The sequence below is a fragment of the Vibrio sp. Y176 genome (assembly GCF_033438945.1).
The window spans coordinates 1-57,671 of sequence record NZ_JAWOQS010000001.1 but is presented as its reverse complement, the minus strand read 5'-3'; the positions used below and the strand labels follow the sequence as shown (position 1 = coordinate 57,671).

Annotated in this window: 52 protein-coding genes; 20 read left to right on the top strand and 32 right to left on the bottom strand. The window is 45.0% G+C overall.

Annotated elements, in window-relative coordinates:
- Nucleotides 1-47: 47 nt before the first annotated feature.
- The 3 genes from R7O13_RS00260 (at nucleotide 48) to R7O13_RS00250 (ending at nucleotide 3,012) form a co-directional block, all read left to right on the top strand.
- Nucleotides 48-1,436 carry a cytochrome ubiquinol oxidase subunit I gene (locus R7O13_RS00260; protein WP_017635517.1) on the top strand — a complete coding sequence of 463 codons (1,389 nt, stop codon included), beginning with the start codon at nucleotides 48-50 and terminating at the stop codon, nucleotides 1,434-1,436.
- A gap of 10 nt (nucleotides 1,437-1,446) precedes the next feature.
- Nucleotides 1,447-2,445 (top strand): cytochrome d ubiquinol oxidase subunit II, encoded by a 999-nt coding sequence (gene cydB, locus R7O13_RS00255; protein WP_318302669.1) that lies wholly within the window; start codon nucleotides 1,447-1,449, stop codon nucleotides 2,443-2,445.
- 174 nt (nucleotides 2,446-2,619) lie between these two features.
- The gene (locus R7O13_RS00250; RefSeq protein ID WP_318302668.1) at nucleotides 2,620-3,012 is read left to right on the top strand and encodes a cystatin; all 393 of its coding nucleotides are present in this window, start codon (nucleotides 2,620-2,622) and stop codon (nucleotides 3,010-3,012) included.
- A gap of 46 nt (nucleotides 3,013-3,058) precedes the next feature.
- Here R7O13_RS00250 and R7O13_RS00245 read toward each other — a convergent pair whose 3' ends face one another.
- The 5 genes from R7O13_RS00245 to R7O13_RS00225 all read right to left on the bottom strand — a co-directional run bounded on the left by R7O13_RS00245 (nucleotide 3,059) and on the right by R7O13_RS00225 (nucleotide 8,463).
- Complete coding sequence (locus R7O13_RS00245) at nucleotides 3,059-3,541, bottom strand: hypothetical protein (protein WP_318302666.1); 483 nt, start codon at nucleotides 3,539-3,541, stop codon at nucleotides 3,059-3,061.
- Nucleotides 3,538-3,855, bottom strand: coding sequence for a GrpB family protein (locus R7O13_RS00240; RefSeq protein WP_053349386.1), 318 nt, complete (start codon nucleotides 3,853-3,855; stop codon nucleotides 3,538-3,540). Before R7O13_RS00240 ends, R7O13_RS00245 begins: the two co-directional genes overlap by 4 nt.
- Before the next feature lie 144 nt (nucleotides 3,856-3,999).
- A complete protein-coding gene (gene lhgO, locus R7O13_RS00235; protein WP_053349387.1) occupies nucleotides 4,000-5,232 on the bottom strand; it encodes an L-2-hydroxyglutarate oxidase in 1,233 nt (410 codons plus the stop codon).
- A gap of 8 nt (nucleotides 5,233-5,240) precedes the next feature.
- Complete coding sequence (locus R7O13_RS00230; protein ID WP_009705104.1) at nucleotides 5,241-7,364, bottom strand: TRAP transporter permease; 2,124 nt, start codon at nucleotides 7,362-7,364, stop codon at nucleotides 5,241-5,243.
- A gap of 88 nt (nucleotides 7,365-7,452) precedes the next feature.
- A complete protein-coding gene (locus tag R7O13_RS00225; protein WP_017635521.1) occupies nucleotides 7,453-8,463 on the bottom strand; it encodes a TAXI family TRAP transporter solute-binding subunit in 1,011 nt (336 codons plus the stop codon).
- Nucleotides 8,464-9,299: 836 nt separating this feature from the next.
- Here R7O13_RS00225 and brnQ point away from each other — a divergent pair.
- Both brnQ and R7O13_RS00215 read left to right on the top strand, forming a co-directional pair.
- Nucleotides 9,300-10,610 (top strand): branched-chain amino acid transport system II carrier protein, encoded by a 1,311-nt coding sequence (gene brnQ / locus R7O13_RS00220; protein ID WP_005374201.1) that lies wholly within the window; start codon nucleotides 9,300-9,302, stop codon nucleotides 10,608-10,610.
- 103 nt (nucleotides 10,611-10,713) lie between these two features.
- Nucleotides 10,714-11,922, top strand: coding sequence for a GGDEF domain-containing protein (locus R7O13_RS00215; protein ID WP_005374203.1), 1,209 nt, complete (start codon nucleotides 10,714-10,716; stop codon nucleotides 11,920-11,922).
- Nucleotides 11,923-11,965: 43 nt separating this feature from the next.
- Here R7O13_RS00215 and R7O13_RS00210 read toward each other — a convergent pair whose 3' ends face one another.
- Nucleotides 11,966-13,315 (bottom strand): sigma-54-dependent transcriptional regulator, encoded by a 1,350-nt coding sequence (locus R7O13_RS00210; protein WP_053349389.1) that lies wholly within the window; start codon nucleotides 13,313-13,315, stop codon nucleotides 11,966-11,968.
- 178 nt (nucleotides 13,316-13,493) lie between these two features.
- Here R7O13_RS00210 and R7O13_RS00205 point away from each other — a divergent pair, with 178 nt between their 5' ends.
- Nucleotides 13,494-15,554: a sensor histidine kinase gene (locus tag R7O13_RS00205; protein WP_318302661.1), complete on the top strand. Its 2,061-nt coding sequence runs from the start codon at nucleotides 13,494-13,496 to the stop codon at nucleotides 15,552-15,554.
- Nucleotides 15,555-15,702: 148 nt separating this feature from the next.
- On the top strand, nucleotides 15,703-17,094 hold the full coding sequence (locus tag R7O13_RS00200) for a glycoside hydrolase family 1 protein (RefSeq protein ID WP_170890231.1): 1,392 nt from the start codon (nucleotides 15,703-15,705) through the stop codon (nucleotides 17,092-17,094).
- 99 nt (nucleotides 17,095-17,193) lie between these two features.
- On the opposite strand, the gene R7O13_RS00195 is transcribed toward R7O13_RS00200, so the two are convergent.
- Nucleotides 17,194-19,230, bottom strand: coding sequence for a PhoX family phosphatase (locus R7O13_RS00195; protein WP_318302659.1), 2,037 nt, complete (start codon nucleotides 19,228-19,230; stop codon nucleotides 17,194-17,196).
- Nucleotides 19,231-19,496: 266 nt separating this feature from the next.
- Between R7O13_RS00195 and R7O13_RS00190 the strand changes: the two genes are divergently transcribed.
- Nucleotides 19,497-19,835, top strand: coding sequence for a YggL family protein (locus tag R7O13_RS00190; protein ID WP_005374208.1), 339 nt, complete (start codon nucleotides 19,497-19,499; stop codon nucleotides 19,833-19,835).
- A gap of 1,331 nt (nucleotides 19,836-21,166) precedes the next feature.
- Nucleotides 21,167-22,066 carry a LysR family transcriptional regulator gene (locus R7O13_RS00185; protein ID WP_053349393.1) on the top strand — a complete coding sequence of 300 codons (900 nt, stop codon included), beginning with the start codon at nucleotides 21,167-21,169 and terminating at the stop codon, nucleotides 22,064-22,066.
- Here R7O13_RS00185 and R7O13_RS00180 read toward each other — a convergent pair.
- Together R7O13_RS00180 and R7O13_RS00175 are read right to left on the bottom strand one after the other, a co-directional pair.
- The gene (locus tag R7O13_RS00180; RefSeq protein WP_318302657.1) at nucleotides 22,034-22,378 is read right to left on the bottom strand and encodes a DUF5329 family protein; all 345 of its coding nucleotides are present in this window, start codon (nucleotides 22,376-22,378) and stop codon (nucleotides 22,034-22,036) included. The genes R7O13_RS00185 and R7O13_RS00180 overlap by 33 nt on opposite strands.
- Before the next feature lie 82 nt (nucleotides 22,379-22,460).
- The gene (locus tag R7O13_RS00175) at nucleotides 22,461-23,474 is read right to left on the bottom strand and encodes an MBL fold metallo-hydrolase (protein ID WP_318303087.1); all 1,014 of its coding nucleotides are present in this window, start codon (nucleotides 23,472-23,474) and stop codon (nucleotides 22,461-22,463) included.
- Nucleotides 23,475-23,629: 155 nt separating this feature from the next.
- Here R7O13_RS00175 and R7O13_RS00170 point away from each other — a divergent pair, with 155 nt between their 5' ends.
- The 3 genes from R7O13_RS00170 (at nucleotide 23,630) to R7O13_RS00160 (ending at nucleotide 25,973) form a co-directional block, all read left to right on the top strand.
- The gene (locus R7O13_RS00170; RefSeq protein ID WP_318302655.1) at nucleotides 23,630-24,244 is read left to right on the top strand and encodes a TetR/AcrR family transcriptional regulator; all 615 of its coding nucleotides are present in this window, start codon (nucleotides 23,630-23,632) and stop codon (nucleotides 24,242-24,244) included.
- A gap of 329 nt (nucleotides 24,245-24,573) precedes the next feature.
- The gene (gene rimK / locus R7O13_RS00165; RefSeq protein WP_005374224.1) at nucleotides 24,574-25,479 is read left to right on the top strand and encodes a 30S ribosomal protein S6--L-glutamate ligase; all 906 of its coding nucleotides are present in this window, start codon (nucleotides 24,574-24,576) and stop codon (nucleotides 25,477-25,479) included.
- A gap of 65 nt (nucleotides 25,480-25,544) precedes the next feature.
- Nucleotides 25,545-25,973: an ATP-dependent zinc protease gene (locus R7O13_RS00160; RefSeq protein WP_005384193.1), complete on the top strand. Its 429-nt coding sequence runs from the start codon at nucleotides 25,545-25,547 to the stop codon at nucleotides 25,971-25,973.
- A gap of 65 nt (nucleotides 25,974-26,038) precedes the next feature.
- On the opposite strand, the gene R7O13_RS00155 is transcribed toward R7O13_RS00160, so the two are convergent.
- Nucleotides 26,039-26,764 carry an MBL fold metallo-hydrolase gene (locus R7O13_RS00155; protein WP_044129549.1) on the bottom strand — a complete coding sequence of 242 codons (726 nt, stop codon included), beginning with the start codon at nucleotides 26,762-26,764 and terminating at the stop codon, nucleotides 26,039-26,041.
- 323 nt (nucleotides 26,765-27,087) lie between these two features.
- Between R7O13_RS00155 and speA the strand changes: the two genes are divergently transcribed.
- The 4 genes from speA to R7O13_RS00135 all read left to right on the top strand — a co-directional run bounded on the left by speA (nucleotide 27,088) and on the right by R7O13_RS00135 (nucleotide 34,012).
- Complete coding sequence (gene speA, locus R7O13_RS00150) at nucleotides 27,088-28,998, top strand: arginine decarboxylase (RefSeq protein WP_033906546.1); 1,911 nt, start codon at nucleotides 27,088-27,090, stop codon at nucleotides 28,996-28,998.
- Nucleotide 28,999: 1 nt separating this feature from the next.
- Complete coding sequence (speB, locus tag R7O13_RS00145; protein ID WP_005374233.1) at nucleotides 29,000-29,920, top strand: agmatinase; 921 nt, start codon at nucleotides 29,000-29,002, stop codon at nucleotides 29,918-29,920.
- A 409-nt stretch (nucleotides 29,921-30,329) separates the two neighbouring features.
- On the top strand, nucleotides 30,330-31,535 hold the full coding sequence (emrD, locus tag R7O13_RS00140; RefSeq protein WP_053349395.1) for a multidrug efflux MFS transporter EmrD: 1,206 nt from the start codon (nucleotides 30,330-30,332) through the stop codon (nucleotides 31,533-31,535).
- 311 nt (nucleotides 31,536-31,846) lie between these two features.
- A complete protein-coding gene (locus R7O13_RS00135) occupies nucleotides 31,847-34,012 on the top strand; it encodes a S9 family peptidase (RefSeq protein ID WP_053349396.1) in 2,166 nt (721 codons plus the stop codon).
- 217 nt (nucleotides 34,013-34,229) lie between these two features.
- On the opposite strand, the gene R7O13_RS00130 is transcribed toward R7O13_RS00135, so the two are convergent.
- From R7O13_RS00130 to R7O13_RS00085, 10 genes are all read right to left on the bottom strand, one after another.
- Nucleotides 34,230-35,279 (bottom strand): porin, encoded by a 1,050-nt coding sequence (locus tag R7O13_RS00130; RefSeq protein ID WP_171345938.1) that lies wholly within the window; start codon nucleotides 35,277-35,279, stop codon nucleotides 34,230-34,232.
- Between the two features lie 215 nt (nucleotides 35,280-35,494).
- Complete coding sequence (locus R7O13_RS00125; protein WP_171345939.1) at nucleotides 35,495-36,364, bottom strand: metal ABC transporter solute-binding protein, Zn/Mn family; 870 nt, start codon at nucleotides 36,362-36,364, stop codon at nucleotides 35,495-35,497.
- A 22-nt stretch (nucleotides 36,365-36,386) separates the two neighbouring features.
- Nucleotides 36,387-37,262, bottom strand: a complete 876-nt coding sequence (locus R7O13_RS00120; RefSeq protein ID WP_005374244.1) for a metal ABC transporter permease — start codon at nucleotides 37,260-37,262, stop codon at nucleotides 36,387-36,389.
- A complete protein-coding gene (locus R7O13_RS00115) occupies nucleotides 37,262-37,990 on the bottom strand; it encodes a metal ABC transporter ATP-binding protein (protein ID WP_017635536.1) in 729 nt (242 codons plus the stop codon). The genes R7O13_RS00120 and R7O13_RS00115 overlap by 1 nt, the downstream gene beginning before the upstream one ends.
- Entirely contained in the window at nucleotides 37,990-38,916 is a 927-nt protein-coding gene (locus tag R7O13_RS00110; RefSeq protein WP_130546497.1) for a metal ABC transporter solute-binding protein, Zn/Mn family, read from the bottom strand. Before R7O13_RS00110 ends, R7O13_RS00115 begins: the two co-directional genes overlap by 1 nt.
- A gap of 22 nt (nucleotides 38,917-38,938) precedes the next feature.
- Complete coding sequence (locus R7O13_RS00105; protein WP_053349399.1) at nucleotides 38,939-39,490, bottom strand: DUF6162 family protein; 552 nt, start codon at nucleotides 39,488-39,490, stop codon at nucleotides 38,939-38,941.
- A complete protein-coding gene (locus R7O13_RS00100; protein ID WP_005374251.1) occupies nucleotides 39,487-39,807 on the bottom strand; it encodes a hypothetical protein in 321 nt (106 codons plus the stop codon). Before R7O13_RS00100 ends, R7O13_RS00105 begins: the two co-directional genes overlap by 4 nt.
- Before the next feature lie 42 nt (nucleotides 39,808-39,849).
- On the bottom strand, nucleotides 39,850-40,680 hold the full coding sequence (locus R7O13_RS00095; RefSeq protein WP_025768070.1) for a DUF4198 domain-containing protein: 831 nt from the start codon (nucleotides 40,678-40,680) through the stop codon (nucleotides 39,850-39,852).
- Between the two features lie 15 nt (nucleotides 40,681-40,695).
- Nucleotides 40,696-41,235, bottom strand: a complete 540-nt coding sequence (locus R7O13_RS00090) for a DUF2271 domain-containing protein (RefSeq protein ID WP_053349400.1) — start codon at nucleotides 41,233-41,235, stop codon at nucleotides 40,696-40,698.
- 21 nt (nucleotides 41,236-41,256) lie between these two features.
- Nucleotides 41,257-41,886: a PepSY-associated TM helix domain-containing protein gene (locus R7O13_RS00085; RefSeq protein ID WP_005374254.1), complete on the bottom strand. Its 630-nt coding sequence runs from the start codon at nucleotides 41,884-41,886 to the stop codon at nucleotides 41,257-41,259.
- Nucleotides 41,887-42,265: 379 nt separating this feature from the next.
- On the opposite strand from R7O13_RS00085, the gene R7O13_RS00080 reads away from it, so the two are divergent.
- The gene (locus tag R7O13_RS00080; protein WP_054574486.1) at nucleotides 42,266-42,754 is read left to right on the top strand and encodes a hypothetical protein; all 489 of its coding nucleotides are present in this window, start codon (nucleotides 42,266-42,268) and stop codon (nucleotides 42,752-42,754) included.
- Nucleotides 42,755-42,822: 68 nt separating this feature from the next.
- Here the strand turns inward: R7O13_RS00080 and R7O13_RS00075 are convergent, their stop codons facing one another.
- The 9 genes from R7O13_RS00075 to R7O13_RS00035 form a co-directional block, all read right to left on the bottom strand.
- Complete coding sequence (locus R7O13_RS00075; protein WP_213886239.1) at nucleotides 42,823-43,995, bottom strand: tetratricopeptide repeat protein; 1,173 nt, start codon at nucleotides 43,993-43,995, stop codon at nucleotides 42,823-42,825.
- Nucleotides 43,992-44,612: an energy transducer TonB gene (locus R7O13_RS00070; protein ID WP_005374256.1), complete on the bottom strand. Its 621-nt coding sequence runs from the start codon at nucleotides 44,610-44,612 to the stop codon at nucleotides 43,992-43,994. The genes R7O13_RS00075 and R7O13_RS00070 overlap by 4 nt, the downstream gene beginning before the upstream one ends.
- The gene (locus R7O13_RS00065; protein ID WP_005374257.1) at nucleotides 44,612-45,016 is read right to left on the bottom strand and encodes an ExbD/TolR family protein; all 405 of its coding nucleotides are present in this window, start codon (nucleotides 45,014-45,016) and stop codon (nucleotides 44,612-44,614) included. The genes R7O13_RS00070 and R7O13_RS00065 overlap by 1 nt, the downstream gene beginning before the upstream one ends.
- The gene (locus R7O13_RS00060) at nucleotides 45,013-45,567 is read right to left on the bottom strand and encodes a MotA/TolQ/ExbB proton channel family protein (protein WP_017635540.1); all 555 of its coding nucleotides are present in this window, start codon (nucleotides 45,565-45,567) and stop codon (nucleotides 45,013-45,015) included. The genes R7O13_RS00065 and R7O13_RS00060 overlap by 4 nt, the downstream gene beginning before the upstream one ends.
- The gene (locus R7O13_RS00055; protein ID WP_017635541.1) at nucleotides 45,567-46,934 is read right to left on the bottom strand and encodes a MotA/TolQ/ExbB proton channel family protein; all 1,368 of its coding nucleotides are present in this window, start codon (nucleotides 46,932-46,934) and stop codon (nucleotides 45,567-45,569) included. The genes R7O13_RS00060 and R7O13_RS00055 overlap by 1 nt, the downstream gene beginning before the upstream one ends.
- Entirely contained in the window at nucleotides 46,935-47,702 is a 768-nt protein-coding gene (locus tag R7O13_RS00050) for a DUF3450 domain-containing protein (protein WP_053304675.1), read from the bottom strand.
- Between the two features lie 74 nt (nucleotides 47,703-47,776).
- A complete protein-coding gene (locus R7O13_RS00045) occupies nucleotides 47,777-49,876 on the bottom strand; it encodes a TonB-dependent siderophore receptor (protein ID WP_053304676.1) in 2,100 nt (699 codons plus the stop codon).
- Between the two features lie 207 nt (nucleotides 49,877-50,083).
- Nucleotides 50,084-51,457, bottom strand: a complete 1,374-nt coding sequence (locus R7O13_RS00040) for a sensor histidine kinase (RefSeq protein ID WP_054579203.1) — start codon at nucleotides 51,455-51,457, stop codon at nucleotides 50,084-50,086.
- A complete protein-coding gene (locus R7O13_RS00035; protein WP_318302647.1) occupies nucleotides 51,457-52,122 on the bottom strand; it encodes a response regulator transcription factor in 666 nt (221 codons plus the stop codon). Before R7O13_RS00035 ends, R7O13_RS00040 begins: the two co-directional genes overlap by 1 nt.
- Before the next feature lie 229 nt (nucleotides 52,123-52,351).
- Here R7O13_RS00035 and R7O13_RS00030 point away from each other — a divergent pair, with 229 nt between their 5' ends.
- Entirely contained in the window at nucleotides 52,352-53,062 is a 711-nt protein-coding gene (locus R7O13_RS00030; RefSeq protein ID WP_005374268.1) for a glycerophosphodiester phosphodiesterase family protein, read from the top strand.
- A gap of 35 nt (nucleotides 53,063-53,097) precedes the next feature.
- On the opposite strand, the gene R7O13_RS00025 is transcribed toward R7O13_RS00030, so the two are convergent.
- Nucleotides 53,098-53,580, bottom strand: a complete 483-nt coding sequence (locus R7O13_RS00025) for a L,D-transpeptidase family protein (RefSeq protein ID WP_017819702.1) — start codon at nucleotides 53,578-53,580, stop codon at nucleotides 53,098-53,100.
- Nucleotides 53,581-53,822: 242 nt separating this feature from the next.
- Between R7O13_RS00025 and R7O13_RS00020 the strand changes: the two genes are divergently transcribed.
- Nucleotides 53,823-54,818 carry a 2-hydroxyacid dehydrogenase gene (locus tag R7O13_RS00020; protein WP_065275611.1) on the top strand — a complete coding sequence of 332 codons (996 nt, stop codon included), beginning with the start codon at nucleotides 53,823-53,825 and terminating at the stop codon, nucleotides 54,816-54,818.
- Nucleotides 54,819-54,903: 85 nt separating this feature from the next.
- On the top strand, nucleotides 54,904-55,260 hold the full coding sequence (locus tag R7O13_RS00015) for a YibL family ribosome-associated protein (RefSeq protein ID WP_005374274.1): 357 nt from the start codon (nucleotides 54,904-54,906) through the stop codon (nucleotides 55,258-55,260).
- A 163-nt stretch (nucleotides 55,261-55,423) separates the two neighbouring features.
- Here the strand turns inward: R7O13_RS00015 and R7O13_RS00010 are convergent, their stop codons facing one another.
- Together R7O13_RS00010 and R7O13_RS00005 are read right to left on the bottom strand one after the other, a co-directional pair.
- Nucleotides 55,424-56,455, bottom strand: a complete 1,032-nt coding sequence (locus R7O13_RS00010; protein WP_318302646.1) for a cytosolic protein — start codon at nucleotides 56,453-56,455, stop codon at nucleotides 55,424-55,426.
- 103 nt (nucleotides 56,456-56,558) lie between these two features.
- On the bottom strand, nucleotides 56,559-57,320 hold the full coding sequence (locus R7O13_RS00005; RefSeq protein ID WP_005374276.1) for a hypothetical protein: 762 nt from the start codon (nucleotides 57,318-57,320) through the stop codon (nucleotides 56,559-56,561).
- Nucleotides 57,321-57,671 lie beyond the last annotated feature (351 nt).

Genomic DNA, 57,671 nt, shown 5'->3' with positions numbered 1-57,671 from the left:
CTCTTTAAATCCGGCGAACAGTTTATCCAACGAAAAAGGGACCGCTCATGGACACACTCGCCATTGACCTAGCTAGATTCCAATTTGCCTTTACTGTCTCTTTCCACATTATTTTTCCAGCGTTTACGATTGGTTTGGCAAGTTATCTCGCTGTATTAGAGGGCTTGTACTTAAAAACGGGCAACAAACAGTACATGCAAATCTATAAGTACTGGCTCAAAATCTTTGCCATCAGTTTTGGTATGGGTGTGGTGAGTGGCATCGTGTTGAGCTATCAATTCGGTACTAACTGGAGCGTGTTTGCCGACAAAACAGGCCCAATCCTAGGCCCGCTAATGGGTTATGAAGTTTTTACTGCGTTTTTCCTCGAAGCTGGGTTTTTAGGCGTGATGCTTTTCGGTATGGATAAGGTAGGTAAGAAGCTTCACTTCGCCGCGACTTGTATTGTTGCATTCGGGACGTTTTTGTCTGCGTTTTGGATACTTTCGGTTAATAGTTGGATGCAAACACCAGCGGGCTATAGTATCAACGAAGCCGGACAGTTTATCCCAGAAGACTGGTGGGCGATTGTCTTCAACCCTTCCTTCCCTTACCGGCTCGTTCATATGTTGCTCGCCGCTTACCTTACTACTGCCTTTGTTGTAGCCGGCGTTGCCGCTTATCACTTGCTAAAAGCAAACCATAACCCTCTAGCCAGAATTATGTTCTCGATGGCAATGTGGATGGCTGCCATCGTGACACCAATTCAAATCGTTGCTGGAGACATGCATGGATTAAACACCCTTGAACATCAACCCGCCAAAGTCGCCGCGATGGAAGGGCACTATGAGTCTCACCAAGGCGCGCCATTGATCCTCTTCGGTATCCCTAACGATGAAGAAAAACGCATGGAATACGCACTGGAAATCCCCAAACTCGGTAGTTTGATTTTAACTCATGACCTCAACGGTGAAGTGAAGGGATTAGATGCTTTTCCAGAGGAGGAGCACCCTCCTGTCTCTATCGTTTTCTGGTCTTTCCGAGTAATGGTCGCGCTTGGTTTTGGCATGCTTGTTATTGGTTTGTGGAGCCTTTGGCTAAGAAAACGTCGCAAACTTTTTGATTCGAGGGCACTTCAACGTATTTGTGTGCTGTTTGCCCCAGCGGGGTTCATTGCAGTTTTAGCAGGCTGGATAACTACCGAAGTCGGTCGACAGCCTTACACCGTATACGGTCTTTTAACCACAGCCAATTCGGCATCGCCTATTGATGCCGCCGCGGTGAGCGTCTCCCTGACGGCGTTCATCGTGGTTTACTTTGTGGTTTTTGGAGCTGGCTTCTTCTATCTCCTACGTTTGATGCGCAAGTCTCCAACTCGATATGAAGAAGGTCTAGATAGCCGACTTCCTGATGGCACGAAAACCGATGCCATCACACATTCTAACCATCTAACCTAGGAGCTTACTCATGGATTACGCATTAATTTGGTACGCTTTGATTGGGCTCGCTGTTCTGATTTATGTCGTGTTAGATGGCTTTGATCTCGGTATTGGTATCCTATTTCTCAGCGCTAATGACGATGAAGAGCGCGACATGATGATGAACAGCATCGCTCCTGTTTGGGATGGGAATGAAACTTGGCTAGTTCTTGGCGGAGGTGGGCTTTTTGCCGTGTTCCCCCTCGCCTACGCGGTCATTATGCCAGCACTCTATGCTCCCCTGATTTTAATGCTGCTCGGGTTAATTCTGCGCGGGGTTTCTTTTGAGTATCGCTTCCGAACACAACGCGGAAAGTTTTTATGGGATAGCGCTTTTTTCATTGGTTCACTCACCGCGGCATTGATGCAAGGCATTATGCTCGGAACCCTGCTCCAAGGTATAGAGGTTAGTGAACGAGCATACGCAGGTGGATGGTTTGATTGGCTTTCGCCATTTAGCGTATTTTGTGGCCTGGCGCTTGTTTGTGCTTATATTCTGCTCGGTTCATGCTGGTTATTAATCAAGCTTCCAGAAGAGCTGATGGGGCGCTATTACGTGGTCGCGCGACGATGGGGGCTAGCGATGGTAGCCTGTATATTCATCGCCAGTTTGTGGCTGCCATTGAGCCAAAATATCGTATTTGAACGTTGGTTCTCATTACCAAACTCGCTACTGTTTTTCATTTTACCAATTATTGCAGCGACACTTATTTGGCCGTTATTCAAAGCCTTACTCGACCACAAAGCCGTCCGAGCCTACGTTCTTGCGATCGGCCTGTTTCTTGTGTCCGCGATGGGTTTCGGTGTCAGTACATTCCCTTACTTGGTCCCATTCGCACTCACTTATCAAGACGTCGCCGCGCCAGACAAAAGTTTGGCATTTTTACTTGCCGGTGCGGTGGTATTACTTCCTCTGATCATAGCCTACACGGCTTATTCGTACTGGGTGTTCCGCGGCAAGATGAAACGTGGAGAAGGATATCACTGATGAAACTAAAGCCCATTTTGTGGTTCATTGGCATTTGGCTGGCAAGCGTGGTCGCCTTGTTTATCATCAGTTCGTTGATACGAACTGCGATATTGTAGGCCCAGAGTCGACTGCACCACATCTGAAGCCATTGAGGTCTATACTCAAGCAAGAGTAAAACAACGGAGTGTTTTTATGACCTTAAAGCGGTTTCTGGTAACTTTGATTCCTTTGACGGTTCCACTGTTTTCACCAAATGCATTGGCCGTAGACAAGCAGATGTCATCCGCCATGAAAAGTAAAATGCGGTCTATTTGCTCCGCAACAGACGAGAAGGGCCATTGGCAACTTGCTGAAGCAACTCCTGACGCCAGACGCTCACTCAACATGGTGCTTTATCAAATGAATGCCGATGATAAATTGAAAGCAATTCATGAGGTGAGAACGAAAATGGTCGGCGGCACCCATTATGCGTTTGAGTTCGAGTTGCAAGATGGTCAAGTCTGGAATGCAATTGTATTGCACAGTGCCCGAGGCGATTACATGATCGAAAGACACGCAAAGAAAGGCGAACTCTGCCCTAAATAGCAATAGACACTACGACTCTACAGCCGACACAATAAAGTCGACTGATTCAGTCGCCTTTATTGTTGGTATGTTTAGGTATCGCTTCAAAAGCTTGGGAAAAGTAATAGCTTTCAACCTGAGGCCTAACTAAATCACAAGCTAACCCAAGGTCATCATTTTTTGTGAAAGGTAAATGTTCTGATAGAACCTCTTTTGACTTTTTATCAACCGTTTTAAAAGATTCAATAATTCTTAGAGGAACGTGAAACTGATGATCTCTCACGAGAAAGAAATAGTATTGGAGATGCTCGCCATATGTCGCAGCGTTATTAATCTCGCTACCAATTTTCACAGCTTCAACACGACTGCCTTCACAATCAAATTTAAACACATTGGTAATTTCTGCTTCCATAGAGCCTGGTACATAAACGATATAGCCAGCACCGAGCTCATGACCAATTAATACATAGCTCTCGTCGCGCTCATGCAGTTGATACGCAAAAGAATGAAATGCACTACAAAGTAAAATGAATCCAAGCCGTTTCTTCATTTTGTCTTCAACTCATCTATGACTTTACGTACGAAGTTTGCCTTAGCATCCGTATATTTTTCGATGGTAATTTCAGCTTGTTCCATCAAAGAAAGTTTTAGAGAAACATGAGGAAAGTGCGCAATACCTAGTACCATATCGATAATAGGTTTGGCAGGCATATCCAAAATGGCAGTACTGCCAATATGCTCGATTTGAGTTGACATCATCTCCGTCACTAACGCCAGTTCAGATCGGCTGCGTGCAAAATCCTGTCGACATGCAGGATCATGCTTAACAACACCTACGTTGTAATGGGCTAAACCTAATTTCATCCATCCCTCTCCTAATAAATCCAAATATCATAAGAAGGAAATTATCCAATCACCAAAGTAAAAGCCAAACTTCCGGCACACCCGACACTAATTACTCAACAAATAGAGTCATCTCTGGTGTACTTTTGGTTTGGCTTTCTACTGTTAAACCGTCTCGGTTTTCGCCTCTATCTTCTCATTCACCTTATCGCAAATGTACTCCCCAATCGGCATTGCAGATGTCGCTGCTGGAGAGGGGGCGTTGCAAACGTGCAGGCTTCTTGCGCTCTCTGCAAACAAAAAGTCATGAACCAAGGTTCCGTCGGATAACACCGCTTGCGCGCGAATACCCGCAGGATATGGTTTGAGGTCTTCGACCTTGATGCTTGGGCAGTACTTATTGACCAGTTTGAGATAGCCCGGCTTCCACCACGAGTTCTTGAACTCATCCAATCCGGTTTTTAGATGCTTTTGTGTTACCTTCCAGAAACCGGAGAAGCTCAGCATTTGCATGGTATCTTGCAAGCTGAAGTTAACCTTGTCGTACCCTTCTCGCTTCCAGCCTTGCACCGCATTTGGACCTACGGTCACACTGCCATCAATCATGCGAGTCAGGTGGACGCCCAAGAATGGCAAATCAGGGTCGGGAATTGGATAAATAAGATGATTCACCACTCGGTCGTGTTTGCTATCTAAGCGGTAGTATTCACCACGATAAGGGATGATCTGAAAGTCAGTTGGAATACCCATCATCTTAGTCATGCGATCCGCCATCAAGCCGCTGCAAGTAACCAAGAACTTGGTATTAAGTTGCATGGTTTGCCCGTCTGAAATGCAGGTCAGTTGAACTTCTTCATCCTTCTCTTCGGCAGCCACCACTTTGGTTCGCAGACTGATTTGACCGCCAAGCTTTTTGAACTCTTCCGCCATCTGCTCAGTGACCAAACGATAGTCCACAATACTGGTGGTTTTGACATAAATCGCGCCCAATCCCGTGATGTTTGGTTCAGCCAGTTTAAGTTGGACTTCATCGAGTAGCTTTACGTCGATGCCGTTGACATGGCAGCGCTCATAGAGGGCATTCATGCGCTCGACTTCTTGCTCATTGGTCGCAACCAGTAACTTGCCACAGTTCTCCACCGGAATATCGTGCTCGGCGCAGAAAGAAATGGTTCGCTCTACCCCGCGCTTACAAAAGTCCGCCTTTAAGCTGCCCGGCGCGTAGTACACCCCGGCATGAATCACGCCGCTATTGTGTCCGGTTTGATGCTGGGCAAAACCGGACTCTTTCTCAACCAATAAAATGGATTTGTCTGGATGACGTTGCTGTAGTTGCCATGCTGTCGACACACCAACGATACCGCCACCAACAATGATGTAGTCATAGACTGATTTCATACGACCTCTTATAAAACCGATAGTTGAGATTGTTGCAATTTGAACTTGCGACCACTGTAAATGAACACCGCGACAAATACCGCGCAGCTTGCCACACGAACCAACATTGGGATGTCGTGCCAAACCAGCAAAGTACCTACCACTACCAACAAGAGACGCGTCAGAATGTTTAGAGGACCTTCCAAGTAGCCTTCAATCGCACCAATCAATGCATAGGTACCGATGATGGCAAAGAAGCCCACGGTAATTACCGACGTCACATCCCAACTGACTAAGCCTGTGTAAGCAATCAACAGCGGGACAAGATACAAACCTTTGGCGATTTTCCACGCCATCAAACCGGTGCGCATTGGCGGTGTTTTTGCGATGGTTGCCGCAGCAAAGGCGGTCAAACACACTGGGGGTGTAACGTTACTGTCTTGCGATAACCAGAAGATGATGAGGTGAGCAGCCAGCAATGCCAAACCTACCGCTTCCATACCCAAACTTTGCTCTAGTAGGGTTTCCATAAAGTCCGCAGGCACTAGCGCCACCATTTCTTTCGCGGTTTCCAACGCCATTGGTGCATTAAGCAGTTCCAGCTTTTCTGGCGCCGCCAACATGAAGATCGCTTTTGCTTGTTCAGGCAATTGACCTGACACCATCAATTCAAGCAGTTGGTTTTCCGCAATCAACTTGTAAAGCGCAGGGGCAGACAGTGTGCCCAATACAATATACGCCGCTGTCACGGGTAAACCCATCCCCAAAACAAGAGAAGCAAGCGCAATCAGAACGATCATGATGAACAAGTCGCCATTCGCCCAACCGTCGATCATCAATGAGAACGTGTTGCCGATGCCCGTGGTGCTGATCACGTTGATCACCAAACCAATACCCACCAGCAATACGGCGGTTGTCGCCATATTTTTCGCACCTTGTGATAGCGCTTCGATGATCGCTTTTGGTCCCATCTTATGATCTTTCGAGAACCAAGAAGCCACCACCACAGAAATGATCGACAAGCCCGCAGCGTAAGTTGGCGTAAAGCCTTGAACCAACAAAGTAACCAACACCGCCAGCGGGATAAGATTGTGCCAACCGCTGATCAACACTTTCAGTAGAGACTCATCGCTGGTCGTGATTTTTTGCACGCCGCTGCGTTTGGCTTCGATACGCACAAAGAACGCCACAGACAAGAAATAGATAAGAGCAGGAATGAAAGAAACGGCAATAATATCAACATAAGGAATTTGCGTGTAAGACGCCATGATGAAAGCACCCGCGCCCATCACTGGTGGCATCAACTGACCACCTGTCGACGCCGCAGCTTCAACCCCCGCCGCAAAGCGTGAAGGGAAACCTGCTTTTTGCATCAAAGGAATACTGATAACACCGGTGGAAACCGTATTTGCCACACTTGAGCCAGATACTGAGCCCATCAAACCGGAGCCAATCACTGCGATAAAACCGGGACCACCAATGATTTTGCCAGCCGCAGCACGTGCCACATTGATGATGTAATCACCGACACCAGAGCGAACAAGAAACGCACCGAACAGAATGAACATGAATACGAAAGTCCAACTGATGCGTGAGATAGAGCCAAACATGCCCTCAGAAGAATAGAAGCTGCGGTAGAGCAAGGTTTCCATGCTCAAACCCGGGAAGTGGAAAATACCTGTCGCCCACTTACCCCAAAGCACAACGTAGCTTAAACACACCACAATCAACACTGGAATAAACCAGCCCATGGTGCGTCGAATCAGTTCGATAACAATCAAAATTGCCATGATGGCGAAGACCCAATCGCTGGTCACGAACTTCACACCGCGTTCATATAGCGCATCTTCGGCATAGGGAATGTAGAGCAAACACGCGACCGCGCCCATGGCAATCAACACATCGATGCCGAGTGCAATCTTACTCTGCTTGAGAGAGATATGAGCCGGATACCAAAGCGCACAAATCACCGCAAAGCCAGCAAAGTGGGTCGCGGAAATCCATAACTCTGGTAACGTCGATAAGGTATTAAACCAAATGTGCAAAGCAGACAACACCACGCCAAACACTGTGATTGTGGTGGTTACCCACGGAAAATCAGTGCGCGTGGGCAGCTCAAACTTCTGCAATTCCTTTTCTATTGAGTCGCTCATCTCATACTCCAAGCTCTGGCGGCTTTTTCCATCTTAGAAATCGGTAGGGATAAAATGCCCCGAGCCGAAACTCGGGGCGAAGTTGGCGTTATTTCGCCATTAGGTCTGATGGGATTTCGATGCCCATTTCTTTGTAGTAACGCACCGCACCTGGGTGAAGAGGCACTGGCAAGCCAGCGATCGCTTTCTCAATCGCCATTGCTTTTGTTGCTTTGTGGATGCCTTGTAGGAAAGGCAGGTTCTCGTAGATCGCTTTGGTTAGCTGGTAAACGTCTTCTTCCGAGATATCTTCACGAACTGCCAAGAAGTTAGGCTGTGCAATGGTGGTGATCGGCTTATCTAGACCCGGGTACGTGTTCGCTGGGATCTCGTACTTCGTCCATAGGTTGTAATTGCCGTTCGCCTCTTTGATTTGTTCGTCAGTAAACGAAAGAATCGAAATGTCTTTACCCAACGCAGCAAAAGCTTGAGTGACCGCACCAACAGGTACACCCGCAGGCGTGTTCATGCCGTCAATGGTGCCGTTTTGAAGTGCGCTCGCACTGCCGCCGTAACCCATGTAAGCAAGATTGAATTTATCAGGGTCGACCTTCAGACCTTTCATGATTTGGCGACCAGAGTTCTCAGTTCCTGAGTTCTTCTTACCGATAGAGAACTTCTTGCCATCTAGGTTGTTCAGATCAGTCACTGTGCCCGTTTTTGCTAGGTCAGAGCGAACAATAAAGTGCTCAACGTTTTGCCAAAGCATAGAGACTGAGCGCAGTTGTTCTTGGCGACCGCTCTTCTCATAAGGACCTTCACCAGACCAAGCCCACGCACCGTAAAGACCTTGTAGAATCGCGAACTGTGCTTCGTTTTCATTCAGCAGTTTAACGTTTTCACCAGAGCCCGCAGAGCTGATTGCAGAAAGGGAGAAGTGGTGCTTTGGTGCCAACTTCACTTTGCTTAACGTCGCCAACGCTACGCCCACAGGGTAGTAAGTACCACCTGTCGATGCCGTTGCAAGAATATAGCTACGATCTTCTGCCGCAGCGTTAGCAGCAATACCAAAAGAAGTCACAGCGACAGCCAAAGCTTTTACCAGCTTATTCATTTTCATTATTACTCTCCGTGTAGTCGTTTCACGATTGGGGATTTACATCATGTTAAACCTTTATTAACAACACATTCCCTAGAGCAATTGAAATGCCAACTTTTAACCCTTTGTATTTATTGAACTAAGAGCTGAAAGACATCAAAAATGAGCAAAATCATGCTGATTTGATAGCAAAGTAATGAGCAAGATCTTGCTCATTGAAGAGGAGAAGGTTGCACGCCTAGATCGCAAAAGGTTAATAAAATGTGATCAAGACAAAATAAATGCACGATTCACTAATAAGCAATATTTTGCCGATGCAATTTTGGATTGAATTGCAACTAATGAGCGTCTTAACAATAAGAAGAAAAAGCGCATCATTCTAAACTGCTCAATTTATCAGCTGAGGTTTATAGCCTAAACGACTACAAATAGCACAAAAATACAGCAAAGAAAGCCATGTTACAAAAATGAAAAGTCATTTATTCTAATTTTGAATTTAAAAAGCAGCTCGATCCACCAGTTCAGAAATAAACATTGACCGTATCAACTTATTTTCTACTTCGGGGTTGTGCCAATGGCCCTATGTTCGTTAGTGTAACAACACGCCAAGGCAAACGTATTCCTTGGTATTTTTTCGTCTTTAAGGATCACCCATGTCAGCAACTGCGCAATTACAATTCGCTTTAAAACGCCCATCTGGCGTTGCTGCTGCGATCCTCCTGCTCTCTCTGAAACTGATTCAGAGCTGACAGGCTATATCTAAACTTTCTGTCAGCTTGAGAAGAAGCTGACGGGAACACCACATACTCCTCCCATTCCTTTCAGTTTCTTCCAAGCGAAACATAAGAGGAATAACAATGTTAAGCGCACGCAATATCGCCGCTTTGGGCTTCATGACTTTCGCCATGTACTTAGGCGCGGGTAACCTGATCTTCCCTCCATTTTTGGGTTACCAAGCAGGTGAAAACTTTCTGAGCGGGATGTCTGGCTTCCTCTTGACGGGTGTAGGTCTGCCTGCGATGGCACTGGTGATGGTGGCTATCGTAAACGGTTCAGACAAATTAACCGCTGCCCTACCTAAACCTTTGGCGACCAGTTTTTGGGTGATGGTGTTTATCGTGATTGGCCCTGCGTTCGTGATCCCACGTGCAATTACCGTGGCTTACCAATTTAGCTTTGCGCCAATGTTTGGTGATGCAGCTTTGGTGCCTTTCACTATTGCCTTCTGTGCTATCACCATTCTATTTGCCCTATATCCGGGTAAATTGGTCGACAACCTAGGCAAGATCTTAACGCCTGCCTTGATGGCAATCTTGATCATCATGTCTGTGACGGCTTTGGTTTCTCCTGCAGGTGAGCTAACTGCCGCAACGGGACCATACCTATCTGGTGCATTTGCTGAAGGCTTAACCCAAGGTTACATGACCATGGATGCATTAGGTTCTATCGGTTTTGGTTGGATTATCTTCCGCGCGATTCGCAGCATGGGTGTGGATTGCCCGAAAGCCACCGCAAAATACACGCTAATCGCAGCTTTGATGTACGCGGTTGCCATGGCGTTTGTTTACATCTCATTGGCTTACATTGGCTCGACAAGCTCATACTTGGGTTCTGAGTTCAGCAATGGTGGCGACATTTTAACGGCATTCACCTTCAGCCACTTCGGCGCGTTTGGTTCACTACTACTAGGTGCCGTGATGGTATTGGCGTGTTTGACTACTGCTATCGGCGTAACCACCGCAGGCAGTGAGTTCTACGACAACACTTTCAGCAAAGTGAACTACAAAGGCTGCGTTATCACGACCATGGTATTGGCTGGTTTGATCGCCAACGTAGGTCTAGAGCAACTATTGGCTATCACATTGCCAGCGGTTGTGGCGCTTCACCCAGTCGCGATTGCGTTGATGATCATGGCACCAGTGCGCAACAAGATGTCGCAAATCATGGTGGTAGCAACCGCATTCACTGCTCTAACGTTTGGTTGTGTTGATGCGCTGCACATCCTAGGTTACATGCCAAGTTCCACTGATGAGTGGATGGGTAATTACATGCCTCTGTACAATGACTTTGCTAGCTGGATTGTGCCTAGCGTATTTATGATGATTGTTGGTCTGCTGTTTACGACGAAAACCAACCAAACCGAACAATTCGAGCTGGTGAATGAATAGCCGTTTAACATAAGACATCGCTCAATAAGTGCGTTACTATGTAGCTCGCTTATTGATATCAGGCAAAGGAGTTGCCTGAATGAAAGATTGATATGGGTCGCCTATGGATAATCAGTATCTAGACATCAGAACACTGAACTTTATCGTTATTCTGTTCTCTTGCATTTACTCTATTAGTCTGCTTTGTTATCAATACACTCAGGGTAGAGTCAAAGGCTTAAAAACCTTCTCGATATCACTACTGTTTATTGGTTTAGGCCCTTTTTTACTTGGCTTTAGAGGCTCTGCGCCAGACTGGCTGACCATCGTCATAGCCAACACTCTCATATTAGTCGGCTTCTTGCTTACGCTATATAGCGTAAGCATTTTTCGTCAATACCCTTTAAAATTGGCTCACTGTCTTACCTTGTTAACACCTGTTTTCAGTGGTTCATTTTACTATTTCACCTTCCATGACCCTTCTATCAAAAGCCGCATTATTTATCTGAGCATGTATATTTGTATCGTCACCTTCTTTAGTGGTGTCGCCATGCTTAAAGGTACCCAAAAGGACTTAAAGCTCCCTGTTAAAGCAATGGCTTACTCTTTCTTTGGATTTAGTTTTTTTATGGGATTTAGGGCGCTTTGGAGTACTTTTTCAGGTGAGTTACCAAGCTTTATGGTCGCAGGCCTTATCCATCAGCTGACGTTCTTATTTAGCATCTGCCTGATCGTTGCTTTGAGCTTTAGTATGCTGTGGTTAATTAACGGACGCTTGGTGCAATCCATTAATGATCTCTCTCATTTAGATGCACTCACAGGGCTATATAATCGTCGAGCCATGGAAGAAATCGTTCCAAACTTGGTTAGTAAAGCACATAAAAAAAGCCAAGCAATCAGCATTATTATGACTGATGTCGACAAGTTCAAAGCGATTAATGATCACTATGGTCACACGGTTGGCGACTCCGTCATGGCAACGATCTCCACTATTTTTAAAAAGCATCTTCCTGAGTCCGCCTGCATTGTGCGATTTGGTGGTGACGAGTTCATGATTGTTTTGCTCGAAAAAGCACAGCAAGCCAAAATTGTCGCAGAGCAAATTCGCCTTGCGGTCGAAACTGAAACCGCTTTGCAATCATTTAAAACTGAAGTGACCATGAGCTTTGGTATCAGTCAGTTATCTGAGGGGCAATCACTTCAAGAGGCGCTTGCTGAAGCAGACGAAGCGCTATATAGCTCTAAACATACTGGAAGGAACCTCGTTACCTTGTTTGGAGAAGGTAAAGACCTAAATTATAAGTTTGTCCCAGCTCCAGCCAAAAGCGCATAACGTGTTTGTTATGCCAGTAATTTCGAATTAGCTAGAAATCGCACTAAGTATAGTCGGAGCGATTCAAACCAAACTTCTGCATCTTTTGGTTAAGGGTTCGACGTGGTAAATCCAACTCCTGCATCACCTCATTGATGCGTCCATGATGCCTGACTAAAGAATCATGTAGCACCTTACGTTCAAAGTTATGTAGCTGAATCGCCAACGGCACGCCCGCATGCGTCTCTTCGGTTGTTGAGGATGGTCGACTGGAGAGAATTTCCATCACAGAGACGGTTTCATCCAATGCAAAACGCATCGCTACATTCCTAAGCTCACGTACGTTACCGGGCCAAGAGTAAGCAAGAATGGCCTTTCTATCGGCTTCACTCAGCAGACGACTCTCAGGATTACTTTTCAGAGCAAAGTGTTCGAACAAGATCAACGCATCTTCTTCTCGCTCACGTAGCGGTGGCAAATAGATCTGCGCCACATTAAGACGATAGTACAAATCCTGACGAAACTCGTCATGATCATTGAGATCTTCTTTCGCGGCGGCGATCACTCTCAAATCAACTGAGATCTGTTGGTTGCCCCCAACGCGCTCTACCGTATGTTCCTGTAATGAACGCAACACTTTCACCTGCATGGACAGCGGCATACTCTCGATTTCATCAAAGAATAAAGTGCCTTTATCCGCGTATTCCAACTTACCAATGCGCTTTTTACCCGCTCCGGTAAATGCCCCTGCTTCATGCCCAAACAGCTCACTTTCAAACAGGTTCTCAGGAATAGCGCCACAGTTGATTGGCACAAAATGATAGGATCTGCGTTGGCTTTCATTATGCAAACTGGTCGCCACCAGCTCTTTACCACAACCTGTTTCGCCGTAAATGATCACGTTAGTATCAATGCGTGCTAACTTGGCTACTTGTTCTCTAAGCTGTTGCATCACTCGGCTTCGCCCAATCAACACCTCTTCTAAGCCGCTAACGCTAGATAGGTACTCTTGGCGATCTTGAGTAGACGTTTGTGCGCGATAGCTCTCGACCGCTTCGGTTACTCGTTGGGATAAACGCTCAGGTTGGAAAGGTTTCTCAATAAAATCGAACGCACCGTTTTGTAACGCCCCTACTGCCATATCGACGTCACCATGTCCGGTGATCAAGATAACTGGCGTTGGGACGTGATTGGCAATCAGGCTTTCTAGTATCGACAAACCATCGGTGTCTGGCAGGCGAACGTCACTGACAATCGCATCAAATTCTTGGCTCAGAATGGCCGCTTTGCCCTCTTCGCCTAAACTGAATGAGGTCACATCGAACCCCGCCAGTTGCAGCCATTGGCTGGTAGCCTGACGAACAATGTCATCGTCTTCGATAAGTGCAATTTTAGGGATGTCGTCAAAAGCCATGAGTTACTGCCTGCTTTATGGGGTGGGAAAGAAATCGATCTTTATTAACGGTAGCAAAAACCACTGAGGAGAAAAGGAGCTAGATCTCACTTCTTGCTTACAAGTCTTTAACATCCAACCAGTTAGGCGCACTCTTTAATGACTCTCGGTGAGAACGCACTAGCTGAACGGAGTCAGTATGCAGCGCAAAAGGAATGGCAAAACGTGGCTTGTGGTCGTAATTGCAGCAGTGCTGATGTTGTCTTGTTATAGCGCCAGCAGAGAGGTTGCCCGTCAGTGGTTGAGTGTACAAACTCAAACCGAAGCTCAACAAAAACTACTCGACTATATTGGTGAAGTTCGCCGTGCACTCAAACGCTTCTACCACTTACCTTACCTCGTAACCAATAACCCAGAAACCATCGCGTTTGTGAAAGGGAATCTGACTTATTACGAGCCATTGCAAACCCAACTGACTCAGCTAGATAAAGCCGCCAATACGGAAGGTTGGCTAATCCTGTCTAACTCTGGCGAAGTATTGGTCTCGAGTTTAATCGAAGAGCGCTTTAGCCTGTCTGACCGAAAAGCCATTGTGGAACAAATTCACAACCAAGGCGGCGGTGTTTCCTTGGTGAACAAAACCAAAGGTTCGAGCCCATTGTATTATCTTGCAGCCCCTATCTACGATGGTCTGGATATCGCTGGCATTGTGGTGGTGCAAATCAACCTTAGCTTGTTGACCGAACAGACCATTACTAGCCAAGACATCATCACGTTGCAGAATCGTCAACAACGCTTTTTCCTATCGAGTAGCGCGCTTTATAACGCTGACTGGTTTAACGAACCGAGCAACACCGTTCAGTTAGAAACGCAACGCTTATACGACAACACCAATATCAGTGTGTGGACGCTCAACCAGCAACGCTATTTTGCGCACACCGTTAAATTGGATGATTTGAATTGGTACGTAAGCTACCTCACCCCTTCTAAGCCGATTCAACAAACCATCAACGTGATTGGTTGGAGCGTCGCTGTGTTGCTCTTATTGGTTGTATTACTCGTCATCATTGGTCTACAACGTCGCCAAAAGCACATCAACCAACAACGAATTCAAGCCCTGTTGGAAGAGTCCCAACGCCGCTTGAAACAGATGATCAATAAGACCCACGTTGGTTTGCTATTGATTGATGAACAAGGTCAACTGTTCGATCTCAACCCAATGGCGAAGCGTTTGTTCTGTTTACCAGAAAGCGTCAATCGACACGCTTTTGCTTGGGAGTTATTCGATGCAGGCAATCCCAATTCCACCACACTTAAGCTACTGAAAGACTTACCTAAACATAAAGAGCTCGCAGAGATCAGCACGGTCGAAACCATTGCCAGACGCAGTGACGGAAGCGTCTTCCCTGTCCTGTTCTCGCTAACCAGTTTCCCTTGGCATGGCGAGCAGTATTTCCTTGCAACGATCATCGACATCAGCAAGCGGAAAAAAGCCGAACAGTCACTGCAACAGGTCAACCAAGAACTGGCACAGCGAGTAGAAGAGCGAACTCAAGCGCTAAAAGAAGCACAAAGCCAGTTGATTGAATCGAGCAAAATGGCCGCTTTGGGTCGCATGTCGAGCGCGATCACTCATGAGCTCAATCAGCCACTAACAGGTTTGCGAACCCTGCTCACTACAAACGAGCTGCTAGCGGAACGTGGCGAAACCGAGATGATGAAAGCCAACAATGTTTTGGTACAGAAGCTGATTGATCGTATGGCAAGCATGACCAGTCAGTTAAAGACGTTCGCCTACAACAAACCAGAAAGCTTACAGGCAATTTCTCTCACCTCTGCACTCGAAGAGACCTTACGCGTTTATCAAACCCAATTAGACAAAGTGGATGTACGTGTTCGAGTTCCTCATGACTTACCTAACGTCATGGGTGAAGAACAACGACTGCTTCAGGTGCTCGGTAATCTTGTCTCGAATGCGCTAGACGCAATGAACAACACCACCAACCCGCAGCTCAACTTGATCGTCAATCCAACTGTTAATCAGGTCGAACTGATCGTCAGTGACAATGGCTGTGGCGTGTCGAATGAGATGCTTGAATCCATGTTCGAACCCTTCCAAACCTCAAAGAAAATTGGTGAAGGATTGGGGCTGGGTTTAGCGATTACGGCCAACAATATGCGTGATATGAACGGACAAATTACCGTGCATAAGAATGAACAAAATGGGCTGACTTTCACTCTATTGTTCAAATCAGCCTAGGTTGATATTGATTACAAAATCATCATTAGAACTAAGCATCCCCGCTGTTTGAGAAAAATACGATCTCGATACAAGTATCGAGGTGTCTCCTACACTATTCTCAAGCAATAAATCCACAAACATTTCCTAAATATAAAGAGTGAGAAACATGATTAAGTTTCCTGAACATTTTCTTTGGGGTGGTGCCATTGCTGCAAACCAAGTAGAAGGGGCGTACAACCTTGGGGGTAAAGGGTTATCGACATCAGACATGCTGCCAAACGGTATTTTGAGTCCGCATCAAACCCGTGAAGAACGTACACCGGGTATCAAAGATGTGGCGATCGACTTCTACAATCGCTACCCAGAAGACATCGCGCTATTCAAGGAGATGGGCTTTAACTGTCTGCGCCTATCTTTAGCATGGAGCCGCATCTTCCCGAACGGTGACGAGCTAGAACCTAATGAAGAAGGTTTGGCGTTCTACGATAAAATTTTTGACGAACTTGCCGAGCATAACATCCAACCTTTCGTGACATTATCTCACTACGAAATGCCTTACGCACTGGTCGAGAACTACGGTGGTTGGGGCGATCGTCGCGTCATCGATTTCTTCGAACGTTATGCTCGCACTGTGCTGGAACGCTACAAAGACAAAGTGAAGCTGTGGTTAACGTTCAACGAAATCAACATGTCACTGCACGCACCATTTACTGGTGTTGGTTTGCAAGAAGACGCCAGTGAACAAGAGATTTACCAAGCGATTCACCACCAACTAGTCGCCAACGCAAAAGCGGTAAAACTGTGTCAGCAAATCGTACCAAACGGCAAGATTGGTAACATGCTGCTTGGCGCAATCAACTACCCATATACCTGTAACCCTGATGACGTGCTTGCTGCAATGCATGAAAACAACAAGTGGTTGTTCTTCGGTGATGTGCAAACACGTGGTCAGTACCCTGGCTACATGAAGCGTTACTTCCGCGAAAACGGCATTGAAATTCAGATGGAAGCAGGCGACTTAGAAGAAATTGCGTCTGCGAGTGTCGACTTCATCTCATTCAGCTACTACGCAAGTGGCTGTGCTAGCGCGGATCCGAAACAGAAAGAAGTGGGTAACATCGTCGATAGCGTACCAAACCCATATCTTGAAAAGAGCCAATGGGGCTGGCTGATCGATCCAAAAGGTCTTCGCGTTCTGCTGAACTTCCTTCACGATCGCTACCAAAAGCCACTGTTCGTCGTAGAAAATGGCTTAGGCGCGCGTGATGAAATCGATGAAAACGGTGAGATTCAGGATGATTACCGCATCGCTTACTTGAACGACCACCTTGTGCAAGCACACGAAGCGATTCTTGATGGCGTTGAGCTGATGGGCTTCACCAGTTGGGGACCAATCGATTTGGTCGCGAACTCAACCGCTGAGATGAGCAAACGTTACGGCTTTATCTATGTCGATCGTCATGATGATGGGCAAGGAACGCTAGAACGTAAACGCAAGAAAAGCTTTTTCTGGTATCAAGACGTGATTCGTACTTCAGGCGGTTCATTGAAAAGATAAGCCTGTTGTCTAGGTATAAAGTGCAACTAGGCATTCGCCTAAACCATCAAGCCCTGCAATTGCAGGGCTTGAATTTTAAGGTGTTTATTCATTTAGAGATTAAACTGCAATCTCTCCACCGTCTTCACGGCGAATAACCACTGTCGCCGCTCGTGGGCGCACAGAAACACCAGCAGGCGTTTCTTCGGCTGCATCTTCACTGTATGGCCAGTTACCTGGGTGCTGAATATTCACAAACAATGATTTGTAATCAGGGCTGATGGTAAAGCCTGTTACTTCACAACCATTTGGTCCGACAAAGAAGCGTTTCAATTCAGCTTGATTATCCGCACCAATCACAGCTTGATCACCATTCTCATCTGTTAGCTTAGATGGCACAACAGCCAACATTTGATCATTGGTGTAAGACGTGACTTCATCTGCGCCGTTGTCCGTTTGAATCCACAAAATACCACGGCCATCAAACGCTAACCCGTCTGGGCTCGCAAACTGGTTTAACTCATTCAAGCCAGAACGGTTGGTATCTGCATCACCATTTGCTGGCGAACCAAACACAAAGATATCCCAAGTAAAGTCAGTTGCTGAAGCACCTTCATCCCAACGAATAACATGACCAAACTTATTATTTAAACGTGGATTCGCAGGATTGGTTTCATCTGTACGGCGCGTATTGTTCGTCAATGTTAAATATACTGAACCCGTGAATGGATCAACCGTACACCACTCTGGTCGATCCATTGGTGTTGCCCCAACTAAATCCGCCGCACCCGCAGTATTGATGATAATTTCAGCCAGTGAATCAAAGTGATCCGCTAACGTACCACCAGCGGTTGTTACGCTATCAAGCGTTAATGGTAACCAAGTACCTGTGCTGTCTTCATTGAAGCGCGCCACATACAGTGTGCCTTCGTCCATGTACTTGTCACCCATCGCCAAGCGGTTATCAGGGTTAGCATCTGCTGGATCCCACGCTGCCGCAGATTCAAATTTGTATAGGTATTCAAAGCGAGAATCGTGGCCAGAATAAAATACCACTGGTTTGCCTTCTTCAAGCTTACCGAAAGTACAGCCCTCGTGACGGAAACGACCTAGCGCAGTACGTTTCTTCGCACGTGAGTTTTGCGTGTAAGGGTCAATCTCGACAATGTAACCGTGACCATTGGCTTCATTACGGTAATCATCCATCGCACTTGCTCCTGTTGGAGCCACATTAAAGCGAGAGAACTCATCAAGACGCTCTTCTGAATTTCCTGCTAATGTCTCCCACAAGTAGCGTGTGCTTTGGTCATCAACACCAATGCGATCTTGCTCTTCTGTACGAGTCCCGGCGTTAACAAAGTAACCAGGCCAGTTCTCTTCACACGTTAAGTAAGTGCCCCACGGCGTGTAGCCGTTGCCACAGTTGTTTAACGTACCACGCGCTTGGCTGCCATCTGGTGAGAAACGAGTGACAGTTAAAGATGTGTGGGCTACCGGGCCAGACAAATCCATGACTGTCGCACCAGTATAACGACGGTTTAGTGGGTCGGTATCAACCAATTTCCACATATTGTCTTTTAGCTGAATACGAGCAACGGAAACGCCGTGAGCGTTAATCTCTTTGCGAACTTCATCAACTATTGTGCGAACGCCATTTGAGACTGTTGGACCGTTTGGATGCAGTGCTGATGTGTCGATGTACTCGTGGTTAATACATAACAAGCCATCTGTAGTGCTATCGTTCAATGGGAAAAAATGCATGCCGTCATGGTGCATGCCTAGCGCATTTAACTGATCGGTACTGGTGTTGGTACCATCATTTTGCCATGCGCTGCCTTGTGCATTAAGTGGTGTTCCCCAAGGTACTAGTACTTGTGCGGTGTAACCTTGTGGAATTGAAACTGCGTCAGTGAGTGAGCCAGGGATAGATTCAAAGTTAAGAACGGCTTTAGATGCGCCCGAACCACTGCTTACTGTACTCCCTGAGTCAGACGAGTTACAACCAGCCAATCCGAAAGCACCAAACGCTGTCATCGCACTGATACCTAAACCACCTTTCAGAATGCTGCGTCGAGATAGGCTCGCTTCTAATACTTCTTCAAATGGTTTGTTTTCACTTTGGTTATAACGCGTCGCGTCAAAGGTTTCCTTGCTCATTTTTACTTTCCCGATCTTATAGTTTAATTAATAAATAAGTGATTAGTTGAACGGCAAGAAGTTTGGATAAGAAAAATGACAAAAGTGCTTAAAACATATGAAACTTGTGTTTCAACAATACTGCAAACCAACCAGCACAGCTAACGAAGCAATTAAATTCTGGTCACATAATCACCAACTGTATCGCTTCATTCTGATTTTACTTGGGCTAAAGTGTGATAGAAGGTATAAGGTGTACGAAATCAAATCATCTACGAGAGATAATCATGAAATTAGACAAGATCGATAACAAGAGCCGTCGTATCCGTAAAAAGCTGTTCTTAGGTGAGTTCGCAATCCTAGGTTTCGAGATCAGCTGTGAAACAGACATTAACGACTTCGACCGTTACGATGCATTCGTTGATGACTTTATCGACTACATTGACGAGCTTGGTCTTTGCTTCGGTGGCGGTGGTCTAGAACTGTTTGAAGGCTTCCTATGTTCTACTGACCGTTACGGCAGTGCGACTGAAGAACAGAAAGCGCAAGTTATCAAATGGTTAGAAGCACGCCCAGAAGTGAAAAGCGCGCAAGCGGGCGAACTAGTTGACGCCAACTACCTGTAACTAAAGGGCAACCTGTAATACGCAGAGCTCAGTAAATGGTAGAGAAAGCTGGTCTTAAGACTGGCTTTTTTATTTTTGGAAGAATGCGATATTAAAAATAGGGTGCTTGGGAAGTTGCGCGGAGTGATTGTGGCGTTTTTGAGCTGGCAATCAACGGGAAACTGCGTTCCACAGCCAGCTCGTGCCTTTAGGTATAATTAACTATGATTTTTTAGCTGGGGCGTCTTTCGTGTCTTTCCAGTATTGAATACGCACACGATGTAGCTGAGCTCTTCTAGTCTTTTTCATAGTAAAGTCCCTCATCTTATATAAGTAACGCTCCTCATGGAGCTTATTGTCTAAGGTCGTATCCCCTTCAATCTATAAGGGAATCAATCATTTAACCGTGACCAATTTCACAACATAATGATAATTACCGGTTTCTTGCAGCCTGTTTTTACTGGCAAACGGCATATTATCTATCTGACACGGTTAACTTACTCACCAGATATGACAGAAAAATGGCAATCAAGTTCCCTACTTATACTGTCATTGAATCTTAATAAGGATTAACAAGGTGGGCATTTCAGATTTACCATACTGTTTATAAAAACCGCAAGAATTTTTATTTCTTTTCAAACAAATCTCTACTCAAGATCAATTCACTTTCATCTTTATCGTCTCCCTTTTAACGCATTGTGATCCAGTTCAATCCACAGAACTCGGAACAAAAAGCGCACATTAGTACATTCACCACCAAACTTGTGCGAGATCTCTTACAAGAGTTGTAAGCAAATAGATTAATCACCTCTAAGAGCAATGCCAGAAAAAACACTAAATATATGATTTAAAAGTAATATTTAAATTCACTTAAAATAATAAGTAAAAATAATTTAGAAAAGTTAATTGAGTCAAATCAGCAAAACATCAATACTCAATTTGTCGACAGGATGTTGGCGGGAACAGGAAAAAAGCCTAAAGGATTGGGTATCTTCAGGATGAAGATTTGATAGCTTAGGATGAGTTGTCAGCAAGGATGTAGTTAAGCTCTAGGATAGAGTTCGCCCGTCAGGATGATAGGCAAGAATGGACACCGCTAGGAAGGCGATGAACAAGGAACTCGGTTAAAGGACTTAGCCACAATCAAGGATAGATGCAGGGAGCACCTATTAGTAGCTGGATTGCTGCGAAAAAGAATAAGCCCCGTCTGGGAAACTAGGCGGGGTTTTATTTTGTCTGTAATGTATTGATAAAGATTCATCTTTATCGTTTAAGTCTTCTCTGTTTTCATAAAACACCGTGCTATCATTTTCTTTACGTCTCCCAACAAAGCTCTCAGGAAATCACACACTATGCTTAATCCTGTTTGGTTACATACATTTAAGACATTGATTGAAGTCGGTCATTTTACGCAAACGGCAGAAAAACTTTTTATGACTCAGCCTGGCGTCAGCCAACACATCAAAAAATTAGAGCAAAGCTGTCAGCATGCCTTGATCAAGCGCGAAAACAAAAGCTTCGAATTAACCGAGCAAGGCAGGATTGTCTACGCATATGCGCTCGAGTTAGAAGATAGAGAGAAGAAGCTGCTCGAAGAGCTCAGTTTTGATGATGCGTTTTCAGGCCATTGTAAACTGGCTTGTTCTGGTGCAATGGCGTTAATGTTGTATGGGCCCATTTTGGAGAAGCAAAAACAGCACCCGAGCTTATCGTTACATTTAGAAGCCGCGCCAAATCAATCTATTCTCAACGCCATAACGCAAGGGCACATTGATATTGGTATCGTGACTGACGTTCCCAACAAAGGTCTGTTTCACAGTGAGCGAATTGGTAAAGAGAGGTTGTGCTTGGTTCTGCCAAAGCAATATCAAAATAAGCAGATAACGCCACAACTCTTGCATGACTGTGGTGTCATTAGCCACCCTGATGCCGAGCATTACATGACACTTTTTTTTGACCAATGTGAAGAACCACAGCTCCAAGAAATTAAGATGAGCGATTTACCATTATCCGGCTACGTAAATCAATTGAGCCAAATTTTGCTGCCTGTCAGCAAAGGACTTGGCTTCACCGTGCTGCCTCAAAGTGCGGTCGACAATTTTCCGCTAAAAGACACGTTACACATTGCTCAATTGAAAAACACTGTATGTGAAGAGCTATTTCTAGTTCGTAAGCGCAGTCGTGCTCTACCTCTGCGCTATCAGACCATCAAAGAAGTGTTATTGGATGTGATCGGTGGCGCGCATCAATGATGTTAGCCACTCTTCGCTGGTAATGCGTTCCTCTTGGCAATCCACCCAATATGGTTTGCCAGATAACCAGCTCTTTGACGCGACCTCTTTTATAAACACATCCACGGAATCAACGTCATCTTTGGCGTAATCCCATTTATTGCGCATGTGTTCTGCCGCTTCTTGATTAGTGTACGCCTTGCCGTTGCGGATAAAGGTGCAAGAGGATTGCTCAGCTCGTTTTATCAACGTCGAGATATCTTGCTCTACCCCTGCTAGTGCAAAGGTAGGCAGAATGCTTAATGTAAGTAACAACGTCCATTTTGCTTTCATCGCATCTTTATCCTTATCCCTGACCACGTAACTACTAATAAGTGACTTAACTATTCTGATGTTTGGCTGTTTAGCTCAGCCATTATTGCCACCATGCCTTCGCAGGCTGAGGCTCCGCAATCGCCAAGCGTTGACCAATCTCAGGGCTCACTAACGTTACACCGCGCTCTTCACTGATGTCTAACGCGCGTTGCATCGGCTCATTCCAATCATGCATCGATAAATCAAACGTACTGTTGTGAATTGGCATCATCACTTTGCCCTGCACATCAATGTGTGCTTGAACGCTTTGCTCTGGGAACATGTGAATGTCTGACCAAAGTTCATTGTATGCGCCGGTTTCGATCATAGTGAAGTCAAACGGACCGTACTTTTCACCAATCTCTTTAAAGCCATTGAAGTAACCAGAGTCACCACTGAAGAACACTTTGTGTTGTTGTGCATTAATAACCCAACTGCCCCACAGTGTCGTATCGCGGTCTGTCAAACCTCGACCGGAGAAATGCTGAGTCGGAGTCAATGTATATTCAATGCCGTCGACAGAATGTGACTCCCACCAATCTAGCTCGATCACTTTCTCCTTCGGCACACCCCAATTCACCAGTAATTGGCCAACTTTTAACGGCACCAAGAAAGTGCCCATCTTGTCGCCTAGCACTTTAATAGAAGCTTTATCTAGGTGATCGTAATGGTCATGACTGATCACCACCACATCGATAGTTGGCAAATCTTCTATCGTGATGGGGGTTTGGTGAAAGCGTTTTGGCCCTGCCCATTGTACAGGAGACGCGCGATCACTGAATACAGGGTCGGTCATCACCAGTTTTCCATCGAGCTTCATTAATACGCTTGAGTGACCCAGACGATAGATGACGTCATCTTGCTCTTCTAACAGTTGCCGCGCTGTGATCGCATGCACTGGAATTTCAATCGTTGGTGTTGGGTTAAGGCGCTCAGTCGTAAAATACGCTTTCATGATTTCGAACATGTCGCCCAAACCGCTTTTGTATTCCAACTCTGTATTTGCAAATTTGTCCGGGTATGTTGGCGCTTTTTCAGTATCAACATTAGAACAAGAAATCATTGATGTACCCATCGCGAACGCTCCTACTGTGGCTAGCAAAGTTTTTTTCATAAAAAGTTAACCCGAACAAAAGTAAACTACACGGTGCAGTTTACATTCTAATTATCAAAAGTAAACTACTTAGTGTAAAATAGATCAAGAAATGATCTTCTTAACTTAGCAAGCTTATGAATATAAAAAGAAAAAGTCGTAGCGAAACCAAAAGAGAAGCCATCCTGTGCGCAGCAAAGCAAGCGTTCCAAGAGTTTGGGGTGCAAAACACCAGCATGGATAAGCTCTCTGCTATCGCGCAAGTCTCTAAGCGCACGGTCTACAACCATTTCCCTTCTAAAGAAGCGATCGTGACAGAGTTACTAACCGAACTATGGCGTTCTTCAATGATGGATAGCGACATTGAACGTTTACCAACACTCCCGCTAAAAGATCAATTGATTGAATTACTCTACAGCGAGATCATTGTGGTGACGGAACCAAACTATATTGAGCTGGCAAAAGTGGCATTTGGGCACTTCTTATTTAAGCCGGAAAATCTCAAAGAACAAGCAGAACAAATGTCGAAACAGGAAACCGCCCTGTACCGCTGGCTTACTGAGAAATCGAACAGTGGCGCTTTGCAAATTGATGATGTACATATAGCAAGCACTCAATTGCACAACTTACTTAAAGGCAGTGCATTCTGGCCGCAGTTAATGGGAATTCGCCCCTCTTTGTCGAATGAAGAATCTAGGCTGTTAGCTACCCAAACGGCGGAACTTTTTTTAAGTCACTATCAAAACAGCTAAAAACAGCGGTCAAATTGGCCGCTTTTTTAAGCGATAATTCGTGACAAAGCGATGAAATTTTTGCTCAATTTTATTTATCTCACCCTTGACAGTCTCATACCGCAAGGCGTGAGCGTTCGATAAAATATTTTTGTCGTGTCGACGATGCTTTTTCGTTTTCATCTCACAAAAAAACGCCCTAAGGTGCGCACCTCTGACGACGTGGTTGTTCAACCACAATTCTAAATCGTTGAAGTAAGTAGGTTATGTCATAACATGATCACCTGCCTACTGCATTCTATGCTCTATACTTATATTTTAATTTGGTACTGACTTACTAAGGAATTGCCATGCGTATTGCTATTCTCTCTCGTAATGAGAATTTATATTCAACCATGCGCCTAAAACAGGCGGGTGAAGAACGTGGGCATCAAATCGATGTGATCGACACGCTTCACTGTTATATGGACATTACGAGCAACAACCCTAAGATCCGCTACAAGGGTGAAGAATTACCGCAATACGATGCTGTTATTCCGCGTATTGGGGCATCTATTACGTTTTACGGCACTGCTGTTGTACGTCAGTTTGAAATGATGGGTACATTTTGTGTCAACGAATCTGTCGCGATCAGCCGCTCTCGTGACAAGTTGCGCTCATTGCAATTGCTATCACGTAAAGGCATCGGTTTGCCACGCACTGGCTTTGCTCACCATCCTGACAACATTCAGGACGTGATCAAAAACGTTGGTGGCGCACCTCTAGTGATTAAATTGCTAGAAGGCACTCAAGGCATTGGTGTTGTACTTGCTGAAACAAATAAAGCGGCAGAAAGTGTGATTGAAGCTTTCATGGGTTTGAAAGCTAACATCATGGTGCAAGAATTTATCGAAGAAGCAAAAGGCGCGGACATCCGTTGTTTTGTTGTCGGAAATAAAGTAATCGCCGCAATGAAGCGCCAAGCAAAAGAAGGCGAGTTCCGTTCTAACCTTCACCGTGGCGGCTCTGCACAACTCGTACGTTTGAGCAAAGAAGAGCGTGCGACCGCTGTAAATGCTGCGAAAGTGATGGGCTTGAACCTTTGTGGTGTGGATATCCTTCAATCTAAAAATGGCCCAGTGGTAATGGAAGTGAACTCTTCCCCTGGTCTAGAAGGCATCGAACTAGCAACGGGTAAAAACATTGCAGGTATGATCTTCGATTTTATCGAGAAAAACGCTAAGCCAAATTCAAACCGTACTCGCGGTAAAGGTTGATTTTTGTTTAACGCACAAGAGAGCCAAAAATCGGCTCTCTTGTTACTCGTCGCTAGGATGACACTATGAATCAGAAAATGATCATTGGGAATGCCGAAGCTATTTGCTTGCCAGAGTTAGGGATTACTCACCTTGAAGCGCGTATTGATACAGGCGCTCAAACCTCTTCATTACATGTAGACAATATTGATTGCTTTGAAAAAGATGGTCAGTCTTATGTTGCATTCGATCTACACCCAGATGTATACCATTTAGAACAAGTGGTTCGCTGCACAGCGAAACTAAAAGCAAACCGTAAGGTTAAATCTTCTAACGGTACTTTTGAGCACCGCTGCGTGATCACGACGATGCTGCGTATGGGCGACCAACAATGGCCAATCGACATTACGTTGACTAACCGTGAAAAAATGACTTACATGATGTTGTTAGGTCGTCAGGGCATGGCAGACAAGGTGCTCGTTGATCCTAGCCAATCTCACTTATTGGCATCTTAACCCGTAGCTTCAGATGAGTGATCGAACGTTTTTGTTGAGCATCACTCGTCTGGCTTTATCTTCGCCTACTTCCTACGAAATAACGCAAACAACAATCCCTTCGCTTTAACTTTTGTCACTCGCCAGTGCGTCATTGGTTTAGTCGGCGCTGTATTCAAAATGTGCTGATACGCTTTTTCATCCAAAGTCACCTCTCCCCCATGTGCCAAAAGCAAACATTGCGGATTCATCTCAAACACACGCTTTAATGATTGCCGATATTGATTCGGATGAAATATGGGAAACGGCGCAATCAGATGCTTTTTCACCTGCACCATTAAATCCGCCACATACAACACATCTTGTTCAGAATGATAAACCGACAGATCTCGGTCGGTATGCCCTAGCGTTTCTAGCACCTGCCAATCATCAAATCCAGGAATAAACTGTCCATCAATAAGTTCAATATCTGGCTTTAGCTTGCGGGAATACCACAGGTTTTGCTTTGGTTTACGCATCCGATTCGCCATCCAGCGTGCTAACATCAAATCGGTCAAATGCATTAGCCAACCGTCTACACCGCTATACCACTGGTTCTCTCGCTTTGCGGCCAATAGCTTGCATCCTGTTAAATCACGTAGTTTGTGCGCACCACCAGCATGGTCTGGATGCATGTGGGTCACAACAACCAACTTTAGGTCAGAAAAAGGACGATGGAGTTGATGTTCAATAAAGTCTTTAAGATGAGGGATGTCTGCTCGACTGGCACCATCAAGCAACAATAATTTATCGGGATATTCGGCGAGATACATGGTCTGAATGTACCCCTGAATTCTGTGCAGCTGCAAAATATGTCCTTATTTTAGTGAGATGCTTCATGACCGAATCCTTACTGGTCAGACCAACTATAACAGCAGAATGGACGCTTCGGTAAACAAATATTCACACGTAGCGACGACAACAAATCATAATCGAGATGATAGATTTTAATCATTAGACTCAAGGGCCCTTTTATCCGTTAATGCGCGCACACGGAGTTCGTGTCAGGGTATGAGGTAAATACCTCATGATTTGCTTTTTTGTACTTTTCCTTCTAATTAATTAAGGAGTTAAGTACATTTTTGTGAGAATCGAGTTGGAAAAAGCAACTAAATTAGACCGCATCCGCGCGGACTACAACGTTCACTACTGGAGCCAAGGTTTCTACGGCATTGATGACCAAGGCGAAGTATATGTATCACCACGTAGTGATCGTGCACATCAAATCCCTTTCAGCGCTATTGTAAATGAGCTAGAAGCGAAGCAGTTAAATCTGCCTGTATTAGTACGCTTCCCGCAAATCGTGCACCAACGTGTGCATGGTATTTGCCACGCATTCAACCAAGCAATTGAAGAATACCAATATCCAAACAAATACTTGTTGGTGTACCCAATTAAAGTAAACCAACAACGTGAAGTGGTGGATGAAATTCTAGCGAGCCAAGCTCAACTAGAAACCAAGCAGCTTGGTCTTGAAGCGGGTAGCAAGCCAGAATTGTTGGCGGTACTTGCATTGGCTCAACAAGGTAGCTCCGTGATCGTGTGTAATGGCTACAAAGACCGTGAGTATGTGCGTCTTGCACTGATCGGTGAAAAGCTGGGTCACAAGGTATTCATCGTACTAGAGAAGCTTTCTGAGCTGGATCTGGTACTAGAAGAAGCGAAAAGTTTGGGCGTAAAGCCGCGCCTTGGTTTACGCATTCGCCTCGCCTCTCAAGGCGCAGGGAAATGGCAAGCAAGTGGCGGTGAAAAATCGAAGTTTGGTTTATCAGCATCGCAAGTGCTTAGCGTTATTGAACGTCTTAAACGCGAAGGCAATCTAGACGCGATGCAACTGGTTCACTTCCACCTTGGTTCACAGATGGCAAACATCCGTGATGTACGCAATGGTGTGAACGAGTCTGCACGTTTCTACTGCGAACTACGCGCACTCGGTGCAAACATCGAGTACTTCGATGTGGGCGGCGGCTTGGCAGTGGATTATGACGGCACACGCAGCCAATCATCGAATTCGATGAACTACGGCCTTGCAGAATACGCACGTAATATCGTCAACACAGTGGGCGATGTGTGTCTGCAATACGAACAACCAATGCCAGTGATCATTTCGGAATCGGGTCGCTCGCTAACAGCGCACCACGCTGTATTGATTTCTAACGTAATTGGTACCGAATCGTACCTACCGGAAGAAGTACATGAGCTTGATGATGACGCTCCGCTTTTGCTACAAAACATGTGGCGAAACTGGGAAAACTTACAAGATGGTACAGACGCTCGTGCGTTAATTGAGATTTACAATGATACCCAAAGTGATTTGGCAGAAGTGCACTCTCAATTTGCTACAGGCGTGCTTAACTTGGAACAACGTGCGTGGGCAGAACAATTGTCACTGCGCATTTACTTCGAATTAAGCCGCAAGATGAGCACTAAGAATCGCTTCCACCGTCCGATTCTGGACGAGTTGAGCGAACGTCTTGCGGATAAGTTCTTCGTGAACTTCTCTCTCTTCCAATCTCTACCAGATGCTTGGGGTATTGATCAGGTGTTCCCTGTTCTGCCACTTTCTGGTCTTGGCGAGGCGGAAGAGCGTCGTGCAGTGATGTTGGACATCACATGTGACTCTGATGGCGCGATCGATCACTACGTTGATGGTCAAGGCATCGAGAGCACGCTACCTGTACCAGCTTGGAGCAAAGACAAACCGTACCTAATGGGCTTTTTCCTAGTAGGCGCATACCAAGAAATCCTTGGTGACATGCACAACCTATTTGGTGATACCCACAGTGCTGTAGTCAATGTTGATGAACATGGTCAATTTGAGATCAGTTACATCAACGAAGGTGATAGTGTAGAAGACATGATGCGCTACGTTCATATCGACGTGGATGCAATTCGTGACAATTATAAACAATTGGTTTCACAGCGAGTTGAAGCCAATGAACAAGCACAAATCCTAGCAGAACTAGAACAAGGTCTAGCAGGATACACCTATTTAGAGGACTTCTGATATGAATGATTTGTTTACTAAAACTGATTATTCGCTTTACTCCAACTCTATGTCGTTTTTACGTCTGCCGTACATTCGTAACCCGGTATCGGCAGACGCAGACGTTGTGGTGTTGGGAGTCCCTCTGGACATGGCAACATCTGGTCGTCCAGGTGCGCGTATGGGTCCAGATGCAATTCGCCGTGCCTCAGTCAACTTGGCATGGGAAGGTAAGAAGTTCCCGTGGAGCTTCAACGTATTGGATAAACTGAAAGTGATCGACGCAGGTGATCTCGTGTTCGATTGCGGTGATGCGGAAGATTTTACTTACCGCCTTGAAGCGGCAACCAGTGAAATTCTAAAAAGCGGTAAAACCATGTTGGGATTGGGCGGTGACCACTTCATCACACTGCCTATCCTACGTGCTTACGCAAAGCATCATGGCCAAATGGCTTTGATTCACTTTGACGCTCATACGGACACCTATGCAAATGGCAGTTCATACGACCACGGTACGATGTTCTACCATGCGCCGAAAGAAGGTTTGATCTCAGCAAAGAACTCAATACAAATCGGCATTCGTACGGAGTACAAACAGCAAGATCACGGCTTCAATGTGATTAATGCGATGCAAGCGAATGACATGTCGGTGAACGAGATCCTAGAAGAAATTCGTCGCACCGTCGCAGACAAGCCAGTATATGTCACTTTTGACATCGACTGCTTAGACCCGGCCTTCGCACCGGGAACTGGTACACCAGTTTGTGGTGGCTTGAACTCAGACAAAGCGCTGAAAATTATTCGTGGTTTAGCCGGCATGAATATCGTGGGTATGGATGTTGTCGAAGTATCGCCTCCATACGACCACAGTGATGTTACCGCACTAGCGGGAGCAACCATCGCACTAGAAATGCTTTACGCATACGCATCTGAGCGCGAATAGACATAATCATTTCTAAGGGAGCTTCGGCTCCCTTTTCTTTCTGATGCCTTCCTCTACCTTTTATTCACTCGTTTCATCTTGAACTCAGATCAACCGAGCAGACGCTTTATTTTTGCACTTTAACCATTAAAACCAGTTACCTATAAGGCTCATTCTATTCACGAAAAGTAAAAGATTTAACTTAATTAGACAAAGAAATGCATCTCTTTTTGAAAACAAAATCGGATTAGTTTTTCTAATTGAAATCATAGATTTTTATCTTGCTCAACTTCACACTTTTCGATTGCTAATTATACAAGCAAGCACTATTATCTCGCGCAAATACCCCCGCAACACAAGAATTCAGTTGGCACTCTATAAAAGAGCGCTAAGGGTTTTTACGTCTTAAATTTTTTGGAGAGATACGCAAATGTCTGCTTCGTTTCCATTAGCGAAACTTACCTTTTTAATCGCTATATTGACTGCCGTGGGTCAAATGACCCAGACAATGTACGTGCCTTCAATCGGTCATATGGCGGGCGAGTTTTTGGTATCTGCGTCATCACTTCAAGCTGTGATGGCTTGTTACCTAATCCCATATGGCTTGTCGCAATTTGCGTATGGCACACTATCGGACCGCTTGGGACGCAAACCGATCATCATCGTCGGTCTACTTATCTACATCCTAGGTACTTTGGTGGCGCTATTTGCACACCAATTTGAGTGGTTCTTGGCTGGTAGCTTCATTCAAGGTTTGGGGATCGGTTGTGGCGGCGCGATGTCACGAACTCTAACTCGCGACTGCTTTGAAGGTGCTGAGCTGCATCGTGCAAACAGCTTGATCAGCATGTGCGTGATTTTCTCACCACTAATGGCACCAGTACTTGGCGGCTACCTAACAGAAGCATTTGGTTGGCGCTCTAGCTACCTATTTCTAGCTCTGTTCGGCATCGCGGTGGTGATTACCATGATGACCAGCATGATGGAGACTCTGCCAAAAGAGAAACGCAAGTTCGAACCAGTGGCAAAAAGCTACAAGCACGTTTTGTCTGACCGCCGCTTCCAAGGCTTTTTAATCTGCCTAGTTGCGACGTTTGCTGGCGTAGGTGTGTTCGAAGCAGCTGCTGGGGTATTACTAGGTGGTGTATTGGCATTACCAGCCACTACCGTAAGTTTGCTGTTTATCTTGCCGATCCCGGGCTACTTAGTGGGAGCAGGTTTGTCTAGCTATATCGCGCAGCGTCGCTCTGAGCGTCGTGCGTTAAATGTTGGTTTGGTGTCGATCTTTATCGGTTCAGCCGTCGTATTAATCCCAGGCTTGTTTGGCGTAACGACTGCACTGACGTTAATTGGTGGCGCAACTATTTATTTCCTAGGTGCGGGCATTCTGTTCCCAGCAGCAACAACTGGAGCGATTGCGCCATTCCCATACCATGCAGGAACAGCAGGCGCGACATTGGGTGGCATGCAAAACTTGGGGGCAGGTGTAGCAACTTTGCTCGCGTCACTATTTCCAGCGCATAACCAGATGCCTTTGGGCATTTTGATGATGGCAATGTCGGTAATTGCAATGCTTGGGTTAATGTGGGTGAATCGAGCACACAATCACTCAAACGAAGTACCGCAAGTTATCTGATCATTATCAGCTTACTTTCAAAATCCAAAAGGGACACACTCAACAAGTGTGTCCCTTTTTTCATATCACACTATATCGATTTCCCGATGAGAATGATTTAACTTTCGAATTGATATTTGTTAAAAATAACAGCTGCTTACACAATGTGTTTTCAGCTTCCTTCAAATTGAGTAGCCAACTCGAAAATATTGAGGATTCTCACTTTTTCGGCATACCCCATAACAAAGAATGGACAACTGAAAACCACTAACAAAATGAAAGCCCAGCCCTCAGGATGAGGCCACTTGGGTGTACAATAAGGATAAAATCAGATGCGTTTCACTTTAACTACGTTGGCCGTCTCGGTCGCGCTTGTCGCCGGATGCAGCAATCAAGGAATCCCCAGCATGACTCAATACTCCCAAACACAGATCGTTGCTCAACAAACTCAAGCTCCGGTTGCGAAAAAAGTCCCTCACGCGATGACTATTCATGGCGATACCCGCGTTGATAACTACTACTGGATGCGTGACGACGAACGTAAAGACCCTGAAATTTTACAGCACCTAGAGACAGAAAATCAGTACGCAGAAACCGTTCTAAAGCACACTGAAACACTTCAAGATACGCTATTTGAAGAAATTAAAGGGCGCATCGCAAAAGACGACAACTCAGTACCGGTTCGTAAAGGCAACTACTTCTACTCCAGTGAAGTGACCGGAGATAACGAGTACGAAGTCCATTTGCGAGCTAAAGACTTTGCAGGCAAAGACAAACAAATCATTTTAGATGTCAATGAACTAGCAAAAGAACATGAATTTTTCAGTATCGGCGGCCTATACGTTAGTCCGAATGAAAACTTATTGGCGTATGGCGAAGATACATTAAGCCGCCGCGTGTACACCCTTAAGATCAAAGACCTGACAACAGGCAATTACCTACAAGATGAAATCGAAGGGGCCTCAAGCGCGATTGCATGGCAGAACGATAACAACGCCTTTTACTACATCAAAAAAGATCCACAGACCTTGCTGGGCTACCAAGTGTATCGTCATGTTTTAAGCACGCCACAAAGCAGTGATGAGTTGATTTTTGAAGAAACCGACAGCGCCTATTACACCTCACTAAGCAAAAGCAAAGATGGCGAAGATATTTATATCTGGCATTCCAGTACAGAAACCAGCGGCGTCTCCATCATCGATGCGAACAACCCTAAAGCAAAGGCGAAACCGTTCTATCCTCGTGAAGATGGCATTGAATACAGTATTTCTAAGCTAGGCGATTGGTACTACATTTATACTAACTATCAAGCCGTCAACTTCCGTTTGATGAAAGTTCATCAAAATGACATGCATGACCGCTCTAAATGGCAAGATGTGATTGCCGCAGACGACAACACTCAACTTGTCGACTTCGAGTTATTCGATGATCACATCGTCTATGAGCAGCGCTCTAACGGCCTAGCAAGCGTCACTGTACGTCAGCTTTCAACAGGAAAAGAACTCCCCCTCACATTTAATGACGATGCGTTTGCTGCCTATTTGACAGGTAACCTAGAGCTGGATAACGAGAAAGTTCGTATTTATTACAGCAGTTTAACCACTCCAGGAACCTACTACGATTTCGATCTAAAAACGGGCGGGTCAGAAATCATGAAGCAAACACCTGTACTTGGTGATTTTAATCCTGACAATTACCAATCAGAACGCATCATGGTCACAGCCCGTGACGGTAAAGAAGTACCCGTTTCTTTGGTGTATCGTAAAGACTTATTTAAGAAGGATGGTACGAATCCACTCTACCAATATGGTTATGGATCTTATGGTGCAACCATTGAGCCAACTTTCCGCTCGACACGTTTGAGTCTATTGGATCGCGGCTTTGTTTACGCCATTGCTCATATTCGTGGATCTGAAATGCTTGGCCGCCCTTGGTATGAAGACGGTAAAAAACTAACCAAGCAAAACACATTCAACGACTTTATTGATGTGACTAAAGGTTTGGTTGAACAAGGCTACGGCGCGAAAGATAAAGTCTTCGCTGTTGGTGGCTCTGCAGGAGGTCTCTTAATGGGGGCTATCATCAACCAAGCACCAGAACTGTACCGCGGTATCGGCGCTCATGTTCCGTTTGTGGACGTGGTAACCACTATGCTAGATGAATCAATTCCATTGACCACCAATGAGTATGATGAATGGGGTAACCCAAATAACAAAACATACTATGACTATATGTTGAGTTACTCGCCTTACGACAACATCAAGGCGCAAAACTACCCGAACATGTTGGTAACGACTGGCTTGCACGACTCTCAAGTACAGTACTTTGAACCAATGAAGTGGGTCGCCAAACTTCGTGAAATGAAGACAGACGATAACGTCTTGTTGTTCAAAACCGATATGGAAGCCGGACACGGCGGCGCATCTGGTCGATTTAAGCGATTAAAAGAAGATGCGCTAGAGTATGCCTTCTTCCTCGATTTACTCGATAAAAAATAAGCGTATTAATAGAACTGCATCTCTTCTAACAACAAAAATGCCCGCAAGTTGCGGGCATTTTTTATAGACGCACTCTCTAAACAAAGAGTGGGTTACCTAAGCAGAGAACTAACAGTGTCTCTTATAGCCAAAGAATAGCAGAAAGAAAAACGCCTACTCGCAACGAGTAGGCGTTAACACAATAAATGTGTTTAGGCAGTAGAAACTGGCCTATTTATTAGAAGTAGTAACGAGCACCTAGAGTCCAGTAGTCGTTCTCTTCATTGTTGTAGTCGTTACCTAGATCAAACTGGTAACCAGCGAAAGTAACGAATGCAGGAGTTACTGCGTACTCTGCTTGTAGCGCAGTTTCGCTTGAAACTGTCTTGTTGTCTTTGTCGTCTTCTACACCTTCGTAGTTAACGCTGAACGTCCAATTGTTGACTCCGTACGCTAGTAGGCCCTCAAGCTGAGTAGTTTCTTCACGCATCTCGTAGAAGTATTCGTTCATGCCGTATACAACAGCTGCGTACAGACCAGAGCCATACTCACCGTAATTTACAGAAACAAGGTGTGATTCAGCAGTTTTAGTACCTAGACCAGAATTCTCAACATCACCGCCGCTGTATACGTAGCCTAGACCAAAGCCCGCAACAGAACCGCTCAGTGCGATTTGACCACGTTGGTCATATTTGCTGCCTTTAGAAACGTATTCTGGAAGACCTGTGTTAGGGTTTTGTTGTAATGATAGGCCTCTATCATCATTTTCACCTTGCCAACCAAGACCTAGGTTGAAAGCAAAACCTTCGCCAAACTCAAAGCTTTTACGGTAGCTGATCATTTTTTCAGCACGACCAGTACCTAGATTGTTGTGATTGTCGTACAAAAAGTCGTTCGCGAACGCGATTGGTAGATCCGCAACGCCAGCGACATCGTAGTACGGAGACCACTGTGTACCTCCCACTAAACGGCCAAACTGCTGGTGGGTCGCGCCGATGTAGCCCAAACGAGTTGAAAACGACTGGCTACCACCATTTAGGTAGTTAAGTGCCCATTCGCCTTTAGCGTCGATAGTGATACCGTTGCCAATGTCTTTCTTGCCCGCAACATTGATACGTGGAGACACTTGGTGAACTTTTACTTCTTCTTCGAAATACTCACCCACGCCAACTGAAACGTGACCGCCGATCGATAAAGATGTACCATCGCTGTTGTAAACTTCTGCTGCGAAGGCCTGTGAACCACATGCTAGTGCCGCCACTGCAACGGCTAGAGTTTTCATTTTCATTGTTAACATCCGTATAGTTGTTTGTACCGGTTCGCTTAGAAACAGATTAAATCCGAATCAATCGCAACGAACACATAACAAAGTAGTAATGAAATAGAAATGAAACAAACACTTTCTTATGCAACCAGTGGTATCAATGCTCGCATTTTGAACTTAGTCACAAAAAAATAGGGAACTTTTCATTCCCCATCATAAAATCTGTGGCTTTTTACGTGTCACATCTCCCAACGTGCGAGTGGCTTCTCAGTTTTGATACCCTTACTGCCCCAGCGGTCAATAACATCAATTTGCAGTATGCGGCTCGGTTTAATAAGCGATGTCAAGGTTTTCGACGGTCGTTTATCCGTCACTAACCATAGCGTTTTATCTTGTTCAAACTGAGCTTTTAAAGATAATTTGTCTTCTTCTGTCCACTCAATTTCCGGCTTAAATTCGCGCCCAACCACAAACAATTGGTTGCCAGAGGCAAAGTCCTCTAATGACTCACTCATCAGTACCACTGAATCGATGCCTTTATCGAAGATATCTGCCTGTTGTTGGTTGATCAGTTCACGCACATTGAGCATAAGAGCCTGTTGATTCGTTTGAATCGCCTTTTGGTGTTCAGGATATACACGTTGTAGATCCTCTCCAACAATACCCGCCATTCGGATTAAGTTTGTAGGATTAAGCCATGCGTACTTCGATGTTGACCCGTTTTCCAATGTCAGTACTGCAACTCCTTGAGCCCTAGGAGAAATGGCCTGCGATGCATCGATTTCAATCAAGTGAATGTTGCCCTGTCGAGCGTAAACATAAGTCGGGTCTTGTTTCCAAATCGCACCAAGAGTAATAGCAACCGTCGCGGCTTGACCCGCTTGCTTAACTTGCTCTGTACCTTTATTTGCGAACCAGTTTTCAAGACGCTCAACGCCGTAACGCTTTGGAGGCAGATACTGAGTCTCTATCCCTGTACCTTTCATGAGTTGCTCAGACAACATGTACGTGACGGGAGTGCTGGTTAAAATGTCTTTGGCGCTTGCCAACGATGGAAGTGTTGTCGCTATAACCAAACCAAAAGTTATCGTTAATTTTTTTATCTTCATGTTCAATACTTTATAAAAAGGGTTACGCTTTTTGGATAATTCGGTAAACCGTTGCTGTTAGGAAAAATGCCGCAGAAACAATGATGATGGATGCGCCTGATGGCACTGGTAGCTCAAGCTCCATCGGCAGTATGGTTCCTATTAAACACGCAATGGTTGCCAATAAAGAAGAAAGGAGAACGAAACTGCCCATGCGTTTAGTCAATAACCTAGCCGTTGCACCAGGGATCAGTAGCAATGCACCAACCAATACCGCGCCAATAATCTTTACCGCGGCAATGGTGACCAAGGTGATCATCATGACAAATAAGTAATCATAAAAGCTGGTATTAAAGCCGCGTACACGTGCAATATCCGGGCTGATACAAGTCAGCAAAATGCGGTTAAACGTTGGAATAAGAAGCAGTAATATGATCAAACAACTGATCGCTAAAATAAGGATATCGTTGTCCGTCACAGTCAAGATCGAGCCAAACAACACGTTCTCCAACATGTGAATGTTGATCTTGCGAGCAACGTACATTAACAGCGCAGCACCAACCGCTAACGCTAGTGCAAGAAAAACCCCAACCAGTGTGTCGTAAGGTACATTCGTACGATTACGAACAAAGTGAAGCAACAGCGCAAAAATCATACAAAAGCTAAACAATCCGATGATCGGATTCTCTGGCGGCTCACCGAGCAACACACCAATCGCGATTCCGGTAAGCGCAGCGTGCCCAACCGCTTCAGAGAAAAAAGCCAGTCGCTTGGCGATGACTAATGTACCAAGACCACCAAGTAATGGCCCTAATATCAGCGCTGCCACAATTGCGTTCACCATGAAGGCATAAGAAAAGCTATCGCTTAACCATCCAGCTTCAACGCCGCTAACCGCTAACTCTCGCAACCAATCCATTATGCAGCCTCCACTTTTGCTGTGTAGTGCTTGAATAATGTTTCTATACGATCAGGGCTTAGCACATCTGAATGGTGACCTGACGCCACAATTTGACGATTTACGACATGGACCTGCGCATCTAAACGGCGCACTGCGGTCACGTCATGGTGTACTGCCAGCACCGTTTTGCCTTCTCCAACGACTTCATGAATCAAACCTTCAAGATATCGAACACCTTGCTCATCCATGCCAGTTGTAGGTTCGTCTAAAACCAATAAATTGGGCTCATCCAGTAAAGCTTGCGCAAACAAAACACGCTGTTGCTCTCCGCCAGAGAGTTGCCCCATACGACGGTCGCTACGCGTTGCCATGCCCACACGATCAAGCTGGGCCAGAGCATGTTGAGTTTGCTTTGTTTTACGTCGCCAAAATAGAGGGATACGGGTTTGATTAAGCAGCACAAAATCCATCACGGTTAACGGGAGGCTTGCCTCGAACATCGCTTTTTGTGGCACATACCCTATCTTCCCCGAGGCAGCTGATGGCTCTGGCCAATTGAGTGCAATGTTTCCCGAAAATGGCGTAAGTCCAAGTACCGAACGAAGCAAAGAAGTTTTCCCACCACCATTCGGTCCCATAATCACGTGACATTTCGCGTTCTCGAATTCGGCGCTGATGTTCTGCAAAATGATATTGTCGGCGTATTTTAGGCCCACGTTACTTAAGGAAACGGAAGGTCCAGTCATTACGCCTTTTCCCCTGCTCGCTTACTCGCCACAAATTTCATGGCTTCGATTAGTGTTTCCACATTATCTCGCATCTCAACCTCAACTTTATCGGCCTCATACTCACCGTGAGTCATGTGAGAAAAGCGATAAAGCTGCACCCCAGTCGCCTCTTCGATGGTATCAACAAAGCGATTCGGCATATTGAGCTCATAAAACAGAACATCAATGCCCGATTCACGAATTTTCTCTATCGTTTCCTGTAGCTGACTTGCACTTGGTTCTACACCATGAGCAGGCTCAATGACAGCGGCAACGTCAACACCAAACTCCTGAAGGATATATCCGTAAGCATTGTGGGTTGTCGCCACCTTCATACCAGCCGTGTCCAACTCACCAAGAGACAACATTGCATCACGCTTCATCAGGCGAAATGTTTTCGCGTATTTACGAGCATTTTGGCGATAGAACGTAGCATTGTCTGGGTCCAATTGGCTTAGCTCACTCGCGATGGTGTAAACCTTTTGAATGGTTGTTGATAGACCGACAAAGGTGTGAGGGTTCACTGCACCTTGACCAACAGACTGCCCCATAGCGGGCAATAAAGGCACTTCTTTGTTCGCTTCGATAACCACGAGATCATCACGCTGAGAAGCCTTGATCACTTTCAGTGCAAAATCGTCATGACCAATACCATTGATCACTATTACGTCCATTTCATTTAAGCGCTTAAGATCATTAGGTTGTGGCAAATAGTTGTGAGGATTAAAACCAGCATCAACCAAAGGAATGATGTCCGCCTTCTCACCAACAACGGCTTTAACATAGCTGTAATAAGGTTGTAGCGTAATACCAATACTGAGTTTTTCGGCAGCAAAGCCAGTAGAAGACACCGTCAATAACGCGGTGGCTGTAAGAATACGACGTAAAAGAGAGCGTTTGATCATAGTACTTATCAATTATGTTGTCTTAATGGGCGTGAGAGTGAGAGGAAGAGTCTGACACAACGATTTGTTTCCAACCGAAATCGTGGCGTTTTGCTAGCTCGCTTAGTCCCTCCACATTTAACGAACGGCTAGAATCATTAAACCAAATATCAGCTTGAGAACTGCGGCTATCCAACAGCATGGAAGCAGAGCCTTGGGCACTGGTCTTCACGCCAATGTAGACACCGTCATCAATTCGTTGCCACTGATGAGAACCTTTACGCTTCCAATTTTGGTCTTTCACGAATGGAGCAATCCAAAGCGCCTCCATATCAGAGATCTCAGGCCAAGTTCCGGTATCTAACTGCAAATCACGAATCTCTTCATGAGCGAGCTTAAGTTCAGCGATCAACCCCAACTCATTTTGATGTAAATCCGTGATTAACACTTGATGAGACTGCATGTCTGGCTTTTCAGTCGCGACCTGATGGTAGGGCATAAGTATGGCTGCTGAACTGAGAATTGCTGCGATTGTCAGTGCGACCCACTTTCCTTCTCGGTTACCATCATCAGGGCGAACTTTCTTTACACTCATTTCTCTTTCAGCTCAACGATATCCACTTCCACCGGGCTTTCATGTCCGGCATCAAATACCAAATAGAAATCTGTTTCAGGGTGAGTAAATTCTGCGATGGAACGCTTATCTGTTTTTTCTTTGGCGATCAGATTGTCGTCGTAATCGTACATTTCGACATCGTAGTCGACCGCTGTCGATCCATCCGAGTAGCCCGCTTCACAAATCACTTTATCTTGCGCCAAGTGACAGCTCATCAGAGGAAAATGTGCAGCAGCGTGAAAGGACGCAAATCCAGAAAAAAGCAAAACCGCTTTTAGAAGAGAAGTGTTATTCATGATAATTCCAAAATGGCCCAGCAATTGCTGAGCCTAATTCGATTAGTTAAGTTGAGTTTCAAACGTAAGGTGAACATTGGCACTCGCTTTATCCGCCAATGGATTATCTTTCAATTCACCTTTGTAGTTCGCTTTCATTAAGTAGCGCCCGGCGACTTCTGGCGTGAAGATCACTTTGCCATCTTTATCGCTCACCACATCGATTTGTTCTTGATGGTTTCGGTACATAGTACCTTCACGTGTAATCTCAGCAGTAACGCCCTCTTGTGGCTCTCCGTTAAAGAAAAACTGGAAAGTCACAGGCTCACCTTCAATGATGTCCGATGGATGCGTGATCGGTTTCATCTCCAGCATTTTGCCTTCAATCTCCAACGCTTTGTCCGTTGGCATACCAACCGTAATGTAGCTTTCTGCTCGGGTGTAACTTAGTTGAGTAACCACATCACGCGCTTGCTCGGGAAGCACATCACCACGCTCAGCTTTGCTTGCTCGCGCCCATTTCACCGTATCACGACGGCCCGCTTTGTATTGTGTGTAGTAGCTCGGCTGATTATTAATCGCAACTTTGTGCGTGCCTTCTTCTGTAAAAAAGAAATCAAACATAGAGCGACGCTTGCCACGAACAACAAAGTTAGGACGCTCAGAGCGGCCATCCGGCATCACCACAAATGCCTGGTCACTACCCGCTGGCTTGTCAAAAACAAACGTTCCGTGAGAAGCAGTAACATCAAATGTCAGCCAGTCACCGCCTTCTTTAGAAACCGTAAAGTGAGAGGGCAGAACCCAACGTGGATGTGCTTGCGCGGTGGTGGTTACAGCCAATCCCATTGCCATTACACTCGCCAATGCCACTGCTTTCATTTTGGTTTTCATTGTTGTGTCCTTTAATCACTTAACTTGATAATTGACGGTGATGACACCCGTCTCTTGTGTTGGTTTAAGCTCATAGCGCACGTCACTGTCCGCTAGCGTTATTTTTTGACGTAAGTAGTTTCGCCCACCGTGTTCACGAACGACCTCGACGTACAACGTGTAATTTCCTTGTTCCAAACGCTTCCCTGCGTCATTGGTTCCATCCCAGACAAAGCGGTATTGACCAGCAGGACGTGTTGCAGAAGTCACCGCATCAACAAGTTCACGATCATAACGACCCGCTTTTCTCCACCAGCTGCGTAGATCTTTTAACCATTCGTCTTTCCCTACCCACAACTGAATGGTTTTAACCGGTTTACGCTGATCGTTTTCAACCCAAACCGCCACATAAGGGCGTGCATACATTGAGGTATCTATCTTTGGAAGTTCGAGTTCGAAGTCGACCTTCGCGTTATCTGGTATAGGCGCCGCGGAAAGAGAGAAAGGAGCAAAAGCCGCGATCAAAGCGGCTTTACAAAAGTGATTACGGCGGAAAAATCTTCCTGTGTTCAACATAAGTGTTCTCTAAAAAAGCTGTTATGGAACAGCAACAAAATAAATTACGAGCGACAGTAACGTACCAAAGCTCATCCATTGCATTGACGTTCTGAGCGTCTTCTTCTTAGGCAGTAATAAGCACACGCCTGTAAGAACAAAAAACACCATCAAAAGCGCAGTGACGTCGATAAACCACTTCCAAATCCCACCACTGTTGCGTCCTTTATGTAGATCGTTCAGCAGCGCAACAATACCGTAGTGCGTCGTTTCGACGTCTGCTGCACCAGTAGTCATATCAATAAAGACCGTAGCGTTATAACCCGGGCCTTTAAAATCCATAGAAAGCTCTCCGAGTAACAACTCACCTTGCTCAACTTCGGTATACACATCTAGTGCGGAGGGAGTGCCGCGAAGCTCGGTTTCTTTAGTCAAGAAAGCCACCAGCCCTTCACGATTAGGTTGAAAGGTATCTGAATGTGAGAATAGAACTGAGTGCGGAACCGTCAGAGTATGTTGTTGAATGATAGGTTCACTGCGTTCAAACAATTCGGGGCGATTGAGGGTAATACCAGTTACTGCAAAAAACAGCGTAACTAAGAGAAGAGCCATCGAAATATAGATATGTAGGCGGCGAGCCCAAGTTTGAACACCTTTGCTTTTAAGCAACATAGAAACAATCATCACCAATAAATGTGGGGCATAATTTAGGTGATAATCATTCGTATTGGCATTTAATTTACATTGTTTACTTTTTCAATTCAGCTTGGCTTGCGCATGTTTTAGCTATTTGGGCCAATGCGAGTTACCGATTGCCTACCCTCTAGATAATAACCCTATCAATTTTAATGACTCAAAATTTAATGATATTTCCAATACTAAAAAGTGGGATAGACTCCACCAAAATGCGCCTTTATGTATATTTAATGAAAAGCTTAAAAGCTATCCATAAACTAGATAAAAAAGGTAAGCTAAGAAGTTAGTGTAGGGTTAGATAGAGAAGATTTTCTGATGCTAGCCAAACGTTATGGTGTAGTTCAGAAGGAAAAATATGAACAAGAATGTTGGAATAATTCTCTTATCACTTTTCTCAAGTGTCACTTTCGCAAGTGAAAAGTTTGAAGCCAGTTTGTTTAACAACGTAAGCCAATCTATCGATAATTATGGTGCTAAGATAAAGCTGTGCGAATCTATGGCAGACCAGAATACACCTGACAAACAAACCCTAGAGTATTCAAAGAAGCATATAGAAGCATTAACTCCTGTTCTGCCGTTTTTAAGCGAGAAAGCTTTTGAGGCTTGTGTATTAAAAGAGAAGCAAGAGCTAGCATATTATCTATTAATAGCAAAAAATAACGCTTCAAGAACCTCAACATTAAAGCTTGTAGAATCGACTGAAAGCCTTACTTTTCATATCGAACCTACATCTATAGAAAAGTTTGAAACACTGAGCAAAGTACATCAAGAATATATAGAGAAAAGCCCCTTTTTCTCCCGACCATTTGATGCGTTAGCCTTTTATGAAAAACTCATGCAGTAAATAGCCTTTATGACTTTAGACAAAAAAAATACCCGAGACTGAGCTCGGGTATTTAATAAAAATGTTCGCTATGAGTCCTGCGTCGATTCTACTTTGCGTAGCTGAGATAGATACTTAACCCAACTTTTTGCCTGATTCGATGGCTTAATCTCATTCGCTCTTTTGGCATTAGCGAGCGCATCGTCAAACCGCTTAAGTTTATAGTAAGCGCGAGTTTTGATAAGTGCAACATCCGCTTTACGACCTCTGACATTATCGAGCGCGGCAATGGCATCTTTATAATGGCCTTCTTGCACCAGCAGTTGAGAATAGTTCCAGTAATACTGCCTATCTAGCTGAGCTGCAATACGCCAGCTATCAATAGACTCTTCCCACTCTTTTGCCATTTGCCAATACGTTGCTTGCTGAGCTTTTAGCTTACTATTCGAGTTTACATCCTCTAGCTCGTTCATCACCAACGCAGCTCTCTCAGGAATACCTCGTTTCGCGTACAATTGTGCCAGCAGCTTTAAGTCATCTTGGCTAAGTTGTAACCCTTTCAGTTTTGCCAACGCCAAAGAGTCTAGGGCACGTTTGTTGTCATCAACCCGTAGGTATAGAGCAACAAGCTGACGCCACCATTCAATTCGCTCAGGTTCAATCACTATTAAGCGTTTGATGGTCGAGATTGCCGGCTTCCACTTTTTCAGTTCTAGCTCAGCAGAAAGCTTTATCGACAATGCGCCAAGCTTGTCTGGCTGACCAAATTTCTCATAACGAGCCATTGCTGAAAGCACTTTTTGCCACTGACTCAGTTGATAATGAGATTGGGAAATACGTAGCCATAGCTCATGCGCTTGTTGACCTTTAGGAATGTTTTGGCTCAAGGCATAGTAATGAGGTAACGCCTTAGAAAAACGTTGCTCGTTCAGCAGTATATCAGCCAACATTTTTCGGGTTTGCCATGCTTGCTCATCTTGTAGCAAACCACTATTGACTGCCAACTCAAGTTGCTTAATCGCCGCTTGAGTTTGCTCGTTCTGCCAGTAAAAAATACCCAACATTCGAGCGACATAAGCTTGGTCATATCCACGAGAAAGCTCCATAGCTTCAAGAGATGAAATCGCTTCTTTTAGTTTCTCCTCTTGAGCCAAGTTGTGTGCTCGTTGAACTCTCGCTGCGGTGTATTGGCTTAACTCACTGGCAATGGTTGAGAGTGCACTCAGGCTTAATACCGTACCGATTAAGAATTTTTTCATCATTTGGCTAACTTGAACTCCACTTTAGCGGTTTGTCCGAACTGCTCAATTGACACACCATCCTCAACTTTTGGCTGATACTTCCATTTTTTAAGCGCACGGATTGCTTCTCTTTCAAACATGCGCTCGGGCTCAGCCTCGATCACTTCAATATCTTTTGGTCGTCCAGTTGCATCGATCGTGAAACGCATAATGACATAACCTTCCACTCTACGTTTCAGCGCCTTACTTGGATAGCGAGGATCAACACGATACAACGGCAGTGCTTGCTGGTTGCCCATTGTTCCCTTCAAGTTTGGGGCGCTAATCGCGATGCCTTCAAGGGCTGTGTTTAAACCTAAAGCACTGACTGGCGTCATCTGACTCATTGGTTCCATTTGAGTGTCAGCTTGAGACAGATCCATTGGCTCCGGCGCTTGAGGTGGTTCTGGTTGCTCCGGCACTGAACGTTGACGACGCTGCACGTCTGCTTCATTCTCTACCATCACCATATCAAAACGAACGGCTTCTGAAGCTTCTGGTGCACGCTGGTTGCCTTTATCAACCATCCACGCCATAAAGCTAAACAAGCTCACAGAAATTAACAGTGATGCTGGTAGTGCAAGTAACAGCCTGCCCATTAAGGTTTCTCCGCCGCCAATGCAATGTTCTTCACACCCGCCGCCTTTGCAGCGTCCATCACTTTCACGACAGTGCCATTGTAAGCATGCTCGTCAGCTTGGATAACTAACGAGGCATCAGGCTGATCAAGTAACAGGTGCTCAATAGAGGCCTCAACACGCTCAATATCAACCACTCGTTTGTCGATGTACACATCATTCGCTGCCGTTACTGCGATAAAAATGCCCGCATCTTTTTGGCTTACTACATTAGAAGCCTGAGGGCGATTAACTTCTACACCGGATTCACGTACAAACGAACTGGTCACAATGAAGAAGATCAACATGATGAAGACGATATCAAGCATCGAGGTTAAATCGACTTGAGCTTCATCTTGTTGGTTAGGTCTGCGTCCGAGTCTCACTTTTGACTCCTTAAAGATTGTTCTAACTGGATAGCTTTTCGTTCACACACTTTGCTAAGGCGAGCATGAATAAACATGCCCGCAAGCGCTGCTACCATACCTGCCATGGTTGGCAGCGTAGCAAGTGAGATACCAGAAGCCATCAATTTCGGATTGCTGCTGCCTTGCGATGCCATTACGTCAAACACCGTAATCATGCCTGTCACCGTCCCTAACAACCCTAGCATTGGGCAAACCGCCACAAGTAGCTTAATAGTCGATAGGTTTTGGCGCAGTTCGATTTGCGCTTTTGCAATCCATCCTTCACGGATTTGATGCGCGTACCAAGAGTGGTGCTCTGATCTTGCTTGCCACTGCTCACAAAGCTGTTTTTTTACCCCTGGGAAAACCGTTGTGAGATAAATAACTCGCTCCATAACCAACAGCCAGCACACCGCCACGACGGCGGCCAGCCACCATAGGATTTGACCACCTTGCTGCATAAAGCTCATCAAGGTTGTGGCCCAATCCTCACTGATCAAACCCAATGTGCTGAGTAGGATCTGCTCCATTACGCTGCGTTCTCCGCTAAGGTGTTAGAGTGACTTTTGTTACTCGGCATATCACGCTCAGCTTGTTCTGCAACTAAACCGATGCCTTGTTTTTCTAAGATACTGCGAATATTTTCTGCTTGAGAGCTCAATACGTTGTGCGCTAATAGCAAAGGCATGGCTGAAACAAGGCCAAGTACGGTAGTCACAAGTGCCATTGAAATACCACCCGCCATTACTTTCGGATCACCATTACCAAATTGAGTGATGACTTGGAAGGTTTCGATCATACCCGTTACCGTGCCTAGTAGGCCAAGCATAGGAGCTAGAGCAGCAAGAAGCTTAAGCATCGACAACCCTTTTTCTAGGTGGGTTTGCTCATCAACAACAGCTTCCAAAAGACGTAGTTCTAACGCTTCTACGCTGCGATGCTTGTCTTTCTGGTATACCGCAAGCACGCGACCCAAAGGGTTGTTTCCTGGCTGCGCTGGGGTTTTCAGTTGCTTCATGATTTTCTGGCGCGAAATCATCAGTGATGCACCACGTACGAGCGCGATCAATAGGCCGATAGCCAATAAACCAAGGATGATTTTACCGACAACGCCACCCGCATTTAGGCGATCAGCCAAAGTCGGTGAGTTTGCAAGCTGTTCAAGAAGAATGCCACGTGACGGATCAATGACAAGTGCATCAATGTCACCAGAGGAAATAGTATTCGCTGTTGGACCGTTCTCAGGCTGACGAAGATAGTTTACCGCGTCTCCGCGTTGACCATTCCACTTAACGTAGCCAGTCTCATCCAGCAGCGCCATAGAACCAAGACGAACACCATTAACCGTTTGTTCACGACCTTCGCCATTTAGCAGTGTGAAAGAGACGTTTGCCATTTCACCGCTTGCTTTGATTTGTTCTTCCATGCTGCGCCACATCGCCTGAAGTTGGGTCAACGTTGGCAGTGATTTAGCCGCAACAATAGCATCGATATCTTTCTGATATGAGTTTGCATCTACACCGGTTACTGAGCTTTTTAGCTCAGACTCTAGCTCTTTTGCGTTCTGGCGAACGACGCCAAATAACTCACCTAGGCTCCCGGTTTCTAGACGCAACTTTTCTTCTAGCTGTGCCAGTTCTGCTTCATTTTCACCGAAGGTAACACTTAATGAGTCCGCTTCTGCTTGAAGAGCAGCCCGCTCTGCCACCAATTTATTCTTTATAGCCTGTAGCTCTTGCTCTGTTTGCTTAAAACCTGATTCACGCGCGACATTGTGCGATTGCTGTTGACGATTTTCTTGCTGCGCCTTTTGTAACAACGCATCACTAGCAAGAGTTGTATGAGGCATTAATGCGGCTGTCGAGATTAATGCAACCGATAACCATTTTTTCATCATTTATTTGCCCTCCGCAGCGGTTAACGACACTGGCAGAGTTAACATACTCGGCGCGATCTGTTTATTCGCCATAGCGAACGCTTTGTCTAGCTCTGATTTTTGCTCAGAACCCACTTGTTGCCATGCTTGTTGTTGCTGTGACCAGCTCCAAAATGTGTCACCAGATAAGCTACGCGCTACCAAAGACAAACGCCCTAAATAGAGAATGTCCGCCTCCACAGCTTCATTGTCACCCAGGTTAATCTTGCCTTGGTAAACGCCAAGCTTGGTGCCATAATCCATTTCAATTTGGTACGCTTCTAAAATACGACGAAACTTCTCTGCATCTGCAACGTCTGCACGCGTCATCATGGAATCCAGCTTGGCAATTCGCTCCTCACGCTGCGTTTTGCGTATAGGCTTGTCGTTAGCGACGAGCACTTTTAAGCCCTCAAGCATGTGATACATCAAAGGCACGACACCTTGACGAGTTTGAGCAATCTGCTCAATTTGCTCGTTCAAGCTATCAACTTCTTGATTTTGGCTCTCAACAAGGCTTGCAAGATGATCGCGATAAATCTTCAAGTTACCGACTTCCTCTTGCAGCTGCTCAATTTCAGCTTCTAGAGTAAGTGATTTTTCTGCGCTTGCATCAATACGTTTTTGGCTTACCGCCGACGACTGGTTTGTTTTACTCTGCACAGCTTGTGCATCGTTTAAGTTCGCCGCGTGAGCGGGAATCAAAACCGATGATATCAACAGAGCGATACTTGATTTCATTAGATTCATACGAGTTATATTTCTGTGTTCCAAAAACGACCAAAGGGGAAGACTACCCTTCCCCTCTAATAATCAAATTGTTATCAGTACTTGAACTGGATTGTTGCCATGTAGTTGCGGCTTTCTCCAACCACAACCCCACTCGCACCTTTTTGCTCGCTATTCGTGCTACCACCACCTGCGAAGTAGTCGGTATCGAATAAATTCTCGACATTGAATCGAGCAATGATATCCAAGTTTTCATCGTACTTATGTTTGTATGACACGCCCATATCAACGCGAGCGTAGCCATCTTTCTTGAAGGTGTTCTTTGCATCACCGTAGCGATCACCTTCATAAATCAAACCAAGGTTTAAGTTAGTGTTGTCTTGAACCTTGTAGCTAGACCATAGACTTGCCGAGAACTCTGGCACGTCTACAGGGCGGTTACCCTCGAATTTTTTATCCGCTTTCGTCAACTCTGCATCCAAATACATTGCAGAAGCCGTTAGCGACAACTCTGGGGTCACAAAACCTTGAGCCATTAACTCAGCACCTTTGTGAACTTGCTCACCACCTTGCGTTTTCTTGTGTAGGAGATTGCCGCCCGCGTCTTTGCCGCTTTCAACATCCAGCGAGATGTTCTCTAACGTGATATCAAACACTGCACCAGATACAAATAAGCGCTGATCAAACAGTTCCCACTTAGTTCCGATCTCGTAAGAGATACCACGCTCTGCGTCTAGCTTCTCACCATCATTGATATACTTTTTGCCACGACCACTGCTGACTTCACCTTGCGGCATAAAGCTTTCAGAGTACTGAACGTAAACCGAGCCATTCGTCGCTGGGTGGAAAATTACACCAAATTTTGGAGAAACCTGGTTTTCGGTCAGGTCATCATCACGCTTTTCGTCATAACGAACACCTGCAAGCACTTGCCAGTAATCATTAATCGTCATCATATTTTGCGCGTAGATACCCCAAGTATCGTGCTCGCTTGTGGACTGTTTAACTTTCCCTGAGTAGCCAGGACGAGGCACTGTCTGACCGGCTTCTATACTTATAGGGTTGTAATACTTTTGGAAACGGTCATAGGTATACTCTAGATAGTTCGCACCTACCAAAAACGTGTTATCTGTACCAAACAGAGAAAAGTCCGTCGTCACATCTATATATGCAGTATCAAACACCCAATTATCTTTGCGTTCGTTACCAGAATGGTCGATCTTAGTATCTTGGTCATAAGTTTCGAAACCTGGGTAAGACTCCACATCAAAACGCTTAAAGTCTTGACGGTTGTAACCTGCTTTTACGTTCACGTTATCCGTGACTTGCGCATTAATATCGACACCGTAGTTTTCTACTTCGTTATCAATTTCAGACCACTGCGCATCCCAAATGTACTTATCACCGCGAACCGCTTTGCCATCAACAATGTATGCGCCAGAGTCCACGCTACCATCGTCTTTCGTGCGATCGTAATGAGCCGATACCATAAAGTTGTCGGTGATGTCGTACTCAACCACTAGGCCCGCTACCGTACGATCTGTTTCTGGCTCTGTACCATCGCCGTATCTGCGCCAAGAGCCGTAGCTTTCTTTGGCAAAAATTGCGCGCGCACGCAGTGTCTCTGCATCATTTAGTGCGCCACTCACATCAAGCACAGTGCGTGAGTGATCATTCGAACCTAGATCTTGACTCAAACTTGCTTGTGTTTGAGTTGTTGGTTTTTTCGAAACCATGTTTACCAAACCACCCGGCTCAGATTTACCGTATAGCAGACCTGATGGACCTTTAAGCACTTCAACACGCTCTAAAAGCTCAATTGGCTGGCGGTAGTGTGACCAGTGTTGACGACCATCACGAAGAAAACCGTCTGAACTGCTAAGTTCAAAGCCACGTAGAGAGAAACGTTCGCGGTTACGGCTTGTACCACCCGCGCTAACACTTGCATCGTTACGTAGCACTTCACCAAGTGTACTTGCACGCTGCTCATCAATTACCGTTTCATCGATAACCGCTACTTGTCCCGGCGTTTCCAGCTGCGTCATTTCCATGCGCATTGCTGTACTGTTTGTATCTGCCTTGTAGCCGAACTCTCGACCTTCTACAACTACATGTTCGTCTGTTTGAACTTCCGCCACTGCAGGTGTTGCTAACACTGCACCGATCACTAACGCCAAATGGCTCTTAGTAAACATATCCTTTCACTCCGATTATTATTTTTCGGGTCACATACTTGTTGAATGCGATTCCCTCTTAATTATTTCGCGGGTGAATATAAGTGATAAGTATTACCATTTGCATTAAATTTACATTCTTTGCATTTGCAAACTTTTGTAAAGTACTCTCTGATGATGCGCCATGATAATGTGACATGAATCACAAAAGTTACGACTTAATCATACTTATTGCTTGAACACTAAAGTAACCCTCAAACCACCTTGCTCACGGTTTTTCGCCGTGACTGCTCCACCCATAATACGCATGGATTCTTTGACAATCGCAAGACCTAAACCGTAGCCACCAAGCTTTTTATCTCTAGAAGCATCTAAGCGTGTAAACGGATCAAAAATATCGACCAGCTTGTTCTCTGGAATACCAGGCCCATCATCAGATACTGACATGGTGGTGAACTGCTGCCCTTCTTTGACATAATTTTCCAGAGAAACTTCTATCTGAGATGCTTGTCCTGAATATTTAATGGCATTACCAATAAGATTGTTCAAACAACGAATGACTAGCGTTTCTTCACAAATGGCTTTAGCACATACAGCTTCTGAGCGGAAAGACAACGTCTGTTCTGACTTCAAATCTATTTTGCAACGTTCTACTTGCGGGGAGAGCAAAACTTCTAAATCACAGCGTTTCGTGGCTTTGTCGAAGCGCGCATTTTCCAAGCGACTGAACTCCAATATATCGCTGATCAAATGGTTTAGCTCTTTTGCTTCATCTTCTAGCCTTGTCACTAGGCTTTGCTCACTTTCTCCAACACGCTTTCGCAAAAGATGCAGAACCAAGTTCTGCCTCGCTAACGGCGTTCTCAATTCGTGAGAGACATCTCTTATAAGCAGCCGCTGCTTTTCAGCGAGAGAGTGAATCTGTTGCGTCATGTGATCGAAATCTTGCGCTAACTCGTTAAACTCACGCGTGCTCGACTTCAGCTCTTTCACGACACTGACATTAAAATCGCCATTAGATAGCTTTTTGCTTGCTTCTCTCAATCGATCCAATGGTTGCTGTAGGTTACGTGCCATTAGCAGCGAAAAGAGCGCCAAAATAACCACTGCAATCACGACTTTGAGAATAGAGAAATACAGAATGAAGTCATTTGCAGGGTGCAGTCGATGTGGCAATTGAATCACTAAAGTATTGCCATGAACTAAAGGAATATTGATGATGGGGCGATTCACTTTCCCCTCAAGTTGATCATCAATGCTTCTCTTAAATTGAAGTTTGAACTCGAAGTGCGGATGCATCAGACGGTGCGTAACTGGTTGCTGATGTTCATTCAACACAAATAAATAAAAGTTTTGCGCATTTGCCCAGTCAGCAAGTTCGTCCATGTCTCCGTGCTCAATCAATACATTGGCTTGATGTGCAAGGTCTAGCATTTCTTCTCGCACACTATCGGGCACTTTCAACATGGCTTTCACCAGAGCTTGTTCCGCTAAGGATTGCACGACCAAAATACTAATGACAATTGCGGTCATGCAACTAAATAACTTGAACGCTAAGCTATCTTTACGTTTTGCAATAAAAGGTGGACACCGGAGCTTCATTAACGGTTTACAGCCTCTAAATAACTGTAACCTTTACCACGGAAGGTTTTGATATGTTGCTTGGAAAGCCCCGCTTCAACTAACTTGCGACGTATGTTACTGATGTGCATATCAAGGTTGCGATCAAAAGGACTCAGCTCTTTCTTTAACACTTCAGTTTGAAGCTCTGCTTTTGAAATCACGACTCCTTGGTTTTTTACCAAGTAGCTCAATAGTTCAGCTTCCGTACTTGTGAGGGGTAAGCTATTAAGCTGGTCACTGATCGTTTGAACGGTACTACACATCGTCTGACGTTGACGTTCCAAGCCAACACGACGAAGAATCGCTTTGATGCGCATTAGAAGCTCAGCGACATTAAAGGGCTTTTCGATATACTGATCGGCCCCCGCTTGGTAACCATCAAGCATCGAGTTTTCATCGTTGAGAGCGGTAAGCATTAGGATAGGTGTCGCGAAGCGCTGACAGATCCTACGAGCAACTTGCATACCGTTAAGGTTTGGTAACATGACATCAAGCAATACAAGATCTACAGGCGTTTTTTCCATATATTGCAGCGCACTTTCACCGCAATGTACAGAAGAGACGATGTAGCCCTCCTCTTGCAAAACCGCTTCTAACAGCTCACACAAAGGAACGTCATCATCGACTATCAAAACTCGTGACATTACCACTCACCATTCAAATAAAAATGGTTCGCATTTTATTACTCATTTACCAATTAAACAACTAACACTCTAATGCTTTAAGTCCACAGGACTCAGTCCAAGAAGCAGCAACGTGCCATTAGAGTTTAATGTTCACTTTTACGAAAGGTTCCTAACAATATGCACCTAGATATATCTTCATAGAAAAAACGAGTACAATCTGGCAACCGCAAAGCAAAAGATAAAGCGAATGGAAACGTTATTAATTGGTCACCGTGGCGTGGCAGGTTCATACCCTGAGAATACAAAAATAAGCATTCAGGCAGCCATTGACCTGGGGTTGAAGTGGGTGGAAGTGGATATACAGCCTACCAAAGATAATGTTTTAGTGGTTTGCCATGATCATACCGTCAATCGATGCAGCAATGGACAAGGGCGTGTTGATGAGCTCACCCTGGAAGAGTTAAAAGCATTAGATTTCGGTAGTTGGTTTAGCACAGACTTTTCAGGCGAGAAGATCGTGACACTAGATGAACTGCTCACTTTAGCTACTGAGAATAAGCTTAACTTGAATATCGAAGTTAAAGTAGACAACCATCCAGCGGAAGAAGTGGCGCAGACTCTCGCCAATGCGTTAACAAAAAGTCCAATGCCGCAAGAGAATGTACTCCTATCGAGCTTTAGTCATGACGTCATTAGAGCGATGCACAAATACTGCAGTGGCTACCGATTGGGTGTGTTAAGTGAATTCTTTACGAGAAAAGATAAACGCCTTTTGGAAGAAGTTAGTGCCTATAGCTGCAACCTAAACATTAACTGGGTTCGCACTCGCCAGATAAACAAACTCCAACAAGCCGGTTACAAAGTGATGTGCTATACGGTGAACAATCCAAATAAACTGAAATACCTGCCTCAGTTAGACGGTATTTTTAGTGATCATCCACAGCGCTTTATGCCATAGCCTATAAGAGCCAGAACATTAAAGGGGACCTTTTATTACCACTCAATCTGAATTGGTGTCCCCATCTCGACAAGCTGGATAAATTCATCCATCTCCTCGTTGGTAATCGCAATACACCCATTAGTCCAATCAAAACTTTGGATGTAAATCGGCAACTGACTCTCACCGTTTTTTAAGCCATGAATTTTGATGTTCCCTCCAGGGGACACACCTCGGCGCTTCGCTTCCAACGTATCAATCGCATCAGGGTAACTGATATGCACAGAACGATAAAAAGCAGAGTCCTCTATAACATAATCTAGAGTGTACTCGCCCTCTGGCGTGCGATTGTCTCCCTCTTCTTGTTTATGTCCTTGAGGGTTCGCTCCTAAAGCAATTCGGTATTCTTTTAGCACTGCTCCTTGTTCCATCAAATACATTCGACGCTTAGACTTGTCGACTTTAACGAGGTCAACAGCTGCGTGAGTGCCAGAAGCAAACACACAACACAAGAACATAGAGCACCATTTTACTGACATTGTCGTAACGCCTAAGCTAATAAAGTGAACAAGAAAAGAGCGATAATGCTAGTCAGTTAATGCTCGTAAAGCAAACAGTATCTAATGCGGAACCGTAAGATAGCACTCGCTGAAAGGCGTACTTCTTGTTGTTTTTTGATACAACAAAAGTCAAAGAGAAGATTTCTCTATTCATTGCGGCTAAGTTGCATTACTTTATAAGCATATTTATTTATAAAGTCCGTACTTTTTGAGAGGGAACCATGATTAACATTGCTTTTTTTAGTGCAAAATCCTACGACGAAGCCTCTTTTAATAAAATTAAAAATAACCGCGATTTTGAATTTCACTATCACGACTTCCGACTAACCGAAAAAACAGCCAAGATGGCACACGGCAGTGATGTCGTATGTGCGTTTGTTAATGATGATCTTTCAGCTCCTGTCCTTAAACAGCTTTCTCTGGGCGGGACCAAGCTTATTGCTATGCGCTGCGCGGGATTTGATAAAGTTGATCAACAAGCAGCCAAAGAACTAGGTTTACAAGTGGTTCGAGTTCCTGCTTACTCACCAGAGGCAGTGGCAGAGCACACGGTTGGTTTAATGATGTGCCTAAACCGCCGTCTTCACAAGGCCTACCAACGGACACGTGACGCCAACTTCTCGCTAGAAGGTCTTGTTGGCTTTAACTTTTTCGGAAAAACCGTTGGTGTTATTGGTACGGGTAAGATTGGTATCGCGACGATGCGTATCTTCAAAGGGCTTGGCATGGAACTGCTTTGCTACGACCCCTACGAAAACCCATTAGCGCTAGAAATGGGAGCCCGTTACTGTTCGCTTGAAGAAATCTACGCTAATGCGGATATTATCTCTCTCCATTGTCCAATGAGTGAAGAAAACTATCACTTATTGAACGAAAAAGCCTTCGCGCAAATGAAAGATGGTGTAATGATCATTAACACCAGTCGAGGCGAGTTGCTAGATTCACTAGCGGCGATAGAAGCGTTGAAACAAGGTAAGATTGGTGCGCTTGGCCTAGACGTGTATGACAATGAAAAAGACTTATTCTTCCAAGATAAATCTAACGATGTCATTGTAGATGATGTTTTCCGCCGTTTATCGGCTTGTCATAACGTGCTGTTTACTGGCCACCAAGCATTCTTGACTCACGAAGCACTGAATAATATTGCCTCTGTGACGCTTGATAACGTCGAAGCCTTTTTCTCTGGTAACGTATCGGGCAATGAACTGATTAACTAAAGCCAGACAATCGAGAAGTATAGTAGAGCGTGTGATCTCAGCTATGCTATACTCCTCGACTATTTAAAATTTGAGCCAAATTACCATGAGCATAAAAACTGATATTCAAAAGCTGCACAACCGTTTAGATACATGCCAACGTAAACTTGATGCGGCACGTTCTCGTGGTGATCACGAAATGATTACAAAGTTCACGGATGAAGTAGAACAGCTGACCAAAAAGCTTAACCAGTTAAAGCACAAGCAAAACTATGAGCTGAACAAAGAACGTAAAAGCTTACTTGATATGCCTTTCTCTCGTGAAATCACCAAAGCAGAACAAGCGGACATCGGCAAACTGAAAAAACGCGTACGCGGCTTAGTAATCGTTCACCCATTAACAAAAGTTGGTAAAGAACTTCGCCTTGATGTGATGACAGGCTTTGCGCCAAAAGAGTTTTAAAACTCGCATTAACATTTATGGAGCCCAAGCATTTGCTTGGGCTTTTTATTTTGTACTGCTTCATTAGATTTCATCGAAATATCAATCCATAAGCTATTAAAAAGGCCAGCGACAAAAGCCACTGACCTATTTCGACCAATATCGTCCGCATTACATCTCAACGTTACGACAGTTGCTGCAACTTGTGCTCCACAACGGGATCATTCGGAACCAACTGCTGAGCGACTTCCAAAAGCTGTACTGCATCTTGCGGGTTGTCATACTCATGCTTAAGTGCAATATCAACAAGTGGCTGAATATCGATTTGCGCTTGATGCTCCTTCACATGTTCTTTCTTTTCTTCAATTAGTACATTATGAGCGGTGCTCAGTAAGTTTAAACGATGCTGTGAGCTCGCATTCGCCTTGTTAAGGCACTGATAGTAATCTTCTTTTAAGCGCAGCGTTTTGGTCTGATGACGAAACTGCGCTATATCTATCTTCTGATAACGTATAAAGTCTACGGCCACTTGCTTATAAAAACCGAATTTATTCAAATACGTCGCGTGGGTACCATGTCCCATCCCGAAGACTCTTAAGTGAGTGAGCTCTGGGTAGCGTTTGGCGTGAAGGCGGTCGATTTCATTAGTTGGATCATAAATGATATAGCCTTTTGCATCGCCAAGGTCGAGGTCGTGATACTTTCCTTCCCAATCAAATTGTTGGGCAAGTTCAGTACTTGGCCTATCATCCCATGGCACCAAAACTTTGTTTTTTGTGCTGACCGGGTGAAACATCAATACTTGATCCAACTTTAATAGATTAGAAAAGGCACCAATAGCAAAACCACCGCGGCTAAGTCCATAGCCTAAACGACATTCAAAGGGCTCAAGTAAAGTCGACAGTTGCTCTAGAAAGAAAATCAAATTACGGCTGCGAAACCAGTTACTTTTCCCAAGATGCTGAAATGAAATAGTATTTACTTTTTGTTTCTGGGCTAAGCGATAACCCCAAGGCGCAAAGTCTGAGTGTAAGTCCTGTACTTGTAGATTCGTACCAGCAGGGGAAAAGGTGAACAACAACGGTTTATTGCGGTCGACAAACTCATACTTAACAAATACATCATCAAGTAAGTCCTCCCCGGACATCGGTAGCCTGGTTTGCTGTTCTTCACGAGAAAGAGCCAGCCATTCATCCAACCAGTACAGTAACTTCATTAATCCTCCATCTAAATTGCGCCTAGCAATTGTGTTAAAAATCTAGTTTTTAGTGTGTGATCATCTCCCCCTGGTTACAGGGGACTCTGATATCAGTCCTCTTTTAAAACAAAGCGTGAATTTGCTTATTAAATTGGTCAATATCTAAGGTTTGATGGCGAACAAACTCCTGCGCCACCAGATTAAAAAATTCTAATTTATCTAATTGTGTGGATTGAGTGCCGTGTCCCATACCGACGACTTTTAAATGGGTAAGCTCTGGATAACGTTCAGCATGAAGACGATCAATGCGATTGGATGGGTCATAAATAATATAACCTTTGGCATTGCCCAAATCTCGATCATGGTAGCCGCTTTCCCAAGCAAACTGCTGAGCAAGCTCAGTACTCGGCCGATCATCCCAAGGCACTAACGCTTTATTTTTAGTGCTAACAGGATAAAACAACAAAAGATGTTCTAGTTTCAGTAAGTTAGCGAACGCGCCAATTGCAAAGCCACCTCGACTTTGCCCATAACCCAAACGACATTTGAAGGGATGAAGCAACTCAGATAGCTGCTCCAGAAAGAAAATCAAATTCCGACTACGGAACCAATTACTTTGTCCTAAATGTTGAAAGGCAATAATGTTTACTTGTTGTTGTATTCCGAGCTCGTAGCCCCAAGGAGAAAAATCCGGAGTTAAATCTTGTACCTGCACATCAGTACCGGAAGGAGAAAATGTAAACAACAATGGCTTGTTAAGATCGACGAGTTCATACTTCACAAACACATCATCAAGTAAATCGTAGCCAGAGATAGGTAAAGCCATCTCTTGTTCTTGTTGAGTAAGAGCTTGCCATTCATCTAACCAGTAAAGTAGCTTCATTTTTTCTCCAAGTGCATCCGCAGTATTTAGACTGGAACTCTATCAAAATGCGTTTAAGCATCCCACGTTGAGACTTAAGAAAGCTCTATTTGAAGCCCAAATGAGACGTATGGAAATGTCTTCGATTGAAGGTATTACTGCGTAAACTAAACCCAAAGTAGGTACGCAAAAACTTGGAGAAAGAGCTAGAGAAAAATCAATTAGAAGTTTCGATAACAGCGGTTAAAAAACAGCAGATACAAAAAAACCGCTGTAAGAACAGCGGTTTTTTTAAAAGTGGCGGAGAGATAGGGATTTGAACCCTAGATACGCTATTAACGTATGCCGGTTTTCAAGACCGGTGCTTTCAAC

What these genes read in the sequence shown, in the direction of transcription:
- R7O13_RS00260 (WP_017635517.1), top strand. Translation starts at nt 48, where the DNA reads ATGGACACACTCGCCATTGACCTAGCTAGATTCCAATTTGCCTTTACT.
- cydB (WP_318302669.1), top strand. Translation starts at nt 1,447, where the DNA reads ATGGATTACGCATTAATTTGGTACGCTTTGATTGGGCTCGCTGTTCTG.
- R7O13_RS00250 (WP_318302668.1), top strand. Translation starts at nt 2,620, where the DNA reads ATGACCTTAAAGCGGTTTCTGGTAACTTTGATTCCTTTGACGGTTCCA.
- R7O13_RS00245 (WP_318302666.1), bottom strand. Translation starts at nt 3,541, where the DNA reads ATGAAGAAACGGCTTGGATTCATTTTACTTTGTAGTGCATTTCATTCT.
- R7O13_RS00240 (WP_053349386.1), bottom strand. Translation starts at nt 3,855, where the DNA reads ATGAAATTAGGTTTAGCCCATTACAACGTAGGTGTTGTTAAGCATGAT.
- lhgO (WP_053349387.1), bottom strand. Translation starts at nt 5,232, where the DNA reads ATGAAATCAGTCTATGACTACATCATTGTTGGTGGCGGTATCGTTGGT.
- R7O13_RS00230 (WP_009705104.1), bottom strand. Translation starts at nt 7,364, where the DNA reads ATGAGCGACTCAATAGAAAAGGAATTGCAGAAGTTTGAGCTGCCCACG.
- R7O13_RS00225 (WP_017635521.1), bottom strand. Translation starts at nt 8,463, where the DNA reads ATGAAAATGAATAAGCTGGTAAAAGCTTTGGCTGTCGCTGTGACTTCT.
- brnQ (WP_005374201.1), top strand. Translation starts at nt 9,300, where the DNA reads ATGTTAAGCGCACGCAATATCGCCGCTTTGGGCTTCATGACTTTCGCC.
- R7O13_RS00215 (WP_005374203.1), top strand. Translation starts at nt 10,714, where the DNA reads ATGGATAATCAGTATCTAGACATCAGAACACTGAACTTTATCGTTATT.
- R7O13_RS00210 (WP_053349389.1), bottom strand. Translation starts at nt 13,315, where the DNA reads ATGGCTTTTGACGACATCCCTAAAATTGCACTTATCGAAGACGATGAC.
- R7O13_RS00205 (WP_318302661.1), top strand. Translation starts at nt 13,494, where the DNA reads ATGCAGCGCAAAAGGAATGGCAAAACGTGGCTTGTGGTCGTAATTGCA.
- R7O13_RS00200 (WP_170890231.1), top strand. Translation starts at nt 15,703, where the DNA reads ATGATTAAGTTTCCTGAACATTTTCTTTGGGGTGGTGCCATTGCTGCA.
- R7O13_RS00195 (WP_318302659.1), bottom strand. Translation starts at nt 19,230, where the DNA reads ATGAGCAAGGAAACCTTTGACGCGACGCGTTATAACCAAAGTGAAAAC.
- R7O13_RS00190 (WP_005374208.1), top strand. Translation starts at nt 19,497, where the DNA reads ATGAAATTAGACAAGATCGATAACAAGAGCCGTCGTATCCGTAAAAAG.
- R7O13_RS00185 (WP_053349393.1), top strand. Translation starts at nt 21,167, where the DNA reads ATGCTTAATCCTGTTTGGTTACATACATTTAAGACATTGATTGAAGTC.
- R7O13_RS00180 (WP_318302657.1), bottom strand. Translation starts at nt 22,378, where the DNA reads ATGAAAGCAAAATGGACGTTGTTACTTACATTAAGCATTCTGCCTACC.
- R7O13_RS00175 (WP_318303087.1), bottom strand. Translation starts at nt 23,474, where the DNA reads ATGGGTACATCAATGATTTCTTGTTCTAATGTTGATACTGAAAAAGCG.
- R7O13_RS00170 (WP_318302655.1), top strand. Translation starts at nt 23,630, where the DNA reads ATGAATATAAAAAGAAAAAGTCGTAGCGAAACCAAAAGAGAAGCCATC.
- rimK (WP_005374224.1), top strand. Translation starts at nt 24,574, where the DNA reads ATGCGTATTGCTATTCTCTCTCGTAATGAGAATTTATATTCAACCATG.
- R7O13_RS00160 (WP_005384193.1), top strand. Translation starts at nt 25,545, where the DNA reads ATGAATCAGAAAATGATCATTGGGAATGCCGAAGCTATTTGCTTGCCA.
- R7O13_RS00155 (WP_044129549.1), bottom strand. Translation starts at nt 26,764, where the DNA reads ATGTATCTCGCCGAATATCCCGATAAATTATTGTTGCTTGATGGTGCC.
- speB (WP_005374233.1), top strand. Translation starts at nt 29,000, where the DNA reads ATGAATGATTTGTTTACTAAAACTGATTATTCGCTTTACTCCAACTCT.
- emrD (WP_053349395.1), top strand. Translation starts at nt 30,330, where the DNA reads ATGTCTGCTTCGTTTCCATTAGCGAAACTTACCTTTTTAATCGCTATA.
- R7O13_RS00135 (WP_053349396.1), top strand. Translation starts at nt 31,847, where the DNA reads ATGCGTTTCACTTTAACTACGTTGGCCGTCTCGGTCGCGCTTGTCGCC.
- R7O13_RS00130 (WP_171345938.1), bottom strand. Translation starts at nt 35,279, where the DNA reads ATGAAAATGAAAACTCTAGCCGTTGCAGTGGCGGCACTAGCATGTGGT.
- R7O13_RS00125 (WP_171345939.1), bottom strand. Translation starts at nt 36,364, where the DNA reads ATGAAGATAAAAAAATTAACGATAACTTTTGGTTTGGTTATAGCGACA.
- R7O13_RS00120 (WP_005374244.1), bottom strand. Translation starts at nt 37,262, where the DNA reads ATGGATTGGTTGCGAGAGTTAGCGGTTAGCGGCGTTGAAGCTGGATGG.
- R7O13_RS00115 (WP_017635536.1), bottom strand. Translation starts at nt 37,990, where the DNA reads ATGACTGGACCTTCCGTTTCCTTAAGTAACGTGGGCCTAAAATACGCC.
- R7O13_RS00110 (WP_130546497.1), bottom strand. Translation starts at nt 38,916, where the DNA reads ATGATCAAACGCTCTCTTTTACGTCGTATTCTTACAGCCACCGCGTTA.
- R7O13_RS00105 (WP_053349399.1), bottom strand. Translation starts at nt 39,490, where the DNA reads ATGAGTGTAAAGAAAGTTCGCCCTGATGATGGTAACCGAGAAGGAAAG.
- R7O13_RS00100 (WP_005374251.1), bottom strand. Translation starts at nt 39,807, where the DNA reads ATGAATAACACTTCTCTTCTAAAAGCGGTTTTGCTTTTTTCTGGATTT.
- R7O13_RS00095 (WP_025768070.1), bottom strand. Translation starts at nt 40,680, where the DNA reads ATGAAAACCAAAATGAAAGCAGTGGCATTGGCGAGTGTAATGGCAATG.
- R7O13_RS00090 (WP_053349400.1), bottom strand. Translation starts at nt 41,235, where the DNA reads ATGTTGAACACAGGAAGATTTTTCCGCCGTAATCACTTTTGTAAAGCC.
- R7O13_RS00085 (WP_005374254.1), bottom strand. Translation starts at nt 41,886, where the DNA reads ATGTTGCTTAAAAGCAAAGGTGTTCAAACTTGGGCTCGCCGCCTACAT.
- R7O13_RS00080 (WP_054574486.1), top strand. Translation starts at nt 42,266, where the DNA reads ATGAACAAGAATGTTGGAATAATTCTCTTATCACTTTTCTCAAGTGTC.
- R7O13_RS00075 (WP_213886239.1), bottom strand. Translation starts at nt 43,995, where the DNA reads ATGATGAAAAAATTCTTAATCGGTACGGTATTAAGCCTGAGTGCACTC.
- R7O13_RS00070 (WP_005374256.1), bottom strand. Translation starts at nt 44,612, where the DNA reads ATGGGCAGGCTGTTACTTGCACTACCAGCATCACTGTTAATTTCTGTG.
- R7O13_RS00060 (WP_017635540.1), bottom strand. Translation starts at nt 45,567, where the DNA reads ATGGAGCAGATCCTACTCAGCACATTGGGTTTGATCAGTGAGGATTGG.
- R7O13_RS00055 (WP_017635541.1), bottom strand. Translation starts at nt 46,934, where the DNA reads ATGATGAAAAAATGGTTATCGGTTGCATTAATCTCGACAGCCGCATTA.
- R7O13_RS00050 (WP_053304675.1), bottom strand. Translation starts at nt 47,702, where the DNA reads ATGAATCTAATGAAATCAAGTATCGCTCTGTTGATATCATCGGTTTTG.
- R7O13_RS00045 (WP_053304676.1), bottom strand. Translation starts at nt 49,876, where the DNA reads ATGTTTACTAAGAGCCATTTGGCGTTAGTGATCGGTGCAGTGTTAGCA.
- R7O13_RS00040 (WP_054579203.1), bottom strand. Translation starts at nt 51,457, where the DNA reads ATGAAGCTCCGGTGTCCACCTTTTATTGCAAAACGTAAAGATAGCTTA.
- R7O13_RS00035 (WP_318302647.1), bottom strand. Translation starts at nt 52,122, where the DNA reads ATGTCACGAGTTTTGATAGTCGATGATGACGTTCCTTTGTGTGAGCTG.
- R7O13_RS00030 (WP_005374268.1), top strand. Translation starts at nt 52,352, where the DNA reads ATGGAAACGTTATTAATTGGTCACCGTGGCGTGGCAGGTTCATACCCT.
- R7O13_RS00025 (WP_017819702.1), bottom strand. Translation starts at nt 53,580, where the DNA reads ATGTCAGTAAAATGGTGCTCTATGTTCTTGTGTTGTGTGTTTGCTTCT.
- R7O13_RS00020 (WP_065275611.1), top strand. Translation starts at nt 53,823, where the DNA reads ATGATTAACATTGCTTTTTTTAGTGCAAAATCCTACGACGAAGCCTCT.
- R7O13_RS00015 (WP_005374274.1), top strand. Translation starts at nt 54,904, where the DNA reads ATGAGCATAAAAACTGATATTCAAAAGCTGCACAACCGTTTAGATACA.
- R7O13_RS00010 (WP_318302646.1), bottom strand. Translation starts at nt 56,455, where the DNA reads ATGAAGTTACTGTACTGGTTGGATGAATGGCTGGCTCTTTCTCGTGAA.
- R7O13_RS00005 (WP_005374276.1), bottom strand. Translation starts at nt 57,320, where the DNA reads ATGAAGCTACTTTACTGGTTAGATGAATGGCAAGCTCTTACTCAACAA.